The sequence below is a fragment of the Cryobacterium tagatosivorans genome, from assembly GCF_004402215.1.
In the GTDB taxonomy this organism is placed as follows: Bacteria; Actinomycetota; Actinomycetes; order Actinomycetales; family Microbacteriaceae; genus Cryobacterium; species Cryobacterium tagatosivorans.
This window is the reverse complement of record NZ_SOEZ01000051.1, coordinates 1-57,179: the sequence shown is the minus strand read 5'-3', so window position 1 is coordinate 57,179 and position 57,179 is coordinate 1. Positions and strand designations below refer to the sequence as shown.

The following is a 57,179-nucleotide window of genomic DNA, read 5'->3' as shown; positions in this document are numbered from 1 at the left end:
GTAGGCGACCGCGCGGCGCATGACCTCGGCTTCCTGCTCAAGCAGCCGGATGCGCTTCTTCGCATCCCGGAGCTCCGCGGATTCCTTCTCGGTCACGCCCGGCTTCACGCCCTCTTCAACGTCGGCTTTCTTCAGCCAGTTGGCCAGGCAGGACTCTGAGATCCCGAAGTCCTTCGCGATCTGGTTCAGCGGGGCTTCGTGCTTCCGGGCCACGGCGACGACGTCGCGGCGGAACTCGGGAGGGTAGGGCTTGGGCATGGTGACATCCTTCCAGCGAAGACGAGTCTCCACAGGTTAGGTGACGTGCCCTACAGCCTGGTTACCCGCTGCGGTCTGAGGATCAGGCGGAGATGGATGTTGTGTTGAAGCGTAGCTCGTGCTCGATCGGGGTGGCATAGGCGAGCTGGGAGTGGCGTCGTGTGCGGTTGTAGAAGATCTCGATGTACTCGAACATGGCGTTCGCCAGGTCAACGCGGGTGCGCCACTTCTTCCGGTTCAGGAGCTCGATCTGCATGCTCGACCAGAAGGATTCCATCATCGAGTTGTCGTAGCAGTCGCCGACTGTTCCGAAGGAGGGCATCAGCCCTGAGGCGCGGATCTTGTTCGTGAAGGCCCAAGAGGTGAACTGCACTCCATGGTCGGCGTGCACGATGCCGCCGGGGCGAGGCTGGCGGTTCTTGATGGCCATATCGAGAGCGTTGACGACGAGATTGGTCTCCTGGGCGCTGTCGATCGACCAGCCCACGATCTTCCTGGAGAACGTGTCCATGACCGCGCAGCAGTAGACCTTGCCTTCTTTCGTGGGGTGCTCTGTGATGTCCGTGACCCAGAGTTCGTTCGGTGCCAGCCGGTGGAACTTTCGATGCACCAGGTCGTCCGCCGTGGCCACGCCGTGGAGCCGTTTCACCTTCGCCGGCCCCGGCAAACCTACGATCTGCGCGTCCGACATCAGGACGGCGACGAGTCTCTCGCTGACTTTGACTCCCAAACCGAGGGTCAGCTCGGCATGGACACGGCGAGACCCGTAGGTCTGCCGGGACGCGGTATGAATCTCACGGATCAGCCCCGTCAGCCATTGCCTACGCATCTGAGTCGGCGACAACGGTCGCTTCTTGTACTTGTAGTAGCCGGGACTGCTCACTCCGAGCAGCCGGCAGCATTGCTTGGCCCGATGACCTGCCTCAACGAGGGCATCGATCATCGGGTGAAGCCTTTTGGGCCCGGTCGATCCTCCCCGAACAGCTTCGACGCCTTCTTCAGGATCACGACTTCTTCCTCGAGCTGCCGGATCCGCTTCTTCGCCTTGGCCAGCTCGATGCTCTCCGGCGTCGTAATCCCGGGACGCTCTCCCCGGTCAATCTGGTCCTGGCGGACCCAGTTATGAATCGCGGCCGCGCTGACACCGAGCGCGACAGCGGCAGCGGTGATCGGTGTACCGGCCCGAACGAGCGCGACCGCTCGCCTCCGGAACTCGACAGGGAATGGTCGTGGCATGGAAGAAGCCTCTCAAAGAGAGCCCGATCTTCACACCGTTTTGGGTAACCAAACCGTGGGGCACGTCAAGGAGTCAACCAAACCGGGGGCAGTCCCGTTCAGGAGGAGGGCAACCCCGTGGGGGCTGGCACAGTGCCGCGCAGCGGTTCCGTTGTGGATAACTACGCCGGCATCACGCGTCCCCGGCCTATGGTGTAGTCATGGACGATACCGACCCGGGCTTGGACGAACCCAAACCGCCCTGCGGGCACTGCGGGGCAGACAACAGCCTCATCGTCACAGCCGGCTACCGGGGCCCCATCTACCTGGTGCTATGCCCAGTCTGTGATATCGGCGCGCGGTCGCTACCTGGATAGGGGGCGGCCTGAGAAATGGCAGTGCGCCCGGGGTAGCGTGGGGGATCGACTTTCATCGGCTGGCGTAGTGCCTTCGGCCGCGTACACAACAAAGCCCGGACCCACAGTGGGGAGCTACCCCAAAGCAGGATAAGTCAGACGAAAGTCACTGTCCGCTTAGAGCCCGCCAGACCATTCGAAGCAACTCTGAACAGGTTTCTGCGCAGTCGGGTGAAACACTCCGGTTGATATATAGTAGTCCATCATCAGCAGAGCCGGTGTCGAACGGGAGTTTCGAGCATGGTTGAGCCGGTCAAGACCCGCATCCTCGTCGCCGACGATGACCGGGACATCCTAGAGCTCGTGGTCTTCAAACTCACCCAGGCCGGGTACGAGACCGTCGCTGTCGCTGATGGTGTGGCGGCCCTTGCGGCCATCGAGGCCGACCCTCCGAGGCTGGCCATCCTCGACGTCATGATGCCCGGGTTGTCGGGCATCGACGTGCTCCGCAAGGTGCGGGCGAACGAGGCCACCAAGGACCTCGACGTCATCCTGCTCACAGCGCGCTCACGCGACTCCGACGTCGACGTCGGGTTCGCCACCGGCGCGAACGACTACGTCATCAAGCCGTTCAGCCCGCGCGAACTGTTGCACCGTGTGAACGCGCTTCTCGCGCGGGGCAACAAGTGAGGGCTGGTCAGGTCCTCCTGATTGTCATCGCCGTCATCGGCCTGTCCTGTGCGTCGTCAATCGCCGTGATTGCCATCTCCAAGTTCCGTCGTGGTCGTGCGGATGTCAGGTCCAGGGCCCTGCTCGCGCCCTATCGACACGCATTGATCGCGATAGCTTCCGGCGAGGACGAGGACGGCCAAGCCAAAACTGCGTTGTCTGCCCTCCCGGCGCCCACCTGGGATCGCCTGCGCCCGAGCGTGGTCGCCTTCCTGCCCAAGGTTCGAGGCACCCCGGCTGACGACCTGGGTGAGTTGTTGCGCTCCCACGGTGAGATCGAGCGGGCCACAAGGATGCTGACCTCGCGGTCAGCCATCCGACGCACCCGCGCGGCATACCTGCTCGGCTTGGTTCGTGATCCGAACAGCGCCGCCCTCGTACTGCCCCTTCTCGGCGACCCTGATGCGGATGTCCGGCTGGTAGCCGCTCGGGCACTGGGTGCCATCGGCGAGCCTTCGGCGGCGAGCGGCGTCCTGCACGCACTACGCACCTATCACGGGCAGATCGGTCTGCCGGCCTGGGTCGCCGCCGAGGCGTTGTTGGCGATGGGGGTCCAGATCGCTCCGGCACTCCGGATCGGTCTCGCCTCCGAGGACCCGGCGGTGCGCAACGTCTGCGCCCTGGTCGCCGGCCACGGCACCTTCGCCTCAGCCGCCCCGCAGCTGCGCATCCTGCTCGCCACGGACAGTGAGGGCGACGTCAGGGCCAGCGCCGCGGTGGCGCTCGGCCGCGTCGGCGGTGCCGAGGACGAGGCTGCCCTCGCACGGCATACGGATGCGTCCGAGACGACCGCGCTGAGGCGCACCTGCGCCACCGCTCTGGGCGACCTGGGACAGCGCGAAAGCCTGGACACACTCGCCGGGCTGCTCGACGATGGTGACCGCCGGCTCGCACAGCTGGCCGCCGACGCCCTGGTCCGGATCGGCTCCGAAGGCATCACCAGACTCAAAGAGGCCGCCGCTGGGCAGTGTCCCAGCGCGCGCGTGGCGCGCGGGGCCCTTGACCTCGCCGGGCTGCGTGGGCAACTGCCCGTCAGCGCAGAAGAGTCCTGATGACCTGGTCGGACTTCGTTGAGGGCTCGCGTCACGTCATCTCCGCGATCATGGGCCTGGTCGCCACTCCGGTGCTGATCTACTTCCTGGTCGTCAACACCTCGCTGCTGGTGCTGATCGGCCTGGCCGCGTGGGAGTTCCTGCGCCAGAACCGCCGCAAGGGCTACGCCGGTCGTGAAGAAACCGTGGCCAGCCAGCTGGCACAAGGGGTTTCGGTCGTCTTGCCCTCCTACAACGAGGAGGCGGTGATCGTCACCTCGGTGCAGGCCATGCTGTCGATGCGTTATCCACGCCACGAGGTCATCGTCGTCGACGATGGCAGCACCGACGCGACGTTCGAGCATCTGCGACGAGCCTTCGAGCTCGTGCCCGTTCAGCGTGAGGTTCCCTCCGACCTGCCAACCCGGGGCACCATCGTCGACGTCCACATCCCCCGGGACGGACGCACACGACTGGTGGTGGTGCGTAAGGAGAACTCCGGCAAATCGGATGCGATCAACGTCGGCATCAACGCCGCCGTCGAGCCGCTGGTGGTGTTCGTCGACGCCGACTCGATCCTGGATCCGGATGCGCTCATCGTGGTCACCAAGCCGTTTGCCGACGACCCCACCCGCGTCGTCGCGACCGGCGGGGTCATCCGCGCCGCCAACGGGTGCAAGGTCGTCGACGGACGCATCGTCGAGGTCAACCTCGCCAAGCCGTGGATCGTGCGCATCCAGGTCGTCGAGTACCTGCGGGCCTTCTTGCTCGGGCGCACGGGGTGGTCCAGGTTCGGCGCACTCATCCTGATCAGCGGAGCATTCGGCATGTTCCGCCGCGACGTCCTGGTGGAGGTCGGCGGCCTCAACCCCGACAGCATCGGCGAGGACTTCGAGCTCGTCCTACGGATCCACCGTCACATGATCGAGAACCGCCGGGACTACCGCGTGCAGTTCGTGGCCGAGCCGGTGTCGTGGACGGAAGTGCCGATGACCGCCACAGTGCTCCGCGGCCAGCGCAAGAGGTGGCACCGGGGGCTGTGGGAGACCTTGTGGAAGTACCGCGGGATGGCTTTCAACCCCCGCTACGGCAGGGTCGGGCTCGTGGCCATCCCGTACTACTGGGCCTTCGAGCTGATCGCACCGTTGCTGGAGCTCGTCGGGCTCATCCTGGTCGTGCTCGGCTTCGCGCTCGGGGTGGTCAGTACGCCATATGCGCTGATGTTCCTGGCCGTGGCCTATGGCTACGCGATTCTGGTGACCCTGGTCGCCATGGCCGTCGAGGAGTTGACCTTCCACAAGTACACTCGTTGGCGTGACCTGGGGACGATTCTGCTGGCCTCGGTGCTGGAGAACGTCGGGTACCGTCAGGCGACGGCATGGTGGCGTCTGGAAGGGTGGTGGGCGAGTCTGCGCGGCAAGAAACAGGTCTGGGGGACTATGACCCGGCAGGGCTTCGACGACGAGTCCTGTGCGGTGACCCGCAGTGAGCGCCGATGATTGACCTGCGCCGTCGCCGGGCGGCGCAGGGGCGGCCGATAGCCGCCCGACTGCGCCGCTTCGTCTATGTGCTCTGGGCCCTGCTCCTCCTTGTCTGTGTCACGGCCGTCGGTGCCCTGCAGATCCAGACCAACGAGGTCAACCGGTTGACCCTGGCCCTCGGCCCCGCCGTCGATGCCAACGGTCATGTCCTCCACTTCATGAGCGACGCCGAGACCGAGCTGCTCGGATATGAGCTCTCCCATGACCCGGAGCGGCTGACGCACTACCGCGCCGACCGCGCGCGGACGATGGCAGCGCTGGCGACGCTGCAGGACCCGCTCGCGCTGCTGGTGGGCGACCTCAACGCCGCCGACCACGCATTGCACACTGGCCTCGAGGGCGCTCAGCGCCTCGCCGTGGAGCAGTGGTGGGTCTATGCGCGGAACACGGAGCAGGCCGTGCTTCGAGGCGACAGGACAGATCTCCGGCGGGGTCACGCCCTGTCCGACAACTTCCGTCGGGTGAACGCCGCGCTCGGTGAGCACCTCACGACTGAGCGTGACGAGGCCAGGAGTTCGGCACAAGCGACAGCGGCGGCAGGAACGACAGCGACCATCGCTGCCAGCCTTGCGGCACTGGTGGCGACGTTCGTCCTGGGGCAACGGGCCGCGCGCTCCATGAGCCGGCCGATAGCTGAGCTGCGTGACACGGTGACACGTCAGCGCGAGGGCGAGCCAGGTGCGCGCGCTCGTGAGGATCAGGGTTCCCTGGAGATCCGGTCCCTTGCCGCCGACTTCAACGCACTTACAGAACAGAACCTTGGTCTGCAGCAGACCCAAGCACGCGCTCTGCGCATGCACCAGCTCACCTTCGAGGTCGAGCGTGCCATCCGTACGGCGCCAGACACCCAGCAAGCACTGGACGTCCTGTGCGCAGCATTGGGCGAGGGGCTCGGCGCCGACCGAGTCATGGCCAACACCGTCGATGCCGACCACAAGGTGCTGCTCGGCGCCCAGTGGCACCTGCCGGACCTGCCACCACTGGGGGATATGCCGGACGATCTGGTTCCGCACGTCGGCGGGCTCGCCGAGGAGCTGTGGCTGGCCGAGGGGTTCGCGGCTCGGGACGACTTTCTCGCGCCGGAGGTGCAGTCCCGGGAGCGATCCCGGATCTTTCACCGCGCTACCGGCGCCCGCGCGGTCATAATGGTCCCCATCGGGCTTGGTGACCGGGTCATCGGGGCGATCTACGTCCTCATGGTCCATGAGCCCCGACGGTGGACCGCGTCCGAGACCGGCGCCGTCCAGCAGGTCGCTGCGTTCGTGGCGCGGGTCATCGTGGAGGCCGATTACCGGGCGCACCAGAGCGAGTACGTCGAACGGATCGAACGGCTCGACCGCCAGAAGACCGACTTCCTGTCGACGGTGAGCCACGAACTGCGGACGCCACTGACCTCGATCAGCGGCTATCTGGAGCTGCTCCAGGACGGAGACGCCGGCGAGCTCACGGGGGAACAGCACCGGATGCTCGAGGTGATAGACCGCAACACGAGTCGCCTGCGCGGCCTGATCGAGGACCTGTTGGTGATCAACCGGATCGAAAGTGGCGGCCTCAAGGTCAACGTCACCCCGGTGTCCATGCGTGAGCTGATCACCCACACCGGCCAGGAACTGTCCCCGCTTGCGCAAAGTGGCGCCATTGAGCTCGACATCGATGCCGGTCCGGACGAGGCGATCGTCCAGGGCGACAGGGGACACCTTCAACGCTCGATCGTCAACATCGTCTCCAACGCCATCAAGTTCAGCCGCCCAGGAGGCGTGGTGACCATCAGGTGCACGCTGGACCAGGGCGCCCAGCGGGTCCTTTTCACCTGCCAGGACCGCGGTATCGGTATCCCGGCCGACGACCAGGCAAAGATATTCACCCGGTTCTACCGCGCGAGCAACGCCACGGCCCAGGCAATCCCCGGCACCGGCCTCGGGCTGGCCATCGTCAAGCAAATCGTCGAGGACCACGGCGGAGAACTGCGACTGACCTCGGTCGAGGGGGAAGGGACGACTGTGGTCATGGACCTGCCGTTGTCGGGGTCAGCTCACTAAAAGGCAAAAGGGCTCTCCTGCTGTTTCCGTGGGTTTGTTCCGGCTGGGGAGGGCTGGTTTGTGGCCGCCGAGGCTGAGCATGGCCAAGGCGATGAGTGATTCGGGTGATTTGAATCCGGAAGCGATGCGGGTGTTGAGTCTGATCTTCGTGTTCATCGATTCGACGCGTGCGTTAGAGAGCCCGTGCGGGGTCGCGGCGAGGATGGATCCTCGGTGGTTGACGAGGCTGCGTTGGAGTTTCACGAACGCGGGGATGCGGCACCGGCGTGCTCAGCCGATCCATTTGTCGGGTGCTTCACCGCTTCGTCGTAGGGGAGTTTGAAGATCGTGCGGAGTCCTTTTTTGAGGTAAGTAAGCCCGGCCGGGGGTGGGGTCGGTTTGGGCGATCCAGGCGAGCTTCACTTGCTGTTTCTCGGTCAGGTTCTCCGGGTTCTTCCAGAGCGCGTAGCGGGAGTTCTTCACGCCGGCCTGAGTCGTGCCACTTTAGTGCGTATCGCCCGTGAGCGCGTCCAGGATGGCCGCGGCGTCGGGGTCGGGCGGTGTGGTCGCAGGGTGCGGACGAGCTTCACGCACTCCAAAGTCGCGGGTCTGATCCGGCGGGCAGGACTGCGTTACCCGAACGCTGACCTGCGCCGCATCGACCTGCTCGACGAGCGCAGCCTGAACCGACAGCTGCTGGCCCAGCTCGGCACCTGCTCGTTCGTGGACCGGCAGCAGAACGTCGTCTTCCAAGGGTTCACCGGGTCGGGAAAGTCGTATCTAGGTTGCGCGATCGCCAAACGCGCCTGCGAGCACCACATCCGCGCCCACTACGTCCGCATGCCCGACCTCGAGGAAGCATGGGTCGCCGCCCAAGACAGCCCCGGCGGGGCCGGGAAGTTCCTCCGCAAATACGCCGCTTTCACCCTGCTGGTCATCGACGAGTGGTTGCTGGATCGACCCACGGAATCGATGCGCGGCATGCTGCTGGAGTTGATGGAGCGCCGCTACGGCGAGACCTCCACAGTGTTCTGCACCCAGTACTCGCAGAAGGACTGGCATGTCGCGCGTCGCGTTATTTGACGATGGCGGCGTCATCTTCGGTGACGATGCCTGGGTCTGAAAAGGCCCCGCCGGAGGATTCCGGCGGGGCTTTCGTCTGGATGGTGACGTGGTGGTCGTCAGTGGTGACGCGGGCTCATTCGCTGTTTTCGGTGATGGCCGATTGCGCGGCGGCCAGGTCGACGATCGCTTTGTCAGCGGCATAAGTCGCGATCAGCGCCGCGACCGCTAGGTTGTTCACCGCCCGCGGATAGCCCCGCGAGGCGAGGTGAATGGCATGGATCGCGTCGTCGGAGAAGAGCGGGTCGGACCGGCCCGCGAATTTCAGGTGTTGCCGGATGTAATCGGTCGTGTCGCCTGCATTCATCCCGGTGATTGTGTAACGCGTCGAGATGCGTTGATCCAGCGCCGAGAGCACCGCGAGTTTCAGCCGGCGGCGGAGTGTGGGCTGGCCGATGAGGAGCATCGCGAAGTGCGACCCCGTGTCCATATCGCTGTTGGTGAGCATGCGGAGCGCTTCGAGGTCGGTGTTGGTCAGCAGGTGCGCTTCATCGATCACGACCACGGGCAGCCGAGCACGTTCGTCGAGTTCCCCCGCGAGCAGCGCCGCGGTTTGCGAGGCGAGCACTCCGGAGAAGAACGCCGGGGTTCCGCCGAGCGCGGTGACGATGCGGGTGTGGATGCCGCGCATCGTGATCGTCGGGTCGGGGATATAGATCACCTGATGCCGGGAGGGTTCTAGCCCGGCGAGGGCAGCCCGAACAGCGACGGTTTTCCCGGCGCCGACTTCACCGCTGATCACCCCGAGCTGACGCTGACTGACACACCAATCGATGCGGGCGATCGCTTCCCGATGCGAGGGGTGTGGGTGCAAGGCTTGCGGCGGGATATCCCGGGCGAAGGGCATGCGGGTGAAGCCGTAGTGCGATTGCAACGTGTCGATACTCATCGGGCCACCTCCGAAACGCTCGGCACGAAGACGACCTTGCGGGCCGTCGCGGTGGACGCTTTCACGAAACTGATCGGCTCCCCAGCCATCGTGCCCTTATGGCGGGTCTCGACCAGGCGCAGGTAGTCAATGCCGGAGGCAGCGTTCTTAGCCCCGGTGTCGGAGCTGTCGGCCGCGGCGGACGAGGCCTTCTTATGCACGTGCCGGCGAATTTCGCTGAGCACCGCGATGCCAGCCGGGACGCCGTTCCCGGCCGAGACGGTGATCAGCCCGGCGAGGTCGAAGGGGTCATAGACCAGCTCCACCCGTTTGCCGACGAGGAGCTGATCGACTTGATAGGTATTGGACTGCAATGACACCGTCGCGGACTTCGTCACCGTGCGGATCGCCGACCAGCGGAACGCCTCCGCGATCTCTTCCCGCGACTTCCGCACCGGCTTGCGTCCGGCCCAGCTGGCATCCCAGCGTTGCAGCGGAGTTTGCCCCGTCGTGGAGTGAACGGCCTGGTGGTAAACCATCTCCACCCACGAACTGAAGAGCGCATTCAATTCATCCAACGACGTCACCATGCTGCCCACCCCCGCATCGACCTCGCCCGTTTTGGTGTCGACGGTGGTGATCTCGGTGAGGAACTGCGAGTTGACGGTATTGAAGAACCGCTCGATCTTCCCGCGACCCTGAGGTCGGTATGGTGCCGAGTGCGTCAGCCGGATTCCGAGCTTCGCGCAGGTCCGCGACAAGGACGCATCAATAAATGCCGAGCCGTTATCAACGTAGCAAACCCCCGGAATTCCGCGGGATTCCAACGCCGGACGGAGGGCTGCAGTGAGGCGGACGGAGTCTTCGGCGTAGGCCCATCGGCCTGCCGTCACGAGGCGGGTGTGGTCGTCGAGGAACGCGAACAGATACGTTTTCCGCCCATTGATCCGCGGGCCGTGGAGGCCGTCACCTACCCACATTTCGTTGGGGTAGTCCGCTTCGAACCGACCGAACACCTCGCGGACGCCGGTCGGGAGTTCCAGCGTGCGGAAGTGCCGCAGCAACGTCGACTCCGAGGGGGCGTCGCCGAGGGTGTCCATCATGATGCGGCGCACCTGCGCGGAGGTGCGGGCGGGGCGTTCGCGTTTCAGCGTCGCCGCCAACGCCAGGATCTGCGCCGGCGTGACGGCGCCCTGGGCGCGGCCGCGGGGTTTCAACGCGTCGAACCCGCCGCGGCGCCATGCCCGAATCCACCGGTCGATGGTGTCTTTGGAGACCGTCACCGTGCCGCCGAACGGCCCCGGATGCACCATAGCCGCGAGGTCTCTCACCATCGGACCGCGCTGACGCGTCGTGATCGCAGCATCTGCAGCGCCGCGGATGAGCTGATAATGGAAGAGCGCGATCTTCTCCATCCGATCGCGGCGCACTGCCGATTCCGACGGCGACCCCGCCGGAACAAGGAGCGACACGGCAGGGCTCACCGGGGAAACCCGGGGCACCACCGGTGGCAGCGTCGGCGGGAGGGTCGGCGGTGTTGCGGGCATGAATGGTCCTCTCAAACAGTGAAGACGCCGATCACAGGGATATGGCAGGCGCTCCTGCCACCTTTCCGCCCAGCAACGCCGAGCGTAAGGGCTGGCTGGTGTTGGGAGCTGCGGCCCACCAGCTCGAGCAAAAAAGCCGCCCGTTCGTCGTGGCGATGCCGGCCTGGATCCACGTCACCGTGACGGTCGCGGCAAACCGACGCGCCAGCCCTTCGGCATATGCCATCAACACCGACAATGCCTCCCCGCCGGTGGTGCCGGCAGGTTTGGGCCAGAGCACGACGGCGTCGGGAGCGTCTCGCACCAACAGGCTCGTGAACCGCTCGCCGACTACCACGGCCGAGGTGACGAAGGCGCGGAGCCAGCCGCGGACCGTCGAGGCCGGTCTTCCGCAGCCCGCCGCGATCTTCCGGTGGCCCCAACCCAGCGCCGTCTTCGCCTCGACCGCTGCCGCGATCACCTCAGCCGTATCGGCCCGCCGCGCGGCCAACCGCACCTCGAGGAGCACATGCGTGCCCTGGCATGCCGTGCACCGGGAACGGCGCGGCCGGAGCCTGCGGCCCGCCCAATCCGTGCCGAGGCCCTCGCGAATGACGCGGTCCCTCGCCCACCCCCAGGGGCGCAACCGGCCACCACAATCGGGGCACGCTACGCGCCCGACCCGCAGGTCCAACTCGACAACAACAGAATCATGACTTACCGTGAGCATCAGCGCGGCCTTTACGCGTCAGAACGGCCCGGCGTGATCCGCAAAGATTGCACGCCGGGCCATTCGTCTATCCGGACATCGTCAGCCTGACGCCGCCGACCACCAGGAACCAAATCCAGGCGCGCTAAAACCCATCGTCACCGGGGAAGACGCCCACGTCGTCACCCCGCGAGACGCTCAACACTGGCACCAGCGGCTGGGCTCGGGAGTCCACGCGGACGCGATCATGGACCGGATCATCCACAACACGATCTGGGTCGAGACCGGCACCTACAACATGCGCGAGCACACCGCCCTCACCAGCGCCTAACGCCGGGCGAAGAGAGCCAGTGGCTCCGAGTCACACCACCACTGGCTCTCTCTCGCACGATCGCTGGCTCTGAACCGCACGATCGGATGGCTCTCAAAGCATCAAATACTCAGACTCATAATCCGTTGGTCACGGGTTCAGGTCCTGTCCGCACACACTCTGCGGTGCGGGGCCGGCGCCGATACAGTGCTCAACATGGAACTTGCTTCGGTGGTCGTAAATCTTGGGATCTTTATTGCGACCGTGATAGCGGCTGTTGTCGCCTTGCGCTCGGTCAACGACGCTCGCCAAGCCAGAGACCAGGCTTCCGCGCACGAGCGCACTGCCCTCGATGCCGCTACTCGATCAGCCTCGGCAGCCGAGGTCGCCATGCGGCATCACGAACGAACCGCAGACACTCTGGAAAAGCAGACCGCGCTCCTCGAATCGGCGGCTACGCATCGTGAGGAGTGGGCCCTTGAAGCTCTCACAGACCCGAGCATCGATCAGCGATGGAAGGCAACGAACAAGACAGGATACGACGTCATGTACGTCTCTATTGGCACCCCTGACGGCTTCAATGACAATTGGATAAAGCCCGACGTGGAGGAGGCTGTCGACGTGCCGCGCGGTGGAAGTATTTTCTTTACTTTCATTCGACGTCTCAGCTCGCCGACGAGTCGAACGATCTGGGTGCTCTGGACGCCGGTGGACGGTTCGGCGCAGAAGAAATTTGTTAAGACGATTCACTAAACGGTGACGCCGGAACTTGCAACACCCGCGCAGAGATCGTGACATGTCGGATTGGGGTGTACCCCAATAGGCGTCAGGTGGCAGTACTTGAAACCGTAAACATAGGGTCACTCTCGCATAAGTAGACAGCCCGCGCCGCCGGGTCTTGGAGCTCAGCTCGACAGTAGGGGCTGGAGATTCTCAGCCGGCGTCGTCTCAGCGGCCAGCCACCTAGAGCTGCTGTAATCCCAGCAGCGAATCTCAGTCAGTCGTGGTCTCGACGTAAAGAGACATGGCCATCGTCGACACATGAAAGCCGGGCGCGGCGTCCCTGATCGCCTTCCGCACGCTCTCCGGATCCAAGTTCGCGATTCCGAACGGGCCACGCTTCTCGTGACGGTAGTGAGCCCTTGCGCAGTTCCACAGGTTTGCCAGCTGCTGAGAGATCAGGAACACCGACGCGAGGTAGCGTTCTGGATCCACCCATGTCGTTGAGAGCGACCAGGGAGTGTCCGCTCGTGGGCTGTAATCGAGGAAACTGATCGCCGGCCCGTCGTGCTTGATGAGGTCTCCAAAAGCCAGGCCGGCTTCTCCCGCACTCACCCCAAATCCGTGTTTCGCCGAGTTGTACAGGTTCGAATCGTCGAGCAAACGAGTGACCGCGAACTCCATCAGGACCGCAATTGCTTCTCGATGCTGTGCCCACGATTCCGGAGTAGCCGTGTCGCCCCACGCTTTATATGTCTTCGAGTAGGTGAAGACCTCCATGAGATCGTCGAGCAGCTCCGCGTCCCCGTCCTGAAGACGGTCCCTCAGAGATCGGAGTTTCGCCGGGAAGACCCTGGGCTGTTTCATCTCCGCGAGAGCGACCCAGGGACAGGGATTCCGGTCGGCATGGGCCAGATAGAGCCGGGCGAGGCTCTCTGAGGCGTGGTGAAGGAGAACGGTCGCATCCAGCGCTGCGAAGCGATCACGTTCCTCGGTATCCGGACCGTCATCCGACGATGAGTCACCCGGCCCTACGATGACGGACAACTCTCCATACTTGTATTCAGTCTTTTCGGTCGGCAGCTCCCGGCCCAAGTGCCGCACCAATGCCGTGAAGCGGTTGTCAAAATACTCGTTTGGACCTGGGCGGCTATAGAAGCGTCGATTCAGCTCGTCGAACTCGGCCGGATGAACTTTGGGGCTGCTCGGCTTGTCGGTCATGACGAGGAGGCTATCTCCTCATACCGAAACCCGCGAAAATGATCGTTTCAGGTGGGATCTCGGCCGGCGACGCTGACTGTCATCGTCCGCACCCGTTCACTACTCCGCTGTTCGCGTGCATCGAGTTGGACACCCCACTCAAGCCACATCACGCAACAAAAATTGATACCTTTGCTGGACATAGAATTAGTGACTGATTAAGTGACAGTTTCTGCTTCCAACTCGGACAGGACCTGTCTGTCACCCAAACGAACGTATAAATGACAGGGGTTGGCATGCTCGTCGGGTATATGCGGGTGTCGAAGACTGACGGGTCGCAGAGCACCGATCTCCAACGGGACGCGCTCCGGGCTGCTGGCGTCGAGCCGGGCAACCTCTACGAGGACCAGGCTTCGGGGAAGAAGGACGACCGGCCGCATCTGACCGCCTGCCTGAAGGCGCTGCGCCATGGCGACACCCTCCTGGTGTGGAAACTCGACCGGCTCGGTCGTGACCTGCGCCACCTGGTCAACACCGTGCACGACCTCACCGACCGAGGCATCGGCCTCAAGGTTCTCACCGGCGAGGGCGCCGCGATCGACACCACGACAGCATCCGGGAAGCTAGTCTTCGGGATCTTCGCTGCCCTGGCGGAGTTCGAGCGAGCACTTATTTCTGAACGCACTGTCGCCGGGCTTGCCGCGGCGCGGGCACGGGGGAGGACCGGCGGGCGCCCGTTCAAGATGACGCCGGCTAAAATCCGCCTGGCCATGGCCGCTATGGGGCAAAAGGAAACGAAGGTCGGCGCCCTTTGTAAGGAGCTCGGGATCACCCGGCAGACCCTGTATCGCCACGTTTCCCCAACGGGGGAGCTGCGACCCGACGGGGCGAAGCTTCTCGCCAAAAAGTAGCCCATCCGAGAACGCGGCGACTGAGCGCCACGTCGAAACGCTGTGGAGTGTGCTGCTGAAAGGGCAGGCAGGCAGGCACAGCTAGGAAATGAAAAACTCCGGGTCCGCCTAGGCGAAGTACCGGAGTTCCCAATTCGTGGCCCAAGTAACATGAAACAGCGGTCATCGAGGGCTTGCAGATCAATCTTAGCTCGGAGGGCGCCCTGTGGCAACGACATCGAGCGACGGGCCCTGGGTAGAGGAATGGCTGAGCGTCGGCCGGTTCTCTACCTATCTCGCGGCCGGCGGCGGATCTCGCTCACGGGCTTTTGAGCTCTATGAGTGGAACGCGAAGCTGAGCGCGGCGTTCTTGCACGATCTCAGCCATCTGGAAGTTGGTCTGCGTAATGCGTGCGATCGCCAGCTTGCAGCGGCCACGCTCCCTGGTGATGCTCACTGGACGGATCCGGCCACACTGCTGACATTGTTTCCCGTCGTGATGCGACGGGACCGGGCCATCGGTCGCTCGCACGACGTGAACAAAACTCCACGAGGCAACGTCGAACGGGCGCGGCTCAACGCAGCGACGATATCCCACACGCCGCCAATACCCGGCAAAGTCGTGGCCGAGCTTATGTTCGGCTTCTGGACCTACCTCTTCGCGGACGCTCACGAGAAAACCATCTGGGTTCCACACCTTCACAAAGCATTCCCGCCAGGTACCGACCGCAATCGGCTCAATGACGCATTGGCCGCGCTTCGAGACTTCCGAAACAGAGTGGCTCACCACGAGAACATCCTCAACGGCTCTGAAAGCGAACGGCGCCGAATGGTCTACGTCATCCGGTTGCTCTCTGCTGACGCGCTCGCTCACTTCAAAGCCAACAGTGAGGTAGCTACGATCCTGGCCGGCCGACCGTAGGGAAGCTTCTAAGACCAGGGCGCGCCGTCCTGATGGCGCGTCCCCGGGCGCCATCAGCCATCTGCATCTCGGTGTCTCACCACCTGAACTCGCCACGCATGGGGGCGAGTTCAGGTGGTGAGAGCGACACCGGGGTTACGAGACGAACGTCCGGCTTTCGAGGACCAGAGGTTCTGATGACGCAACATCGTTGCACGCGTCGGACTGAGATGGTGCGCCTCGACGATGACGGTTGCTGGTGCGCCGCACCGTGGAACGACGCTCAACCGACACCATTCACCAGAAAAAAGCGGCAGGAATTCAGGGACGATTTAGTCCTTGAATTTAAGGGCAGTCTTGAGGCCACGATATACGCGTGAGCTGTCGGAGCCGATGGGCTCACAAATGACGACGGTGATCTTACAAAGTCGACCAGCCCGGCAGTCTACGAGTTCGGGACGCGCATTCCCCGGTACCAGGCCGTTATAATTCTTCCCAGCGACACGGGGTGCCGACTGCATGACGGTCGGCTGAGACGACACCCGTTGAACCTGATCTAGTTCGAACTAGCGAAGGGATGTCACGGAGAATTACGTGCACCGCACTGATGCCGGATCTCGTCCTTTCGCCTTACCCAAGGTGAAGAAAATCATGCAAATAGCAGAACAGATTGTCCTGGTCACCGGCGGCGCACGCGGCCTGGGCAAAAGCATCGTGAACGCTTTTGCGGTTCAGGGCGCCCGGGTGGTCATCAACTATCGCAACAGCGCCGCAGCGGCGGAAACCCTGGCTTCCGGCTATGGGCCTGAACATGCTCTTGCCGTACGAGCCGACGTCACCGATCCGGCCCAGGTCGCGGCAATGCTCACGCAGGCTCAGGCACATTTTGGCACCACCGTGACAACGGTGGTCAATAACGCGTTGGCTGATTTCAGTTTCAACGGCGACGCTCGCTCCGGCGCTGCCGACATCGGCTGGGACGAGTTTGAGGCGCAGTTCTCTGGCAGTGTCCGCGGTGCCCTGAACACGACCCAGCAGGCGCTGGCAGGCATGCGCGAGGCCGGGTTCGGCCGCGTCATCAACATCGGCACCAACCTGTTCCAAAACCCGGTGGTGCCCTATCACGACTACACGGCCGCCAAGGCCGCCCTGCTCTCCCTGACCCGCACTCTCGCCTCAGAGCTTGGCCCGCACAACATCGCCGTGAACATGGTCTCCGGCGGGCTGCTGCGCACCACGGATGCCAGCGCGGCCACCCCCGAGGACGTGTTCGACTTCATCGCCGCGTCCACCCCTCTGCGCAGGGTGACAACCCCGGCCGAATTTGCGGATGCGGTACTTTTTTTCGCCTCCCCCTGGGCGCGGTCGGTAACCGGGCAGAACCTGATAGTCGACGGCGGCCTGGTGATGAACTAGGGCCGCGCCGGTCATGTCAGCCCCGCGCCAGCTCCACTTCAATGCGTTCCTCATGGGTTGCGGCCACCATGGCGCCGCTTGGCGGCGGCCGCAGTCGCCCATCGAGCAGTTGGGAGACATCAGTTTCTACGAACGGCTCGCCCGAAGCGCTGAACGTGGCCTCTTTGACGCGGTGTTCTTCGCCGACGGGCAAGCCGTCGGCGATGTGAGTACCGGCCCGCGATGGTTTCTTGAGCCGCTGACGGCGATGGCCGCGATGGCGCGGGCGACGAGCCGGATCGGGCTGGTCAGCACCGTCTCGGCGACCTTTTACACGCCTTTCCACGCGGCGCGCATGCTTGCATCGTTGGATCACATCAGTAAGGGGCGCATTGGCTGGAACGTGGTCACTTCCATGTTTGACGCCGAAGCCCGCAACCATGGAATGAATGTGCTGCCCTCCCACGATCAGCGCTATAGCCGGGCGGCCGAGTTCATCGAGGCGGCGCTGAAATTGTGGGATTCGTGGGAGGACGATGCTCTGGTCTTGGACCGCGGAGGTCTCTATGTTGACCCGGCCCGGGTGCGGCCGATCGGCCACTCCGGTGAGCACTTCCGGGTGGACGGCCCGCTGACGGTGCCGCGCCCGCCGCAAGGTCGACCGGTTCTGTTTCAGGCCGGCGCCTCCGTCCCTGGCCGGGAGCTGGCCGCCCGTTATGCCGAAGGTATCTATGCGGTGGCATATGACCTCGCCAGCGGGCAGGAGTACTACCAGGATGTGAAACGGCGCATTGCCGTAGCCAAACGCGATCCGGATACGGTGTTGATCATGCCCGGCCTCGTCACTTATGTGGGGTCCACACAGGCGCAGGCGCGTGCGAAGCAAGCGGAGGTCGACGCCCTCCTGCCGACCGAGCAGTCGCTCGCGCAGCTGGGAACGTTCGTGCAACAGGATTGCAGCAATTGGGATTTGGATGTGCCGGTGCCGCCGCTGCCGTCGCTGGCCGGCTTCACCGGGCCGCAGGGCCGGTATGCGACCATCCTACGAATTATCGAGGCTGAGCAGCCCACGGTAAGGCAGTTGCTGGGCCGGCTCGCCGCCGGCGGTGGGCATTGCACCATGGTCGGAACGCCGGAGCAGGTCGCCGACCAAATCGAGTTGTGGTTTCGTTCCGGTGCCGCGGACGGCTTCAATGTGATGCCGCCGCTGCTGCCGGAATCATTGGATGAGTTCGTGGACCGGGTGATCCCTGTGTTACAACGGCGCGGTCTGTTCCGCACCCGCTATACCGCGGATACCTTACGTGGGCACCTGGGGCTGGAACGACCCACGATCGGCGCTGCGGTTTAGGGTCCTCTGGGCGAGAGGGTTTCCTCGTGCAGGGTCGCCAGGAGCGTGCGTTCGTATCCGGCGAACTCTGCCGAGGTGGTCATCGACAGCTCGCGCGGCCGGGGCAGGTCGATGGTCAGGTTCAGCCGCACGGATGCCGGCCGCGCGCTGAGGACGACCACCCGGTCGGCGAGGTAAATCGCCTCACGGATGTCGTGGGTGATCAGCACCGCAGTCCAGGCGTTCTGGGACCACACCCCCTGCAACCAGGACTGCATGTCGGTGCGGGTGAGGGAGTCCAGGGCCCCGAACGGCTCGTCCAGCAACAGGACATCTCTGCCCTGCACCACGGTGCGCAGCAAGGCCGCGCGCTGGCGCATGCCTCCGGAGAGTTCGAAAGGATGTGCATCTTCAAAACCGGACAGGCCGAAGGCCGCAAAGAGACTGGCCGCCCGTGCTCGGGCGGTCTTCTTGGTTTCCCCCGCAACCTCGAGGCCGAGGGATGTGTTCTCCAGAATGCTGCGCCACGGGAACAACAAATCCTTCTGCGGCATGTATGCGAAGTGTTCGTGTTGACCGGTGACGACATCCCCGTCGACTAAGACCTCGCCGGAACTGGCCGTCTCCAAGCCGGCCATGATGTTGAACATGGTGCTCTTGCCGCATCCGCTCGGACCGATCACGGCAACGAATTCGCCCGGCCGCGCCGAGAAGGCGATGTCGTCGAGGACCGGCCGTACCTGCCCGTGGCCGAGCGGAAACGACTTACCTATTCCGCGCAGTTCGATCTTCGGGGGAGTCGCCTCAGCCATGCCAGCTCCTGCGTTCCTTCGAATGCCAAGGGATGATCGCCCGTTCGGCGACGTAGGTCAACAGGAACAGGCACACGCTCACGAACGCGGTCACCGCAACGGCAGCCAACACAAGATCGGTGCGAAACGAGTTCTTCATCACCGCCATATAAATGCCCAGGCCTCGCTCGGCGCCGACGTACTCGGCAAAAATGGCACCGGTGACGGCGTAGGCGATTCCGATTCGAAGGGCCGTGAAGAACGAGGGAAGCGCCGACGGGAGACGCACGTACACGAACTGCTTCCACCGGTTAGCCCCCATGCTGCGCAGCAGATTGATCGCGTCCCGATCGGTGCGGTTGAAGCCGTCAATCAGTCCGACCGTGACCGGAAAGAATGTCACCAGGGCGATGACGATGACTTTGGGCAGCATTCCGAATCCGAACCAGATGATCATCAGCGGCGCGATCGCAATGATGGGTATAGCTTGGGATGCCACCAGCAGTGGCACCAGTGCTCGCCGCAGCCATGGCGAAAAATCGATCAGGATTGCCAGCGTCCAAGCGACGGTCAGGGAGACGGCGAAGCCGAGAAACGTCTCCTGCAGGGTGGGGAGCGTATTGTCCCAGATCGTGGTGCGGGCCTCCCAGCCCTGCTGAAGAATGCGCTGCGGGGAGGGCAGGATCGCCGGCTGCACTCCGCCTGCCGTCACCGCCACCTGCCAGGTGATCACGAGCGCGGTGAGGATCGCGGCGGGAGGCGCTAGCGCCGAGAGTGCAGTCGTGCGGGGCGCTGTAGCCCGCTTCACGGTGATGCTATTTTTCACTGAGGTAGTGCTCAGTGAACAGTGTCGACGTGTCCAGCGGCGCTGTGAGCGGTTTGCCGTCTTCGTCGGCCAAGAGGCCGGCACGGTAGAGGAAATCGGCCAGCTGCTGCCAGGTGTCTACCGTTTGAGTGCCTACTTTACCGTTGGCGTCTTTGAGGTAGGAAGCGCTCAGTTTTTCCTGGCTTTGGTACACGAGTTCCGTGTTTTCGAAGGCACCGGGGTTGGCGTCGATCAAAATGTTCGCCGCGGCATCTGGATGGTCGGCGGCGTATTGGTACCCCTTTTGCAGGGCCTGGACGAACTGAGCAGTGGCGGCAGGGTACTTGGCCGTCCAGGCCCGGTTTGCCTCGACGATCACCGAGTATTGGTCCGGTAGGCCATAGTCGTGCAGAGCGAAGAACTTCATCGGGGTGCCGCGAAGAGCGGCGTCGATGCCCTCCCAGGTGGTGAATGCCGAGGTGAAGTCAACTTTGCCGGCATAGAGGGCCTCATAGGCGGAGGTGCCCAGCGTGATTTTCCTAAACTCGCCCGTTCCACCGTCGTTCTTGATGACATCCGCAGCCTCGGTGGGAAAAGTTGCACTGGGGTCTGCCATGCCGAGGGTCTTGCCGTCGAGGTCCTTGGGGCTGCGAATGTCGTCGCGGCTGGCCAGGACCCCGATCGCCGTAGCGTCGTGCTGCAGCACCGACATCACCGAGATGTTGCGCACACCCGCTGCCGCCGCGAAGGTGGCCGCGTCCTGGAAGCTGATACCGAAGTCAGCTGAGCCGGCGTTGATGAGTGCGTCGGTGGATGACTGGCTGTATGGGAGCACCTTCACCTCAAGCCCCGCCTGCGTGAAGTAGCCCTTCTCAAGAGCGACATACAGCCCGGTGTGATTGGTGTTCGGTGTCCAGTCCAAGGCGAAGGTCACCGGAGTCAACGCGGTAGACGAGGCGGTGCCAGTCGCCGAGCCTGAGGCGCAGCCACTCAGAACTGTCGCCGCGGCAAGAGCCAGCGCGCCCACCGTCACCCACGACGAAGGCGCACTTTTGAGTAGGGATAGTTGCACTGTCGTGCCCTCCTTGATTGCAGGAATATCAGGGCACGGGATGTGAGAAAATTGCCTCCCTGCGCTGGCATGATCCAGATCAGGTTCGACGGTCGAAGATTGATAATCTTCCTCTCAGCCCGGCTCACCGGACTCCCGTGTTCAAGACGAGTGTAACCAAGAAACAGCCAAGCCTGGACGAACAACGTGTTGGTTCACACTCAATGCGTGCGTACCAAGTCATCGAACAGCACCATTACGACTCCGACGAGGTCGCCGCCAGATCCCCACTCTCGCCGCGCGCTTGCAGACAATCACAACCAGGAAAAAAGGGCCAGAACATGGCCGAACGCAAACATGGCTAAACGCAGTCCCTGACACAGAGTGCTACGTTGTTCCTCGTCCACACGGGAGCCCTCTTGCAGGGGCTGAGAGGAAGCTGAGGCAGCTTCGACCGTTGAACCTACCGGGTAATGCCGGCAAAGGAAGTGAAGTTGATGCGTTACGCCCACCCCAACACCGCCTCTGCCCCCGCTCAACTGCCACCGTCCGCACCGCCAGGCATGCGCCGCGCCATACGGGGCGGGATCTTCGGCAACTATGTGGACCAATTCGACATCTTCCTACCCGTCATCGCCCTGACGCCAGCAGCGGCGCATCTTTTCGGGTCGGAAAACCTGGTCAGCAACGCCGGACTGATCTTTGTCGCGACGCTGCTCGGGCGGCCGATAGGAGCAGCGATCTTCGGTCCGATCTCCGACCGCATCGGCCGCACGGCGACGACCAAGGTCGCACTCACCGGCGTGGCGCTGACGACACTGCTCATCGCACTGGTTCCCAGCCACGCCGTGTTCGGTGCAGGATCGCTCCTGTTGATCCTGGCGCTGCGTTTTCTCGGCGGAATTTTTCTCGGCGGTGAATACACCTCGGCTGTTCCACTGGCGATGGAATGGTCCGAACCTGAACGGCGAGGGCTTGTCAGCGGGCTGATCATGTGGATGTCACCCTGGGCCAACGCCACCATCGCCGGCCTGGTGTTCGTACTCCACGGCACGCTCGACACCGCCAGTTACAACGCATGGGGCTGGCGCATCCCATTCCTGCTCGGCGCCGTGCTCGCTTTTGGAATGCTCGCCTATTATCGTGCCCGGGTTGAGGATTCCCCGATGTGGACCCAGACCCCACGCCGCACGAACCCGCTGAAGGAAATTCTCATCGGCGAACACCGCCGGGCGCTGTGGCAGGTATTCATTCTGATGAGCGGCATGTGGTTGCTGACTTACATGGCCATCCCGGTGCTGACTGGGCAACTCGGCGCCGATGCCGACGTGGGCGCACAAACCATAACGTTCGCGATGATGTGCGGCACCGCCGCAAGCGCCTTCACCATGGCCGGTTGTGGGCACCTGTCGACGTTCACCGGCCGCCGCGTTTTCTTCATCGGCTTCGGCCTGATCGCAGCGGTACTGGGACCGGTGATCTTCCTAGCCGTCTTCACCGCCGCCGGCACCACGGTTTTGGTGCTGCTGGTCGTGGCGCTGCAGATCGTCACCGTTTCCGGCTACGGCCCGGTCGGCGCCTACCTGGCCGAACGCTTCCCGACTGCCGTGCGCTCCAGCGGCTACGGGGTCGGTTATAGCCTTTCCATCGTCATTCCAGCCCTCTACCCGTACTATCTGCCGGCCCTGCAGAATGTGCTCGGCGACCACGGCGCCGTCGCAGCGCTGCTCGCACTGGCTGGAGCGCTCGTGCTGACCGGCGCGCTGGCCGGCCCCGAAACAGTGCGGGTCAGCCTTGGGGCGGCCCGCCTGCCCACAACCGATGAAAGTGGTGGATAGGACCACGCCCGGTACCGACCTCGAGTTCGTCGGCGTGTTCCAGACTCTCCTGCAACCAGGACTTAGTCATCGATAACGCGACGCTCCAGTCCCCGAGCCGGGCCTGCAATGTCGCCATCGCCGACGACATCGAACATCCGGTTCCGTGGGTATTGGCGGTGTCCACCCGATCGGCTGCAACCTCAATCATCGGCCGGCCGGCGGGCAGCTGGCCGGTGGCATCCACCAGCGCGTCGGGGCACACGGCACCCTCTAGATGGCCGCCCTTGACCAGCACAATGACGTTATGCGCCGACGAGAGTCGCTTGCCCTGCTCGAGTGCGTGCGGCCAGGTCGAAGCGGTCGGCTCTCCCAACAGCACCCCCAATTCCGCCAGGTTCGGTGTGACCAAGTCGACCCGGCTGAGCAGCCGGATCATGGCGCTTTCTGCAGCCGGCTCGAGCAGCCGGTCGCCGCTGGTGGCGACCATCACCGGGTCAAGCACCACCACCGGCGGTTTCACCTTCTCCAACCAGTCATCGACGGCCTGAACGATCTCGGCATTGCCGAGCATCCCGATCTTGACCGCATCGATAGTGACGTCGTCGCTGACGGCATCGAGCTGTTCACGAAGGAAGGCCACCGGCGGAATATGCACCGACCTCACCCCGTGGGTGTTCTGGGCAACCAGCGCGGTGACGACGGCCATCCCGTAGCCGCCCTGCGCGGCAATGCTCTTCAAGTCCGCCTGGATGCCGGCCCCACCTGTTGGATCGGTGCCAGCGATGCTCAGAACTCGGGGTACTGTGCGCGGCAGGACGGTACGAATCATCGGTTCCACTCCTCCACAAAATCCTCGGCCACCCGTTTCGGGTCCGCGGCGGCACAGATCGCGGAGACCACTGCGACACCTGCCGCCCGCACCCGGCGTAGCTCGCCCACGTCGTCCAGCAAGACTCCGCCAATGGCCACGCAAGGCAGGCCTGCCACGGCAGCGAACCCGGCGAAACCGTCCACGCCGATCGGCGTCGGATGGTTCACTTTTGTGGCCGTCGCCCGGATCACACCAACGCCCAGGTAGTCGACCGTTCTATCCGGCAGGAGAGCCACCTGGCGGAAGTGATCGACAGTATTGGCGGTCAACCCGATGATCGCGTCGTCGCCGACGATCATCCTCACGGCCGTAACCGGAAGGTCGCTTTGGCCGAAGTGGACGCCATGCACGCGGGCGCCCGCAGCGCGGGCAGCCAGGAACACGTCGATCCGGTCGTTGATGAGAATCGCGGCCAGGTCACCGACAGCCTCGGATATGCGCAATACGAGCTGGTAGAAGTCGGCAGCGGACGCATCTTTCTCCCGGATCTGCACCGTTCGGACGCCCCCGGCTACCGCCGCCCGCACCGTCTCGACCACCCCGCGACTGCCACATAACGCCGTGTCGGTGACCAGATACACGCCTGGCGTGAAAGTCTCCCTACTGAACTCAGTCATGACATCGCTATCGACGCCCGGATCGCGGCCCCGTCAACGCTCGCCAATGCGTCAAGGAACGCGACGGCAAAACTGCCTGGACCGCCGGCGCCCACCGCCGCCCGCTCGGCCGCGATCGTATATACGGCCGTCGCGGCGGCAGTGGCAACAAGACGATCGTCGCCGACCGCGAGGAAAGCCGCGGTTATGGCGCCAAGCGCACACCCTCCACCGGTGACTTGGGTGAGATAGGGATGGCCGTTGCTCAGGCGGATGACATCGGTTCCATCGGTGATCAAATCGGTCGCCCCAGAGATCGCGACGATGCAGCCGTACCGGTCAGCAAGCCGGCCAGCGGCATCCAACGCCTGCTCCGCCGTGTCGACCGAGTCCACCCCCCGGCCGCCATGGCCCGAGCCGTTCAGGGCAATCACCTCGGAGGCGTTGCCGCGGATTGCAGTGGGCGCGTACGCCAGCAGATCGGCGGCCAGCTGGGTGCGCACCGAAAGGACGCCGACGGCCACCGGGTCGAGCACCCACGGCGTGCCGATCTCGTGCGCCGCCCGGGCCGCTTCAAGCATGGCCGCACGCTGCTCCGCATGCGGAGTGCCCAGGTTCACTAGCATGGCCGAAGCGATACGGGCGAACTGGTCGGCCTCGATGGGGATGTCGGTCATCGCCGGCGCAGCCCCGACCGCCAGCAACGCGTTAGCGGTGAAGTTGGTCACCACCGCGTTGGTCAGGCACTGCACCAGAGGTGTTCTCTCCCGCAACCGCGCCAGCAGCAGGCAGGCATCGTCCGCCGTGAAACGCCTCATTCAACGTCCTCGCTCAGATTTATCAACTGGGTGTGCCGGGGAGAGTTTGCGAACCGCAGCAGGAAACCGTCGACCCTCAGCAGGCGCATTCGGCCCGTGCACAGTCTAGAACACGGCGAAACGGCCGCCCCTTCACAGAGTGGAGACTGGGCTGGCCGCACCGATCATCGCCGGTGACGGCTCTCAGATGCGGAAGATCCCACCAAATCCGCCCGCGCCATACGGACGCGTGACGTTCTTGCTTGCCTACTGGAGCATCATGCCAAGGCTCTTGAACGAAGCCCCAAAGGGCTGGATCGATGTCCGCGGATTCGTCGGAGTGGCAGGTAGAACGAAGCGGCCGCAGCGGTCAAGCCGGAAACGGCGTTGGCGGATACGCAAGGGCGCGTATACCGCGATAACGGGGGCCCCGAACTTCACACCGTTCAGTGTGCTGTGGCGCGACTTGTATGTCCGGCTTCCGGAAAATGCGGAGGCAGAGTCTCACCGAGACCCCAATGCAGGGCCACCGCTCACGCGGGGCCAACTGCGCTACGCACTGGATGAGGCGTGTCCCGATTCGACGCCAGACCCGACCGTGAGGAGCTGTCCGAAGCCCTGAACGGCACCGCGAAGCAGGGCGGCGATCGCCTTCCAATGGTCGGCTCCAGCTTGTTCGAGGCATATGAAGCTCTCGACTGGATTGAAAGCCACCTCACCGACTGGACTAGAGGACCGTTCCGCTTCAATCGCAAGAATAAAGAACCGGACAATGGCGGCGCGGCTCATATCCTATCGGCCGAAGAATCCTCGGCGCCTGAGCCTCAGGACAGTCGAGCACACAGTGAAGACGCCCGCACATCAGAGCCGTCGGATGAGTAGACGACCGGCCCAGTTTGCCCGTAAGCCGAGCGTGAAACGAAACTTCGCGGTCTGCCCATGATCTGCAACTGCTGGCGCTCCTTGCCGGCGTTCTGTGACCACTATTTGCCGGTGTCGCTTGTCAGGGTCTCATCGGCAGATTGATCTGGCGGTAGTCCCAGGGCTCGCGCCCGGCGATAGAAGGTCGCTCTGGACATTCCAAGATCGAGCGCGACCTGCGCGGCTGTCTCTCCACCTTCTATGAGTCGGCGGGCGTTGCGGATTTGGCTGTCGGTAATGAGCCGAGGGCGACCGCCCAGGCTCTTGCCGGCTTCACGGCGCTTGGCGATCGAGTCGACCACACGCTCGCGCTTGATCTCGTGTTCCATCTGTCCGAGCGCCGCCATGATCGTGAACAGCATGGATCCCATCGGTGTCGACGTATCGACATCCCCGCCGCCCAAGTTCAGTACGCGAAGGCCAGCGTCGCGGCCGCGGAGTTCTTCGGCGAAGGCGAGCATGTTCTGTGTCGATCGGCCGAGTCGGTCCAGAGTCGTGATGACGAGAGTGTCGCCAGCCTGAAGGGCGTCGAGAGCGCGATCGAAGTGCGGGCGTGATGCTCGAGCGCCGGATATGCCGTGGTCGATGTAGAGGTCGTCGCGCCGGACGCCAGCGGCGAGGATGTCGACCTGTTGCCGGTCGGTGGATTGCTGGCGCGTCGATACGCGCGCATAGCCGATTAGCTTTGTCACTCTGCTCCTGAGGTGTCTCAAAACTAACGGTGAGTACCGTCATTCAACCAGTAGGTTATGCGACGTAGTTATGAGAATCACCGCGCCGCGAGATTCCGGCGATCTGCAAAGGCTAAAAATGGGAGTCGTGAGACGTCTTATATCTCTAGGGATACGAGACGATCATGCCGAGAGAACCGCAGTCGCCTCGCATGCACGAGCCGCGAAATCCTCTGCTGGACGCGCCCAGGCGGGCTGTGCGTTGTCTTGAGTTGTCCGAACGTGACAGTGGAGCTGGTGACAACTTCGCCCTACCGACGGGGGCCATAGAGGTGGTGGGGCGATGCAGAAGCAGACGAAGCGTCACCACAACGGCGTGTCCTAGCGGGCGAGGTGGGAGGGGACGAGTGGGGGTGAGCATGATTGTGGTGTGCCCGACTTCTACTTTTATGTAACAACCACCTCGAGTGATCCCGTCGATGATTTCGAAGGCCCATCCTTGATCTTGAGCCCAAGAAGATGGAACGTGAGCATTTTTGACTGGACCTACCCCTCCGTCACGTCGCCACACCGGCTCAACGTGGAGTATCAACTCATCGACGTGTTGACGAAAACCTGCAACGTCTCTATCGGATTGCGCGACGCTGCGGATTATTCAGAAGCGAAGCGGAAGTTCAGTGCTTTTCGCGCGATGTCGTGCGCACTTGGCGTCGAACCTTTAATTGCACAATTCGTCGGTACGCATCCGCTCGACGCGTTGTCTGCCATCAACGGATCGCCAGCGGACCCCGAGGATCCTCGTCATGCCGCCGCCGCCCCCATCCGAAGTGGGGAGGAGCCGGTCGAAGTGTGGTGGAACCAACCCACTTTGGGTCTGCTCCCGAGCGGCACCGAAGTGTTCCTCGATTCGGAGAGCGCTCAAGCTGCAGCCGAACTCCTTCAGACATGGATCGACCTATGCGATCGTATGCCGAGATTGCGGGTGCTCGAAGAAGTCCTCGTAAACGCTCCGGTTTCCACGTCCTATCCGCAAGCGACCCTGTCCGTTTGGGGGGCGCTGGAGTCACTGTTTCCTTCGGTGCAGACCGAAGTGACCTACCGAGTCGCGATGTATCTCACGCAGCTGGTCCGTCCGTCCGATCCGCTCGCGTACTTGAAATCAGTTCGCAGCGCATACGGTCAACGATCGAAGATCGCCCATGGTTCTGTGAGTAGCACGCGGGACGAGATCGCCGCATGGCGAGGCGCCTGGGCGCTTCTCTGTGATGCGACTCTCGCCATAACCAGACGCGGTGGGCTTCCGGCAGAAGAAGACCTGACTCGCGAGATGCTAACGCGACCGTAGTGTGCACCGGCGGAGCTGCTCAAGGTCAGATCTGCACGCGGAGTATGGAAGTCGCGGCGGCCTGTCTCGTAACCCAGGTGTCTCGAAACCTATGGGTTTCGACACACATCGGTTGTGAGACAGTGTGACGTCGCGGACAGCCCGCAGCGGAACGGTTTCTGAGGCATTGTGGAAACTGTGTACACATGGGCTATTATGGGGATATGGAAAGCATCAGCTCAAACGTCTCGACGCGGGAACTGCGTTCGCAGCTGTCGGACGTGATCGGACGAACGGCGTACGGTCACGAGCGGGTGGGCATCACTCGCAACGGAAAGCTCTCCGCAGTGGTTATCGGTGTCGAAGACTTCGAACTGCTTGAACAACTCGAAATGGCACAGGATGTCGCGGCTTATCGTGATGCCAAGTCGGCAGATGACGGCACCCGGATCGGCCTGGCTGATCTGCGTCGCGAAATCGGCGCTTGAGCTACACGGTTGAGTTCACCACGGCAGCGGCCAGGCAGATTAGAAAGCTTCCACGAAACGTGCGCACGCGTGTTCTGGATGCGGTCGAGACGCTCTCGGTTGAGCCGCGCCCACAGGGTGCTCGAAAGCTCGTGGGTGAAGACATCGCGTGGCGACTGCGTACAGGCGACTACCGGATCATCTATGAAATTGTCGATGACACCCTGACGGTCACTATCGTTCGAGCTGCACATCGCCGCGAGGTATATAAGCGCTGAACCTGCCCGCAAGCGGAACGATCTACGGGTCGTCCGAAGCCCCGATGACCGACCGCGAAGTGGTCATCCGAAATGTCACAAGCGGATCGGTCTACGGAGAAACGCATCCATCGCGGTAGAAGCGGACGTTTGGGCAGGGACGTCGGCTGGTGGCGTGCCCCGCTCGCATGGTTGTCCGGGATCCCGGCGATCGGGTCATGGTCTTCACCCGGTCGTTGTCACCCACACTAACCCTTGAGAGCGACCGAAATTGGGCGTCGTACACCTCGAGGGTTGCTGAAAGCAGCGTCTCAGGCTCGCCCTGCCCGCCAGGTTCTAGGCTTGGGTCATGGCCGACACCTGCGTCTCGCGTGTCCCGGTCTTCGCCAGCCTCTCGGCGCAAGATCAACAACGGGTCGAGGGGCTGGCGCGTCCGACCCATCTGAAGGCGGGTGAGACCGCCTACTCTGCCGACAACGACCTGTCGCAGCTCATGGTGCTGCACACGGGACGCCTCAAGATCTTCCGGGTCTCAGTCGACGGGTCCGAGCAGCTCATCCGGGTGCTGGGGCCAGGCGATTTCACCGGTGAGACCTCGGTGTTCACGGGCCAGCGGCCCGATGACTACGCCACCGCGCTGGACGAATGTCAGCTCTGCGTGTTCCGCCATGATGATCTTGAGGCCTTGATGAGGAAGCACCCCGAGATCGGCTTGCGGCTGCTGGCGACGGTGAGCGCGCGACTCTCCGACACCGAACACCGGCTCAACTCACTGACTTCGCGCGACGTCGAGAGCCGCCTGGCCGACTACCTGCATGGTCTATCCAGGACCTGGCGGGGCGGCGTTGCCACGGTGACGCTGCCGCTGGCCAAGAAGGACGTGGCCTCCCTGCTCGACACCACCCCCGAGAGCTTCAGCCGGGCTCTGAAGAGCCTCGCCAGGCAGGGTCTGATCGTGATCTGCGCGGGACGGTCGGTTTCGATCACGCAACCCGACCGGCTGCAGCAGCTCGTCGACGAGGCTTGAATCCCCTGGGGCGGCGAGGCCCCATCAGCCGTCTTGTGACCACCGTTTCGACACTCTCGACCGGGACAAAGGGCTCGTCCCAGACCCGGGAGTCGTCCGAGACGGCCGGGTTGTCACCGGCCATGAAGTAGCTCGTCCCGGGCACCCGCCAGGTCTGGGTGTAGGCGCCCGGCACCCGGGGGTGTCCATCAACGGGCTCGCCGTTGACGAACAGGCGTCCGGCCTCCAGCTCGACGAGGTCACCCGGCAGGCCCACCACGCGCTTGATCATCCGCAGCTCGCCGTGGCGGAACACCACGACATCGCCACGCCGCGCCCGCACCCCGGCTCGTCCGACCGGCCGCGTGAGCAGTAGGTCGGACGAGCGGTAGGTGGGGGCCATGGAGTCGCCGGCCACCCTGACAAGGCGATTCATACGGGTGTCCTAGTGCTCGTGGCCGTGGCCTTCTTGCCCGTGGTGCTCATGATCCTCACCCTCGGCGTACTTGAAGAAGCTGACGTAAGCGGCAATGTAGCGTCGGGCAGCTGCGACGTCGTCCACGTCGAAGTCCTTGATGGCCAGCGCGGCCTGGAAGCGCTTGTCGAGCTCGGCGCGGCGCTCTTCCGGCACCATCGGCAGCAGGTCCGCGTCCGAGTCCAGGGCGATGGCCTCGTCGGCGGCCTTGACGACCGGGTCGATCTGGGTGCCGACGGGCTGGATACCGGTGAAGCCGACGCCCTCGCCCATCCGGTGGATGCGGACCATCGTTTCGAGGAAGAGCCGATCGGCCAGCTCGGCGGCTTCCGCCCCGAGGGTGCGGACCTTCAGGGCCTTCTCGAAGACGTCACGCATCTCGGCCTCACCGTCGGCCGGGATCCACTTGAGTGCGTAGTTGATGTTGCCCGTCTCCAAGGCCTTGCGTCCGTCCTTGACGGCCGGGCCCTCGGCGGTGTCGCAGTGGGCCTGCACGGTGACGGGCTTCAGTGCGGCCAGCAGGGTGACGATGCGGTTGATGAACATGGTGTTCTCCTTTGCTTGAGTTGTCCCCACACTACGAGGATCGTGGCCAGACTTCCTTGACGAAGATCAAGTCCCACTCAGTTGTCTTCAGTGGACCGCGGCGGCCAAGATAGCCTCGGCGCCCTGACGGTTCCAGGTGGGGCCCTCCGTCGAGCGCAACGTGCTCACGGTCAAAGCCGAACGGCTCGCCTCCGATCTCAAGGACACCGAGATGATTGCCGCCGAGCGGCCTCGCGGTGTCTTTAGCCGGCAGCTGTTCCGGGGAGACAACCTGGACACTGACCGGGTCAAGGCCGAGTACGACGCCGGTGTTCTGCGGTTGACCATCCCGGTCTCCGAGCAGGCCAAGCCACACAAGATCGAGATCGCCCACAACGTCCGCATGCCCGACCTCGAGGAAGCCTGGGTTGCCGCGCAGGACACCCCCGGCGGGGCCGGGAAGTTCCTCCGCAAGTACGCCGCGTTCACGTTGCTCGTTATTGACGAGTGGTTGCTGGACCGGCCGACGGAGTCGATGCGCGGGATGTTGCTGGAGCTGATGGAGCGCCGTTACGGCGAAACGTCGACGGTGTTCTGCACCCAGTATTCGCAGAAGGACTGGCACCAGCGCCTCGGCTCCGGTGTTCACGCGGACGCGATCATGGACCGGATCATCCACAACACGGTCTGGGTCGAGACGGGCACCTACAACATGAGGGAGCAAACCGCACTGGCCAGCGCGTAATCGATGACGGAGGGCGTCAGTGGTTCCCAGCCACAACACCACTGGCGCTCTCTCGCACGATCGGTGGTGCTGAACCGCACGAATGGGTGGCGCTCAAAGCCTCAAATACTCATGCCCGGTGAAGGTGCCCTAAACGCTCCACTCCAGATCGTCTCGCAACCCATGCGTTTCGAGACACAGAGGTTTCGAGACACCGAGTCGGATTAGGAGAAGGAGTCGGCCGCCCGCAGGCGGATCGCACTGAGACGACGAACGAACGGGACTGCTCACCCGTCCAAAAGCGGTTGGGGCAGGCCGAGCCTCTACGGCATCCTCAGAGAACTCCAACGAGTCCTCGCCGTCTATCTCGGATACTGTCCCCACTGCCGACAACGAGCCCCAACCTAACTAAGTACTACTAGTAGGAGGCTGCGGGTGTGGCCTCCCCGGCATATTCCGGCCGCCCGATGGACTCGGGCGAGGAGCCGCGAGCCGCGACGTATCGGTCCGGGCGCACGAGCGCCACGCGCTTGCCGTCGGGCATGGTGGCCGGAGAGAGGAGCTCGTCGGCGAGGAAAACAACCGGTATCCCGTGCCAACGCGGAGCCGCCAGGTCGGGCTGGGCTTCTCCCGGTCGCCCCCAGACAACCCAGGACCAGCCGGCCGGGCTCAGCTCGTCGTAGAGTCGCCCGCCGCCGGGCAGCTCCGGATTCGGCAGCCGCCGGCCGGCTCCGGGCGCCGTTGCCAACGGTCCGCTCGAATAGGCCAGGTCGAGCATTCCCGCCGTGCGGCCCAGCTTCGCCTGGACTGCGGGGTGCGCCAGTATCCGCGGGGCGAGGCGTCCGAGCGCTCGGCGGATCGAGCTTCGCCGGGTGGTCAGTGCGGCAGTCACCCTGGCCACACCATTGACCATGCTGCGGGCGGTGTCGCGCCGCTCCGCCTCATAGCTGTCGAGCAGTCTCTCCGCAGCCTCCGGGGAGTCCAGGCGGCCGACCTCGGCGAGTTTCCAGAGAAGATTGTGGGCATCCTGAACCCCGGTGTTGAGGCCCTGCCCGCCGACGGGACTGTGGATGTGGGCTGCGTCGCCGGCAAGGAAGACCCGGCCCGAGCGGAAATGGTCGGCCAGCCCATGGCTGAGGTTGAACTGTGAGGTCCACTTCACATCGTGGCTGCCGAATTCCAGCCCGGACCGCTGCCGAATCAGCTCATCGAGGAAGGCCGCGTCCACGGTCAGTTGCGACTCCGTCGCCGGCGTCGGAACGTGTGCGATGATCCGCCAGCGCTCCGGCTCCGGCATCGGGACGACCAGCAGCAGCCCCTGCGGGTCGAGGTAGGCGTAGCCCTCGTTCTGGGTTATCGGCACGGTGCTCTTGACGTCCGCCAGGATGAAGGTTGCGCCGGCATCACGACGGGTGAGCCGGAGTCCGACCTGGTCTCGCACCCGGCTGCGACCTCCATCGCAGCCGACCAGCCAGCGCGCGCTCACTCGTTCGGTTGCCGCGCCGTCCCGGGTCACGAGCGCCTCGACGTGATCGTCCGCGTCGTGGATCTCGTCGAGAGACGTCCCCCATTCCACGGCGCCGCCGAGGCTGTTGAGGTGCTCCTCCAACACGAGTTCCGTCGCATCCTGGGGGATGGAGAGCCAGAACGGATACGCGGTGTCACCCCAGGGAAGCCCCAGCAGGTCCACGCGGGCGGCCCGGCGCCGGGGGCCGCCATGCGCATTGAGGGCCGCGAACGGCACCCCGCCGGCGAGCATCGCCCCAGCCACCCCCATGTTCTCGAAAACTTCGAGGGTGCGGGCATGGGTGACCAGAGCCTTGGAGTGGGTCGAACGCCCCTGCTTGCGATCGATGATTCGCACGCTCAAGCCGTGGCGCAGGGCTTCGCAGGCCGCAGTCAGCCCGGTCGGGCCGGCGCCCACGACGAGAACATCGATGTCTCCCGTCCTGGCGGAGCGAGGTCGGGTGAATGGACTCAGGGAAGGGTTCATGCCGAGAAGCCTAGCAACAAAATGTGACAGGCGTGTCTCGTTTTGTCGGGACGGACGATCCGGCGCGCCACTCCGACCCTGAAATCGTTGTACTGGCCCATCACGGATGATCTCGTCGCGTATCGTCGAGGTCGACGCACTCCCCGGAAAGGCACCATGCCCAGCCCTAAACAGCCAGCGGTCCCGCGCATCGATGTGGAACGCCACCATCGGGCCCTCCTTGCGGCTGCGGCCGATGAACTCGCCCGCAACCCCGACTCCTCCATGGCGGATGTCGCCCAGGCGGCAAATCTGACCAGGGCGACCCTCTATCGCCATTTCAGTAACCGGCAGACCCTGCTCAAGGCCATCCAGGCGGAGGCCCTCACCCGCGCGTCGGAGACGCTCATCGCGTGCCGGCTCGACGAGGGGAGCGCGCTCGAGGTCCTCAGGCGCGTGATCGGCGAGCTGGGCAAGCACGGGATGCGCTTCCGGATCATTCTGATCCGGGCGTCCGACCACAATGCGAGATTCCTCACCCAGCGCGACCAGGTGCTCGCCCCCGTGGTCGAGGTCGTCAAGCGGGGGCAGCGTGAGGGCGACATCCGTGCCGATCTCTCGCCGGAATGGATCGTCACGGCCCTGTCCTCCCTGCTCATTTCGGCGGTGCGGGCAGCGCCGGCGACGAAGCACTCCGACGCAGAGGTGTCCGACCTGATCTTCCGCACCCTGGTCGGCGGGATTGCGACGGGCGCCTCGACAGGCGGCCCATAAAACTAGACATTACTGTCTCGTTTCATCTAGTCTTGGTTCGGGCGGCCCGAATGGTGCTGCCGGACTCGATGAACCGTGATGGGACTACCCGTGCTCTCTGCACTCGCTCGCATGTCAACCCGTTACCGCTGGATAGTGGTCGCAGTGTGGCTTGCGCTGATCCTGGGCGCCGTGCTGGGCAGCCGGGCGATCGGCGGCACGTTCAACAACGACCTGACTCTCGCCGGCACCGACTCGCAGGCCGCCTACGACACCCTCCGCGAGCAGTTCCCTGAGCTTGCCGGTGACGGCATGCAGGCCATCGTTCACAGCACGGATGCCGGGGAGCCCGTCACGTCGCCGGCCATGCGCGCCGCGGTGGAGGATGCCGTGACCAACGTCGCCGCGCTGGACGGCGTGGCCGCAGTCAGGTCGCCGTACGGTCCGCCCATGCCCATGGTGTCCGAGGACGGCATGACGGCGATGGTCACGATCCAGTTCAGCGAGCGGGCCAAGGACATTCCGGCTGAGACCGTGACCGAGGCGCAGGCGGCCTTCGACGGCGTTCGGGATGCCGGGGGCCAGGTCGAATTCGGCGGCCCCGCCGCGCAGGCCGAGTCCGGGCCGTCCGGCAGTGAGGCCTTCGGGCTGCTCGCGGCTGCCCTGGTGCTGCTCCTGGTGTTCGGTTCGGTTTTCGCCATGCTCGTCACGCTGCTCACCGCCTTGATGGCCCTCGGCGTGGGTCTCGCCTCGATCACCATGCTCGCGTCGACGATGACCATCGGCACGTCCGGTCCCATCGTTGCCGCGATGATCGGCCTGGGCGTGGGCATCGACTACGCGCTGCTGATCGTGACGCGGCACCGGGAGGGAATGTCCCGGGGCTTGGCTCCGCACAAGTCCATCGAAGCGGCCATGACCACCGCCGGCCGCTCTGTCCTGGTCGCGGGGGCCACGGTGATCATCGCCATCCTCAGCCTCTACGCCATCGGTATCCCGTTCGTCTCCTCATTGGGGTTCGCCAGCGCCATCGTGGTCAGCGCGACGATGCTGGCCTCCGTCACCCTGCTGCCGGCGCTGCTGGCCATCTTCGGCGGGAACCTGGATCGGGTCCGGGTGCGCAGGATCGGTACGAAGACAACCGCGGGCTCGGACGCTGCCATGACGGATGCCGCCGGTCGGCCGGAATCAGCCCCTGCGTCGGGGTGGCGCGGCTGGGTGGCCGGTATCCAGCGTCGCCGTTGGCTCGCCGCGTTCGCCGCCGTGCTCGTCCTGGCCATTTTGGCTCTGCCCCTGCTGTCGCTCCGCCTCGGCACGGCCGACGGCGGATCCCAGGCCGCGGACACCACCCAGCGGAAGGCCTACGACCTCATCGTGGACGGATTCGGTGCAGGCTGGGCCGGCCCGCTCCTGGTCACGGTCGACTTCGGCGCCGATTCGACGCCGACCGAGAACCAGGCCGCGAGCGCCGCACTGCACGCCGAACTGGCGGCAACGGACGGCGTCAGCGCGGTGACCCCGCCGCGGCTCGGCGAGGACGGGGCGACCGCGCTGTACACGGTGATCCCCACGAGTTCGCCGGATGACGCCGCCACGGAAACATTGGTCCACGACCTGCGCGACACGGTCCTGCCTGCGGTGGCGCCGGGTGCGGCCGCCCACGTCGGCGGGGCGACGGCGACCAGCATCGACCTGGCCGACACGCTCCTGGCGCAGATCGGCTGGTTCATTTTGGTTGTGGTCGTGCTGGCCTTCATCGTTCTGCTGATCGAGTTCCGGGCGCCGTTCATCGCGGCCCTGGCCGTCATCATGAACCTGTTCGCGGTCGGGGCAGCGTACGGGCCCGTTGTCGCCGTGTTCCAGTGGGGGTGGTGGCCTGCCGAACTGCTCGGGGTTGTGCCGGGCCCGGTCGAGTCGTTCGTTCCGGTCATGCTCTTCGCGGTGCTCTTCGGACTGTCCACGGACTACACGGTGTTCCTGCTCAGCCGGGTCAAGGAGGAGCTCGCCCGGACGGGAGACCCCGACCGGGCGGTTCGGGACGGCCTGGCCGCGACGGCGAGGGTCATCCTGGCCGCGGCATCCGTCATGGTGGTCGTCTTCGGGAGCTTCATTCTGAACGACCAGCGCACGGTCACGATGTTCGGCTTCGGCCTGGCCATGGCCATCGCCGTGTACGCACTCGTCGTGATGCTGGTACTCGTGCCCGCTCTGCTGGCGATCGCGGGCCGCGCGGCCTGGGGGCGCACGAAGCGTCGCTCGTCCGGCGAGCTCGCTCGCGAGCCCGAGCTCGCTCGCGAGCCCGCGCCCGAACCGCTCGTCGCCACGCTCGGACGGGGTTGAGGAAGCGTTGCTCAGGACGGCTGGTAACCGCCCCTGGAAGACAGCTTCCAGCTTGAGGAGGGTCGCATGACAAACGCACGGTTCACGGCGACTCCTGTCCCACGTCGGGCGCTCCGTGTCGCGACCACGCTCGCGACACTTGCAGCCATGGACTATTTCGCGATCGGACTCGGCATAGTCCCAGAGAACTTCAAGTCACCTCCCGCGCCCATCATGATTGTGGCCGGGCTTGCCTATCTAATCGGCGGCGGGCTGATCCTGATTGCACATCGCCGGCTGATGCTCGCAGGCGCGGTGGCGAATGCCCTGGTCTTGCTCCTGTTCGTCGTGTCCGCGTTCATGGGAAATGCGACAATCGACGCCCTCAGCCTCAGCGGCAAGGCCGCTCAAGTGGTGCTGGGCGCGCTGCTCGTCTGGTTCGTGAAGCAGATGGGGAAAGGACGAGGCGGAGTGTAGGTACGGCTTCCGCGCGATTTCTCCGGAAGCAAGTTCCGTATCGCGTTCCAAATCACGGCGAGCTTCGTGCAAGTTAGCTGGCGTGTGGCGTTCAGTAACGATCGTTACGTGTCGGCTGTTAATCGTCACTGGGGTCTGTTAATTTTCAGGCGTGAATCCTGATGAACTCACCGAGGTTAGAGCCGAGTTGGAAGCGTTCGTGGACGATGTGTTCGCGTCGCTTCCCCGGGTCGATCAACGCGGCAAAGGGAACCTGTATCTGCGCGGGTTGATGCTCGATGGGCGCCGGAAATCCATGCAGCCCATGGGCGAACGTCTCGGCGTGGATTACCAGCGGTTGCAACAGTTCGTGTCCTCGTCGCCATGGAGAGTCGAGCCCGTGCGGCGCGTCCTGGTGCGCCGAGCACTCGAGCTCATCGGCCCGGATGCGTGGGTGGTCGACGACACCGGCTTCAAGAAGGACGGCGCGTCCTCCCCGTGCGTGGCGAGGCAGTATTCCGGGACCCTCGGCAAGATCGGGAACTGCCAGATCGGGGTCAGTATCCATGCGGCGACCGACCAGGCGTCCTGCCCGCTGGATTGGCGTCTCTACGTGCCCGGGGCCTGGGACGATACCTGCGCCGACACGAATGAGGAAGCTGAGCTGATCGTGGCGCGCCGCGCCAAGGTCCAGCTCCCGGACCTGCAACGACACCGCACCAAGTGGGTGATGGCGTTGGAAATGATCGATGAGCTCGCCGCGTGGGGCCACCGGCCGCCAGCCCTCGTCGGCGACGCCGGATACGGTGAGATCACCGCGTTTCGGTGCGGGCTGACCGAGCGACACATTCCCTACATGGTCGCCGTGAAAGCCTCCACGAGCGCGTTCCCCGACGACGCGGCCACGGACGTGCTCGAGTACTCCGGGCGCGGCCCCCGCCCGCACCAACGCCGTCACCTGGACGCACCCAGCTCCCTGAGGGACCTCGTCATGGCTGCCGGCCGGTCATCCCTCCACCAGGTCACGTGGCGGCGCGGCACCAAGACCACACCGAACAACAAGCTCGCCTCGATGAAGTCCCGGTTCATCGCACTCCGGGTCCGGCCCGCGAACCGTGATCTGCCCCGCGGCGACGACGGCTCCCTTCCGGTCGAGTGGCTCCTCGCTGAATGGCCCACCGGGGCGCTGGCCCCGACCGATTACTGGCTCTCCACTTTGCCGGAGGCGACCCCGCTGAAAGAACTCGTCCGCCTGGCCAAGATCAGGTGGCGCATCGAGCACGACTACCGCGAATTGAAAACAGGTCTCGGCCTCGCTCACTTCGAAGGTCGCACCTCCGCCGGATGGCACCACCACATGACTCTCGTGACCGCCGCCCACTCATATGCCGCTGGTGCTGAGGTCACGTCCCGCGGGGTGGTGTAATTCATCGTCACCGTGCGGGTCAGCTGGTTTGATTGTGCAGCACTGAGCTCGGGGATGGGAATCACCCCCGTCAGGGCGCTGGCGTCGGGGCCGGCGAGTGCTGTGTTGAACGCGTCCAGTTGGCGCATGGAGTCCTCGGAGAGGTAGCGGCGGGCGCCGGCTTCCCACTCGTCGTGTTGCTCGACGAGGACGGCCCCAGCCCGTCCTGCCCTTCTGGCGACCCCGACGATCCCAACCAATTGACGTGGCGACACTCAGCGATATATCTTTGATGCATCACAGTGCTTTTTGTTCTCTTGACGCGAAAGGATGGATGCGAATATGACTCGCATGCACCACACACACCACATGGGGTTCGGCCCGGAGCTCGGCCGCTCCCACCACGACTCGTCGCAGCATGGCGCCGAGGGACACGGCCGCGGGTTCGGGCGGGGTCCGGGGTTCGGCCCAGGCGCTGGCCCCCGTGGGTCCAGGCGAGCAAGCAAGGGCGACGTCCGGTCGGTGGTTCTGTCGCTGCTGGCCGAGGGCCCGTCGAATGGCTATGGACTGATCAGGGCAATAGAGGAGAAGACCGGTGGCGCGTGGCGGCCAAGTCCCGGCTCGGTGTACCCGACCCTGCAGCAGCTCGTCGACGAGGAACTCATCTCTCCCACCGGCGACGGTCGGCGCACCGAGTACGAGCTGACCGAGGCCGGCACGGCGTACCTGGCCGAGCATGCGGACGATCTGAAGAAGGCATGGGAGGCGACCCCAGGTCAGTCCGAGGCGGATGCGGCCTTCCATGAGAGCGTCGGGAAGCTGATGGGTGTCGTCCACCAGTTCCGGTTCTCTGCCACCGACGCCCAGCGCACGGCTGCGATCGAGAAGCTCAACGAGGCCCGACGCGCCCTCTATCTGATCCTCGCCGACTGAGTGTTGCTGCGCGGTGCCGCTCGTCGACCGCCGCCGGGTGCTGCGGGCGTGCCAGTAATGGGGCTGTGTTGACCTGTTAACCTCGAAACGCACCCATTCGGGGGACAGGGGAGTGGCATATGGCCGGCAGGCGTTCGAAGAACGCATGTTTCATCAGATCAGGGCGAATTCGACTTGTGGGGACTCGATGAGAGCAGCGCTGACGCCCAGCTGGAGGCGGAACGAACCGCTGAACCTTCGCCCGTTGTGGCCGCCCTTGTTAGCGGCCAGCTGAGCTTTGATGACTTTTGGATTGAACAGGATGGTGGGACCGATGAACCAGTATGGATTGATAGCCAGGGATCACTGGATCAAGGTGGCCCCGAGCCGGTACGCGGCGTTGCCGAACCCGGAGGAGTACTTCGAGGATCTGGGCGACCAGGTGCAGAGCCAGGTCGACGACCTGAGCCAGAGGATCGCCGGGTCGGACCTGGCGGGGGAGACCTACTTGGAGAAGGTGGGCCGGCTCACGATGGCGAAGAGGCAGGCCAAGGAGATCGTGCTGGCCGACCTGGTGTGGATCACACCGGAGCTCTCAGCGGACGAAGCCCGGGAGGAGTGGGCGTCGGTCCAGCCTCCGGTGGAGGCCTTGGCGGATTGGGCATTCCTGATGCAGGACGAGGATCGGGAGTTCAAGTCCGTCGACCCGATCGAGCAGCTGGCGGAGGACTGGATGCTGCCGGAGAGCTTCTTGGAGGTCCTCGCGGTCCAGGACAACCCGTACCGGTTCCTGAGCGAGCAGGCGGAGATCCTGACGGAGAGCGCGAACCAGCGGTATCACCGGTTCCAGGAGACGCAGAACCAGGAAGAGTAACCGCACCCAGCTTCATCCCGGACACCCAGGACGGACTCGCCCCCTCGGGCGCGAAGGCCCGCTACGGCGCGAACGTCGCCGCCATCCGACTCTCCCAGCAGCTGCAGGCCGAGGGTCGACCCGCCACGAGCGCCGAGCACCAGGTGCTCGCCCGCTGGTTGAGCTGGGGAGCGGTCCCCGACGTCTTCGACGAGGCCAAGGGCAACTGGGCCAGGGAACGCACCGAACTGAAAACGTTTCTCACCGGTGACGCGTACGCGGAGGCGCGGCGCACGACGATCAACGCCCACTACACCGACCCGGTCTATGTGCGCGAAATCTGGGCGGCCCTGACGGGGCTGGGCTTCGAGGGCGGCCAGGTCCTCGAACCCGGTGCGGGCTCAGGCACGTTCATTGGGTTGGCCCCAGGCAGCGCTCGGATGACCGGGGTCGAGCTGGACAGCACGACGGCAGCGATTGCGAGTGGTCTCTACCCGCAGGTAGAGATCCGTGCGGAGTCTTTCGCCGACAGTCGGTTCCCGGCCGGGTATTTCGATGCCGCGGTCGGCAACGTTCCGTTCGCCGGTGTCCGCCTCTATGACCCCGCACACAACGCGGGCCGGCACTCGATCCATAACCACTTCATCATCAAGTCCCTCGCCTTGACCCGGCCTGGCGGCCTGGTCGCGGTGCTGACCAGTCACTACACGCTCGACGCGCAGAACCCGGCCGCACGCCGGGAGATGAACGCGATGGCCGATCTCGTCGGGGCCGTGCGGTTACCGTCCGGCGCTCACCGCCGCTCCGCCGGCACCGACGTCGTGACCGACCTGCTCGTCTTCCGCCGCCGCGAGATCGGCCAGCCCGCGGTTTCGCAGCTGTGGGAAACGGTCACCGCGCACCAGGTCGACGGGCAGAGGGTGAAGATCAACTCCTATTTCGATCAACGCCCCGAGAACATCCTCGGCGAGGTTCACGTCGGCACAGGAATGTACGGCAACGAAACGCTGCACGTCACGGCCACGGACCTCCAGGCCACACCCACCGCGTTCCGTACCTCTCTGGCAGGTGTTGTCGCGGACGCCACCGAGGCCGGCCAGCTGATGACCGCTCGCAGCAACCTGTCCGAGCGGAAACTCTCGGCCTACCGGCCAGCCGAACCGACCCAGTGGGACGGCACGATCACCGTCCAGGGCGGAACGTTCACCATCGTCCGCGCCGGTCAACATGAGCCGCTCCACGTCCCGAAGAACGGGGTCACCGAACTCACGGCGCTGCTCGGCCTTCGGGACGCGGGGACTGCTCTCCTGGCGGCGGAGTCCATCACGGTGGACGACACCGACGAGATCGTCGCCGCCAGGACAACGCTCCGCGACCGCTATGACGCCTACCAAGCGACCTACGGGCCCCTCAACCGTTTCACCTTGCGCCCCACAGGCCGCGACGATCCGGAGACAGGCGAACCGGGGATGGCCCGAATCACGCCGACGCCCGCCCGGATCCTGCGGAAAGACCCCTTCGGGCCTCTGGTGATGGCGCTGGAGAACTTCGACGAGGAGCGGCAGAGCGCCGCGCCTGCAGCGATGCTCAAACAGCGCGTCGTGGCGCCACGCCCCACCACGCGCGGCGCTGAAACCCCGGCCGAGGCCATCACGCTCAGCTTGGACCGGACGGGCCGGATCGACCTTGAAACGATCGCGCACCTGCTCGGCCAGGACGAGAGCAAAGCGCGCGCCGGCCTGGGGGAGATGGTCTACGACGACCCGATAACCGGCCAGCTCATCCACGCACCCGAGTACCTCTCCGGTGACGTACGCGTCAAGCTCGATGCCGCGCAGGCCGCCGCGCAATCCAACCCCGAGCAGTACACGGCCAACGTGAACGCGTTGGCCGCGGCATTGCCGGAGAAGCTCACGATGGAGCAAATCCGGGCGCGCATGGGAGCCGTGTGGATCGACGCAGACTCGCACCAACAGTTCCTGCAGGAGCTCCTCCGCGACCGAGGCCTGAGGGTGGAGAACCCGATGCCGGGCATGTGGGAAGTGCGCGGCAACCGGCAGAGCCTCCGGGCCACCAGCGAATGGGGCACCAAACGTCGCCCCGCAACCGACATCGCCCAGGCTCTGATGGAGCAGAAGCCCCTCATCGTCCGCGACGACATCGAAGAGCTGGGCAAGAAGAAAAGCGTCGTGAACGCATTGGAGACGACGGCCGCGCAGGAGAAAGCCGACAACCTGCAGGAACGGTTTGCCAACTGGATCTGGGAAGACCCCGAGCGAGCGACACGCCTCACGGACGAGTACAACCGTCGGTTCAACTCGATCGCGCTTCGCGACTACAGCGACGAGGGCGATTATCTGACGTTGCCCGGTGTGGCGTTGAACTTCGTCCCGCGGTCGCATCAGCGCGCCGCGGTCGCACGGATGCTCTCCGAGCCGGCCGTGGGGTTGTTCCACCAGGTCGGTGCGGGCAAGACCGCGGAAATGGTCATGGGCACGATGGAGCTTGGCCGGATGGGACTGATCACCAAACCGGTGGTCGTGGTGCCCAACCACATGCTCGAGCAGTTCGCCCGCGAGTGGCTCCAGATCTACCCGCAGGCTCGCATCCTCGCGTCCTCCAGTGATGACCTCGCCGGCGACAAGCGTCGTCTGTTCGTTGCCCGCGCGGCGGCGAACGACTGGGACGCGATCATCATGACCCGTACCGCTTTCCTCCGGATCCCGCTCTCACCTGCGGCCGAGGCTGACTACGTCAACCGTGAGGTGTCCGCCGTGCGAACGGTCCTTGAAGCGGCCACCGGTGAGGACGCGATGACGGTGAAACGCCTCGAGAAAACGTTGATGGCGTTGGAAGAGAAGTTTAAGAAACTCACCGACAAGCCCCGCGATCCGGGCATCACCTTCGAGTCCACCGGCATTGATTATGTCGTCGTTGACGAGATGCACGACTATAAGAATCTGGCCACCGCGTCCAACATTCGGGATGCCGCGATCACGGGTGCGGATCGCGCGATCGACCTGCACATGAAGCTCGAGTACTTGCGCTCTCAGCACGGCGACCGCGTCGTCACTGTGGCCACGGCTACACCGTTGGCTAACAGCATTACCGAGGCGTATGTGATGCAGCGGTACCTGCGTCCCGACCTGCTCGAGAACGCCGGCATCGGCCACTTCGACGCGTGGGCGGCGACGTTTGGGCAGACGGTGACTGAGATGGAGATGGCGACCACCGGTGGCGGTAACTTCCGGCTCAAGACCCGGTTCGCGAAGTTCCAGAACGTGCCCGAAATGCTCCGGATGTGGCACGTGTTCGCCGACGTCAAAACCGCCGAAGACCTCAAACTCCCCACCCCGCTGTTGCGTGAGCGTAAGGACGGGCAGCGGGTGCCCGAGAACATTGTGCTGCAGCCGGGCCCGGAGCTCGAGGCGTATATCGCGGACATTGGTGAGCGTGCCGAGCGGGTGGCGAACAAGTCGGTGCGGCCCGAGGAAGACAACATGCTCAAGATCTCCACGGACGGACGGAAGGCTGCCCTGGACGTGCGCATGGTCGGCGGCGCCCAACCGGGCGGGCCGACGAAGATCGACGCGGTCGCGCACCAGGTGCTGCGCATCTGGAACGACACCAAGCACCTCACCTACCTCGACGACGTCACCAAGGAACCCTCGTTGACGCCCGGTGCGCTGCAGCTGGTGTTCAGCGACCTGGGCACACCGAAACCTGACCGGTGGAACGCCTACGACGAGCTGCGGTCCAAGCTCGTCGACGGCGGGATGCCCGCCGAATCCATCCGGTACATCCACGAGGCCAAAACCGACCCCGACAAAGCACGCTTATTCGCGGCCGCGCGGGCCGGGCATGTGGCCGTGCTCGTCGGGTCGACCGCGAAGATGGGTGTTGGCACGAACGTGCAGGCACGCGCGATCGCCCTGCATCATATGGACTGCCCGTGGCGCCCCGCCGACATCGAACAGCGCGACGGCCGCATCGTGCGGCAGGGAAACCAGAACCCCGAGATCGGTCTTTACCGGTACGTCGTCGAGCGCAGCTTCGACAGCTACATGTGGCAGACCGTGGAGCGGAAAGCGAAGTTCATTTCCCAGATCATGCGCGGCCGGCTCGATATGCGCGAGATCGAAGACATCGGTGACGTCGCCCTCGGTGCGGCCGAAACGAAAGCACTCTCGTCGGGCAACCCGCTCCTGATGGAACAGTCTGTGGCGAACAACGACGTGTCGAAACTGCAACGCCTCGAGCGTGCCTGGCAGCGCAACCAGACCAACCTCGCGAGCATGCGCGTCAGCGCCAACACCCAGGTCGGAACGCTGGAGCGGAACATCGACGCGTTGACGGCTGCGCTCCCGCGGGTCGTTGACACGAGCGATGACCTGTTCCGGATGACGGTAGCCGGCCGAGAGTATGGCAAACGGGCGGACGCTGGCGTCGCGATCGGGGAGTGGGCGGCACGCAACGGCGTGCGATACCTGCCCACCAACGTCGACCGGAACCTGGGGCCGCCAGGCGAGGTTGGAGGGTTCTCCATCGACGTCGCCTCACGCACTTCTTTGGGCCAGGTACATATCGTTGCGGAGCTCCGCGGGGTACCGGGGGCGAGCGTGAGCGTGCCCCGGGATCAGTTCTCCGAAGCCGGCGTCGGTCTCGTCCGGCAGCTCGAGAACCGGGCCGCATCTGTACCCAAACTGATCGCCGAGACCCAGCAGAAACGCATCGAGGCCGAGACCACCATCACCGAGGTCGACGCAAGAATCGGCGACCCGTTCAAACACAGCGCCGAACTCCACGAAGCGCAGGCTCGGCAGGCCCGGGTCCGGGCGGACCTCGCGGCGATGGCCAACGACCAGAACCCGCGAACCGAGACGCCAAACGATTCTGTGCCAGGCGGCACGGACGACCAGACGGCTACGCGTGATCGTGTTAAGAAACTCGCCGAGCGAGCACGCGCCAGAGCCGACGGCGAAGGCCGGGACGAGGCCCGGGACCACAGCCTTGACATCAGACCGGGGCGGCCGCGGGTGTAACCGGGCGTTTCCGTCGAGGGAATTTCGGCCAGCTATGTAGACCCCGGGATCTCCTGTCATATCACCGCTCGCGCTCGGCGCCAGAGCTGTCACGCGTCTGGACCTGCCGGTAGCCGTCTCGTGCAACGGCCCAGATTGTGCCCCCGATGCCGGCAAACGCGAGGACCGCGAGAATGATGGTCATGGCCATGGTGAGCCTTTCGGAGAAGGGACGTGAGGGGGGTTGTGCCTTCAGATTCGCAGTCACACTCACATATCACCAGTTAACTTTTATTAGATTATGATGAATCATCCATTCACTGATTCAAAGGGCCTGCGGCGTGGACATTGTTCGATTGAATCTGCTGAACGAGTTCGCCGAACGCGGCAGCATCACCGAGGTAGCGCGGGTTACGCACCAGACCGTCTCGGGGGTATCACAGCAACTTCGGCGCCTCGAGGTCGAAGCTGGCCTGCCTCTCACCGAAAAAGTCGGGCGCGGGCTAGTGCTGACGAATGCCGGCCGCGCGCTGGCCAATACAGCACGTCAGATGGCGGTTGCGATGGCGCGCGCCGAGGCGGAGTGGGATGCGTTTCGCAATACCCCAACAGGCTCCGTCACCCTCGCAACCTTCCCAACCGGTGGCCAGATGTTTCTGCCCGGTCTCCTCGACCGCGTTGAGGCGGCTGGCGGGCTCACCCTGCACTGTTCTGATCGTGACCCAAACTCGGAAGGTTTCCCGCTACTGACAGCAGATTTCGATATCGTGCTGGCGCACGCGATGCAGCTGCCACAAAGCAGCCCAAGCATCATCGTGGTTCCCGTCATGGTCGAACCTCTTGACATCGCCTTGGCCAGCACGCACCGGCTCGCCGATCGCGACTATCTTGTGCCGAACGATCTCATCGGCGAGCGGTGGATCGGAAACCCCTGGGGCTACCCGTTCGAGTCATGGCTGAACAACCTTTTTGCGACTCAGGGAACGCCCATCAACGTCGTGCAACGGTTTGCAGATACACGCATCTCTGAGGCGCTGGTTGCCGCAGGCAAAGGTATCGCGGGCCTGCCGAGGTACACCGCAGCCGAGTCGTATCGCGGCCGCATCGTTTTAAAGCCATTGCGCGGCGGTGAGACCCATCGCCACATTTTCATTCTGATGCGGCCCGACCGAGCAGAACGTCTTGCCGTAAGAAAAATTGTGCATCTCATCCTCGACGAAGCGCAGACGATCAGCGACGACTGAGCAGATGACTGAGCAGAGGATGACTTTTGATGAGCTGCCACCTACGGCGGTCAACTCGCGACCAGATCGACAGATCTCGTCGACCTCGGTGATAGCCGCGAAAAAGCCCCGGCTTCACAACGCCTGGGGGAGGCGAGGAATCTGCCGGGGTCCACGTGGAGTGGGGGAACTCCGTCACCAACGGTACGGGGGACGGGCTGAATGCCGGCTGGGCCATCTCGCGTGTCGCTGAAAGAACCAGCAAGCCAACTCTTCACTCAGTGATCGTTGGGCACGCGCCGTTGGCGACCACCGCTGAGCGTGGTGCTGATGGGAGTTCGTCTCAACCCGTGACATTCGCGGGGGAGAGGACTGGCTCCGCGGTCACCGGCGGTGAAGAAATCGGCGAGGTGTTGACGCCGACCCAAAACAGTCAGCATGGTGCGGCCGCGGAGCAGCTCCATGCTGACTGTATTCAGTTGGCAGAAGTGGCCCCATTTTCGGTTGGCGGTAACACCAGCAGAATAGGTTGGAGTCATGAGCGAACGCAAACCTGAGAAACGTCCTGACAGGTGCAACCCGGGCGGCCTTTCCTTTAACTCTCAGGCGGTCCATGCGGGTAATGAGATTGATGTGGGATCAGGCGCATTACGCACGCCTATTGTGATGGCGAATTCTTACGCGTTGCCCGAGGACCCGTCTACGCTCAGCTGGTCGGGCACTGATGTGCCGCTGTACACGCGCAATAGCGGCGTAAATCAGCTCGGCCTGCAACGCAAGCTGGCCGTGCTGGAGCGTGGGGAGGATGCTGTGGCGTTTGCGAGCGGTGTCGCCGCCCTGCACGCGATTTTCTTCACCGTGCTCAAGACCGGTGACCATGTCGTCGTCGCCGATGTGACCTATGAGGCGGTCTTCCGTCTGTTTACGGAGCTGTTGACCGAGAAGTACGGCATCCAAGCCACCTTCGTGGACGTGACTGACCTCGATGCGGTGCGGGCGGCCATCCGCCCGGAGACGCGTCTCGTGCACATCGAAACGGTCGCGAACCCGACAACGAAGGTGGCGGATGTCGCGGCCATCGCTCGCATTGTCCACGAGGCCGGTGCACTGTTGTCGATCGACAATACATTCACGCCGCCGCCGCTGTTCCGTCCGCTCGAGCATGGGGCGGACCTTGTCGTGCATTCGCTCACGAAGTACATCAATGGTCATGGTGACGCGATGGGCGGTGCCGTGATCGGGGGCGCGGCGCTGATTAGGCGAATCCAACTCGATGCCATGGTGGATGTTGGGGGAGTGATCAGCCCGTTCAACGCCTGGTTGATCATGCGTGGGTCGGTGACGTTGCCGTTGCGCATTCGGCAGCATTGCGCCTCGGCGCTGGCGATTGCCCAGTTCCTCGACGCCGACCCGCGCGTCGCGTACGTCGCCTATCCGGGGCTCTCGTCGCATCCGCAGCACGGGCTCGCCATTCGCCAGCTTCCGCACGGTTTTGGCGGCATGATGGCTTTCGCCGTGGACGGTGACAAAGCCACCCAGAACCGGTTCGTCTCCCACCTGCGCGTGATCACCTCCGCGGTGTCGCTCGGACACGACGAGTCATTGATCGTGCACGTCGACACTTCCGGGCCGCGCGTGCCGGCCTACCCGGTGGAATTCCGCACTTTCGGGCATCTGCGCTTCTCGGTCGGTCTTGAGGACGCCGATGATCTTATCGGTGACTTGTCCGCTGCGCTTGATGAGACGTTCCGGGGCTGAGCTCTCGCGCTGGTGGTCATGTGGCTCGGGGGCGTCCGAGTGCGGCTGTACGGCGCCGTTGGGAGCAGTCGCTGGCTCACTGCAGGTTGCGGAGCCCGGTTGGGAGGTGCTTCTCGCGCCGCTGCAGCGTTGATGGCCTGCTACCCGACGTCGATGAGGACTTTGCCGACCGCCCCGGCCTCTACAGCAGCGCGTGCGTCCGCGGTGCGGTCCAGTTGGAATCGGTGTACGGGGAGACCGGCCGGCTCGCCCACCGTCAGGGCGCCGTCGGCCACGGCCGCCCTGACGTCGACGACGGCCTGCGCTTTCGCGTGCGGGTCGACGGTGTACACGAGCACGAATTGCACTCGGGTGTTGGTGACCATGTGGGCGCGAATGGGCAAGGTGAGCTCGTCACCACCGTCGGTAGAGTAAATGGCGATTGTCCCGTTCGGAGCAATCACGGCCGTGTTGAGCGCGGCATTGACCGCGGGTGCTACCTCGACCACCAGGTCAACGCCTCCCGGGGCGAGGGCGCGGACTTCGGTGGCCGCGTCCTGCGTCCGGTAGTTAATCACGTGGTCCGCGCCGGCGTTCCGCGCCAGTTCTTCCTTGACTGGGCCGCTGACCGTGGTGATGACCCTGGCTCCGGCCCAGCGGGCGAGCTGGATGGCGGCGTGTCCGACGGCGCCCGCGCCGCCGGCTACCAGCACAGTGCGTCCTGACAGCGAACCGGGGCGGAGGCTGCGCGAGCTCGCATTGATGATCCAGCACGAACTCCGGTCCCGTGCGGTTGTCGAATGAAGATGCAGAGAAGCAGCCCCGACTCGATCGGGGGCGGCGCCCGCTCGGGCGCCCGTTCGTGGTCTGGGTGCGCGGCGTTGACGGTATAGCCTTCCGTGGAGGGCGCAATGGCAGCGCTCCGAGGGAGATTCGTGGCAGTCGATGGCCCACATTCGGGTGAGAGCGAAACGACGAGCGCGCTTGGGATGTCTGACCAGGAGTTCTGGGGGCTTCTTGAGGCTGCGCCGGATGCCATGGTGGTCGTGAATACCGATGGCGAGATTGTGCTGGTGAACGGGCAGACCGAGCGACTCTTCGGCTATTCCCGTGCCGAGATGCTCGGCCAGGGTATTGAGATGCTCCTGCCGGAACGGTTCCGTGTCCGACATGCGGGCCATTTTGCGCGCTACGCTGGCGCGCCGGGCATGCGGGCCATGGGGTCGAATCTTGAGCTTTTTGGTCGGCGGAGGGATGGGTCAGAGGTCCCCGTCGAGATCTCGCTCAGTCCGGTGAGGACCGAGCATGGGCTGTTCCTGTCCAGTTCTATCCGTGACGTCACCGATCGTAAGCGCACGGAAGCGACCATGCGGATGCTGTCGTCTCTGGTGGAGTCCTCGAGTGACGCGATTGTCAGTTACACCGTCGAGGGCGCGATCATGACCTGGAATGCGGGCGCGGAGGCCATGTTCGGGTACACGGCCCAAGAGGCTGTGGGGCGATCGGCGACGCTCATCCTGGGGGACGCTGATAGTGATGTGTGTTCGCAGTTGGACGCGGGCAATCCCGTCCGTTTGCTGGAAACGGACGGGTACCGTAAAGACGGATCCACCGTCGCTATTTCGTTGAGCGTGTCATTTGTGTATGACGCGGACGGGGCGAAGATCGGTGTCTCCTGTATCGCCCGGGACGTCAGCGAAATCAAGCGCCGTCAGGCGGAGGCGGAGGCGGACCGAGCCCGACTGATCGCTGCCCAGCAGGCGGCGCATGTTGGAAGCTTTGAGATTGACATGCGCACGGGTGACCGGTGGTGGTCCGCCGAGTACTGGCGGATTATTGGCGTCGCCAATACTCAACCGGCGTCGCGGGAGCTGATGCTCACCTCAGTGCATCCCGATGACCGCGAACGGGTCGAAGCGGTATGGCTGACGCTGGACTCCGGCGGACGGGCATCGGATTTCGGCTACCGAATCGTGCGACCTTCGGGCGAGGTGCGATGGGTGCGGTCACTGACGAGCTTCGAATACGCAGAGGATGGATCGCCCGCCCGGATCCTTGGCACGACGATGGACGTGACGGACCTGCATTTGGCGGACGTTCAGCGCAGGGAAGCCGAAACCAATTTCCAGCTTGGCTTCAACTTGTCGCCGATCGGCATCGGGGTGGCGGACCTTGAGGGGCAGTTCCAGCGGGTCAACCCGGCCGTATGCGAGATCTTCGGGCGTTCGGAAATGGAGATCCTGGGTAGGCGCGCCGAGGATTTTCTCCACCAGGACGATGTCGGGAGCATCTCGGTCGCCTCCTCTCATATGCAATCCAACGAGGCGGAGACCGCTCACGTCGAAAAGCGTTATCTACGGCCGGATGGCGTAGCAGTGTGGGTGCAGGAGACAGTGTCGTTCGTGCCCGGATTGGACGACGGCGCTGCCCATTTGTTCATGCAGCTTCAAGACATCACGTCGCGAAAGCTCGCCGAAGCGGACCTCGAATATCAAGCCTTTCATGATCCGCTTACGGGCCTGGCTAACCGGTTGCTGTTGACGAAGAATCTTGAACGCTCGCTGGTCCGCGCGAAGGCTTCCGGTGGCCAGGTCAGCGTGCTCTTCCTGGATGTGGACCAGTTCAAGGTCATCAACGATGGCCTCGGACATACGGCCGGTGACGGGCTGCTCGTTCAGCTGGCCAAGCGACTGCAGTCCATGGTGCGCCTCACCGACACGTTGGCTCGATTCGGCGGCGATGAGTTCGTGATTGTTTGCGAGAACATCACACGAGAGAACACCGAGCGGTTAGTCGAACGAATCGTGGCCTCGGGTAAAGATCCGTTTGTGCTCGAGGGACAGGACGTATTTGCCACCGTCAGTGTCGGCATCGTGCTCGCCAGCGCGGACGAAGACACGGAGACCGTGCTGCGCAATTCGGATGCCGCGATGTACGACGCCAAGAACCGCGGCCGTGCTCAAGCAATGATGTTCAGCGAGGAGATGCACACGCGAGCGTCGAGTCGGCTCGATCTTGAATCCCAGCTTGCACGGGCACTGGACCATAACGAGCTGCGTGTCTACTATCAGCCCATTGTCGATGTATCGACGGAAGGCGTCGTCGGCTTCGAGGCATTGGTGCGATGGGCGCACCCAATACGCGGGTTGATTTCACCGCTCGAGTTCATTCCGATCGCTGAGCAAACCGGCATGATTATCCCAATCGGAGAATGGGTGCTGCGTGAGGCTCTCGCTCAAGCGCAAAAGTGGCGCACGGAAATCCCCGGTGCCGCAGCCCTATCCATATCCGTGAATTTCTCCGTCCTGCAATTGCAGGATCCCGATTTCGTGGCGGTAGTTGCTGATGCGCTCACACGGAGCGGGTTGGCCCCGACGGCACTGCACCTCGAAATCACGGAATCCGTGATGATGAACGACATCGAGGCGGCAGCCGAAACATTGAACGCCCTGCACGCGCTGGGGGTGCGCCTGTCACTGGATGATTTCGGAACCGGGCATGCCTCGCTTGGACACCTGGATCGTCTCCCGGTGCAGACGATCAAGATCGATCGGTCATTCGTCGGGGGTCTCGGTGGAGAAAATCCGAAGGCCGCGTCGATTGTCCAAGCCATTGTCAACCTCGCCCGGTCACTTGATCTCGACGTCGTCGCGGAGGGCGTTGAGACCGTTGAGCAGCTGCTGGACCTGCGCCGGATCGGAGCCCGCCTGGCCCAAGGCTTCCTCTGGTCAAGGCCGCTTCCCCCGCAGGAAATCCCACAGTGGCTCATGAGAGCCAGCGGAAGGGCAGCTAGCCAGGCACCCGACGCGAAACGCCCCCAACCCGGTACCTGATTGCAGTCACACCGCCGTGCCGCTGATGAGCTGCTGAGCCCGTCGGGTGGGGGAGGACTGATCCACACCTCGTCTGCTCGGCACCAGCTGTGCAACCTTCGTGGTAACCCACGTCGCGACCAGGTAGCTGGGGTGCGCGGCCGCGGACGAGGTTCAGAGGCGAGCCCGACGGGGTCGAGGGGCTCGGGTCGCTACAGGTGGATTCTTCGTTAGGCAGGAGCTCGCACCAGCGCGCTGAGAGGACGGCCGGGGGCCGTCGACCGTTGAACCTGAACCGTCCCGGGTTTCATGCAGCCATTGTGTTGGCGCCGGCCCGGTCAGGCGCCGCGCGGCCACAGCGCATGCAAGTGGTGCACCGGACCTTGTCCGTGGCCGCCGTCGAGGGCATCCGCGGCCGGTAGGGGGAGAACTCTCAGTTCCGCGAACAGATAGATCTGATGCTTGCGCCCCTGCACGAGCAGAGCCGTCTCGTCTCCGAGATCGCGGACACGGTGCTTGCGCCGATCCTTCGACAGAATCGAGAGCAGATGAATCAGATCACGAAGACGATCGCATCACGGCTACCCACCTTCACGATGCCGAGGCCCACACTGCCAGTCATAAATTTCCGCACCGATACGCAGACCGATGAGTAACGACCAGCCGTACCCCGACGGGCGTGCGGTGCTGTCCGCGATCAAAGAGAAGGCGCTCTCAGCGCATCGCAGCGGGATGGCATTGAACTGGCAATTTTCGACCGCTTACTCTGCCGGGTGTTCTCCGCCCGGGACTGCCCGTTTGCTCTGAAGGGTGGCACCAGCATGCTTGCGCGGCTTCCTGGGGCCAGGCGGACGATGGATGTTGACTTGGAGACGGCGGAGATGAGTATTGACGAGGCCATCACGCAACAGCAGTAGGTCGATCAGCACTGACGATTGAGCACCAGGCCTTCAGCCGGCAGCCGCACCGGGGTGCGGCGCTGTTTCGCTGAGAGTGGAGGGCTCCCGGCCGTCCGTGCGCTCAGAAGAGAGCGGGCCGACCGCCCACGAGCCGCTCGAGCGGCCTCACATCCAGGGATTGGCGAAGGCCCGCTGCAATCGCGGTGGGCTCTCAACCATCAAAGTAGCCGACGCCCCTGACAACGCCACTCCAAGCGGGACTCTAACGGCGCGTTCCACAGGGCGGAGGCTGGCGCCTGCCCGGACCGATTGCAGGCCAGGAGCGGGCCGCGTGCCTGCGGGCCTGGGCAGCTGGGAGTTTCTGACGAGTTCGGTGATAGCCGCGAAAAAGCTATCGCTCCCTGGCCTGAGTGGAACGATAGTGATCGGAATAGGTGGTTGTACAACGCAGTCGTGGCCAGATCACCCGGCTGATCGACTCCACTCCAGTGCCGTGCGGCAAATCACGGGAGACCGTGAAACGCTCCGACCTCGCCGGACACGCCGGCTACGGCTACTGCGCGTCCCACTCCCGCTATTTCTGGGGATTCCGGCTCTACCTGGTCTGCACCCCGGACGGAATGCCCGTGATCTGGGGCCTCGCCAACCCCGAGATCAGCGAACGCGAAGCCGCGGAGAACTGTCGCGCGTCGCGTTGTTTGACGATGGCGGCGTCATCGTTGGTGACGATGGTCGGATACGAAAAGCCCCGCCGGTGTTTTCCGGCGGGGCTTTGATTCGTTGTGGTGAGGTAGATGAGTTGCGGACCTGGCTTCAGACCGTCGTGTCCGGTATTTTTCTAGCGGTCCGAAAATTACCCTCGAGTTCAGTCTTGAGCTCGCGTTGACGGAAGATGTCGAGCTGGCGACGCCGGAATTCACTGATCAGATTGCTCAGATCGCGCTGGTCGGGGTGCCCTGAGTTGTTGAGCATGGGAGGTGCTTCAGAGGCCATAATGTGTCCAAGTGTTCGTTGGGGGCTGAGAGTGTGAAACCGCGAGGCGGGCGTTTCCTGATACTGGAGACTCCCGGTGCGCGGTTGCGAGGGATTCGATCAGGCCTTCATTGCGGGGGAGGACGCCGTCGCCGAAGATGTTGTCGCCTGTCGAGGTGAGGGGCGAGGCCGTGACCTGGCCGACCGTTCCTGGTTCCGTCCATGATCCACAGCTGAAGATTCAAAGGATTGATTCCCGTTCATTTAGCACGGGATATCGTCCGAAAGACGTCAGTGCTTCATCGACTGGAAGGAGCGCTGAGGGAACGCTATTGGATTCTCTCGTTGATGTCAAAGACCGGGGAATGATTTTCCGTCAACGCAGCTATTGACTGGTTCTCGCTTGTCGACCAAACTACGGTCCACCGAAGCCACGTGGGTGTCTCGACTCGTTGTGGCCAACGGTCGAGGGATCATGGCCAGCGATGACCTCGGCAAAACGTGGCGCGACCTGGTGCTGAACTGATGACCCGGATGAGGGTGGAGATCCTGCATATCGAGGACTGCGCGAACTGGGAGGAAGCCGCCCTCCGCGTGCGTGCCGCGCTGGCAGCCACCGGGCACGAAGATGCCACCATCATCACCACAGCGCTTCGCACCCAGGAAGATGCGGCGCGGGTTGCGTTCGCTGGATCTCCCACCATCACAGTGGACGGCGACGACCTCTTCCCCACCGATGGATTGACGACCGACCTGGCCTGCCGCATCTACTTCACACCGTCCGGCGTGGCCGGTCTCCCCACGGTCGGTCAAATGACGGAAGCCATGAGACACCGGCGCATCGATGGTGCCCGAGTGGGCGGCGCGACCAGCTAACGCGCCTCGATGACGCCCATCATGCCCAGGTCTTCATGGTCGAGGATATGACAGTGGTAGACGGAGCGTCCGGCGAAGTCGTCGAAGGCGATCCGCACCCGAACCTGGCCTCGCGCCGGCACGTTGACGACGTCCTGCCAGATGGCGGTGTCGGGGGCGCGACCATCGGACTCCACGACCTGCATCGGCCACACGTGCAGGTGCACCGGGTGATCCATCGGACTTGTGTTTCTCAGGGTCCATTCCTCGACGCTGCCCGCTTCGACCGTGGTGTCCACTCGGTTCCCATCGAACTCCCGGCCATTGATGGTGAAGCTCATCATCGACCCACCCCCGCCCATCATCCCGCCCATTCCCATGGCAAACGTCAGCTCCCGCCGGGCCGTGACGGCTCTGCCACGGAGGTCCCGGGGCGCCGGCTGGGCCGGCACCGTTGGCGCCGCTGCGACCTCCTCGCCGGACACGGTCAGGGTCGCCAGCGAGGCGCGACCGGCGGACGTGCCGGAGCGCGGCCGTTCGCCTCCGCCCATCATCCCCCCAGGGCCGCCCCGGTCATAGGGCAGCGTCTCGAGAACCGCCGTGCCGTCGACCATCGTGACCAACAGGTCCGCCCGGTTTCCGGGCGCGAGCACGACCTCCTCCACGGTTTCGGGGGCACCGAACCGGCCCGAGTCAATGCCGAGCAGCTGCATCCGCTGCCCGTCGAGCCGCAGCCGCAGGTACCGGGACACGCAGGCGTTGACAATTCGCCACCGTTCCCGCTCAGCCGGGCTCGCACTCAGCCTGGGGTTCACCTGCCCGTTGACGAGCACGAGTTCGCCCTCCCGGCCCATCATCTGCTCCATGGGAGAGACGGCCGGGGTGCGCCCCAGCCCGTCGAGGGTGATGTCCGAGATCACGAGCACCCGTTCCCGGGCCGCAGCAATCGGTTCGGGATCCTCGACGATGATCGCGCCGTAGAGGCCGCCGAAGATCTGGTCCGCGACCAGGCCGTGGTGGTGCGGGTGGTACCAGTACAAGCCCGGCGGATGGTCCGCCGGCAGCTGATACTCGTAGTCGAAGGATTCGCCCGGCTCGACCATCACGAACGGATTATCGCCGTTGCCCTCCGGCGAGACATGCAGGCCGTGCACGTGCAGGTTCGTGGGGTCGTCAAGACCGTTGTGCAGGGTCACGCCCAGCCGATCCCCCGCCTTCAGCCGCAAGGTTGGTCCTGGAATACCGCCATTGAAGCTCAGGGCGCTGGCGCTGCGCCCGCCGATCTGCACCGTGCCAAGGGCCGCACTCAGGCGAAGCGTCAACCGACCGTTCGCGCTGCGCACTTCTGAAGGCTCCGCGAGTTCTTTTCCCGGCTGCGGCTGCGCCGTATCTGCCGATGACGACGTCCACAGCAGGCCCGCACCACCGACCACGGTGCCAGCCAGCCCCAGACCGCCGAGCGTCAACGCGCCGCGGCGACTGATCGGTTCCACTAGGGGTTCTCGCCGAGCACCTGGACCTGTTCACGGTACTGCTCGGCGGTCAGCTCGCCCTTGGCGTATCGTTCGTCCAGAATCTGACGGGCCCGGCTCGGGCCGGCTGTCGGTCCAGTCGCGCCAGGACCTCCGCCCCGACTGCTGCCTCCGCCGAACACGCGCACAGCAAGCACGACAAGCAGCACAATCCCGACCAGCATTAGCAGCCCAAACAGCCACGACCAGCCCATATCCCAACCGTATCCCCACATCATGGCGAACTCCTCTATTGCAGGCACAGTGAGCCTGTCACACGTCATGATACCCCTGGAGGTATCAAGGGCCAGGTGAACAGTTGGCCACACGAGGCGTGACTCCCATGTGCAATAATCTGCGTATGAATGCAGATACGGATGGATGCACGCTGGATACCGACGGTGAGTATGTCGAGCTGGCCGTGGAGGTCTTCGCGATGCTCGCCGACGCCACACGCATCCGCATCATCCTCGCGCTGCGCGACACGGAACTGGCGGTCAACCAACTGGCCGAAGCCGTCAACAAATCCCAGGCAGCCGTCTCACAGCATTTGGCGAAGCTGCGCTTGGCCCGCATCGTGACCACCCGACGCGAGGGCACCAGGGTGTTCTATCGCCTCGCGAACGAGCACGCCCGCCAGCTCGTCGCCGACGCCATCTTCCAGGCCGAGCACGCCCTCGAGGGCGTCCCGGCCCACCACCGGCACCCGCACGAAACCGCCGGCACCGAGCACCAGGCCGACGCCCGTGCTTGAGGTCCTGCGGAACTCCGCCTACCGAAGACTGTTCAGCGCCCAGGTCGTGGCGCTGATCGGCACCGGCCTGCTCACGGTCGCGCTCGGGTTGCTGGCCTTCGATCTGGCTGGCGGGGATGCCGGCATCGTCTTGGGCATCGCACTGACGATCAAGATGCTCGCCTACGTCGGCGTCGCCCCGGTCGTGTCTGCGCTCACCGGCCACGTACCCCGCAAGTTCCTGCTGGTGTCCTCGGATGTCCTGCGCGCCGGGGTCGCAATCTCACTTCCGTTCGTCACCGAGGCGTGGCAGATCTACGTGCTCATTTTCGTGCTGCAGGCCGCGTCCGCCACCTTCACTCCCGCCTTTCAGGCGTTGATCCCGGATGTTCTGCCCAAGGAAAGCGAATACACGCGGGCGCTGTCTCTGTCCCGCCTCGCGTATGACCTGGAGTCGCTGCTCAGCCCCATCCTCGCCGCGGCGCTGCTGACGGTGATCAGCTACCACTCCCTGTTCGTGGGGACG

The 57,179-nt window shown here is 64.3% G+C and carries 49 protein-coding genes, 7 pseudogenes and 2 riboswitches; of the genes and pseudogenes, 33 read left to right on the top strand and 23 right to left on the bottom strand.

The features are described 5' to 3' along the window. Positions 1-258, bottom strand: a 258-nt coding sequence (locus E3O23_RS10300; protein WP_134490716.1) for a transposase, incomplete at its 3' end; no start/stop codon positions are given. Positions 259-340: 82 nt separating this feature from the next. Continuing rightward, positions 341-1,494 (bottom strand): annotated as a pseudogene (locus E3O23_RS10295) (IS3 family transposase). A gap of 635 nt (positions 1,495-2,129) precedes the next feature. Between E3O23_RS10295 and E3O23_RS10290 the strand changes: the two are divergent. The 4 genes from E3O23_RS10290 to E3O23_RS10275 are packed head-to-tail and all read left to right on the top strand — an operon-like array spanning position 2,130 to position 7,169. Then, positions 2,130-2,519 carry a response regulator transcription factor gene (locus tag E3O23_RS10290; RefSeq protein WP_134490714.1) on the top strand — a complete coding sequence of 130 codons (390 nt, stop codon included), beginning with the start codon at positions 2,130-2,132 and terminating at the stop codon, positions 2,517-2,519. Further along, positions 2,516-3,610, top strand: coding sequence for a HEAT repeat domain-containing protein (locus E3O23_RS10285; RefSeq protein ID WP_134490712.1), 1,095 nt, complete (start codon positions 2,516-2,518; stop codon positions 3,608-3,610). The genes E3O23_RS10290 and E3O23_RS10285 overlap by 4 nt, the downstream gene beginning before the upstream one ends. Further along, positions 3,610-5,088, top strand: coding sequence for a glycosyltransferase family 2 protein (locus E3O23_RS10280; RefSeq protein WP_134490710.1), 1,479 nt, complete (start codon positions 3,610-3,612; stop codon positions 5,086-5,088). The genes E3O23_RS10285 and E3O23_RS10280 overlap by 1 nt, the downstream gene beginning before the upstream one ends. Then, the gene (locus E3O23_RS10275) at positions 5,085-7,169 is read left to right on the top strand and encodes an ATP-binding protein (protein ID WP_134490708.1); all 2,085 of its coding nucleotides are present in this window, start codon (positions 5,085-5,087) and stop codon (positions 7,167-7,169) included. The genes E3O23_RS10280 and E3O23_RS10275 overlap by 4 nt, the downstream gene beginning before the upstream one ends. On the opposite strand, the pseudogene E3O23_RS10270 reads toward E3O23_RS10275, so the two are convergent. After that, positions 7,158-7,631 (bottom strand): annotated as a pseudogene (locus E3O23_RS10270) (ISL3 family transposase). The gene E3O23_RS10275 and the pseudogene E3O23_RS10270 overlap by 12 nt on opposite strands. A gap of 99 nt (positions 7,632-7,730) precedes the next feature. Between E3O23_RS10270 and E3O23_RS10265 the strand changes: the two are divergent. Then, positions 7,731-8,210 (top strand): annotated as a pseudogene (locus tag E3O23_RS10265) (ATP-binding protein); the annotation flags it as partial. A gap of 136 nt (positions 8,211-8,346) precedes the next feature. Here E3O23_RS10265 and E3O23_RS10260 read toward each other — a convergent pair. From E3O23_RS10260 to E3O23_RS10250, 3 genes are all read right to left on the bottom strand, one after another. Beyond that, entirely contained in the window at positions 8,347-9,159 is an 813-nt protein-coding gene (locus tag E3O23_RS10260) for an ExeA family protein (protein WP_134490706.1), read from the bottom strand. Then, positions 9,156-10,553 carry a DDE-type integrase/transposase/recombinase gene (locus E3O23_RS10255; protein ID WP_198415173.1) on the bottom strand — a complete coding sequence of 466 codons (1,398 nt, stop codon included), beginning with the start codon at positions 10,551-10,553 and terminating at the stop codon, positions 9,156-9,158. Before E3O23_RS10255 ends, E3O23_RS10260 begins: the two co-directional genes overlap by 4 nt. Positions 10,554-10,716: 163 nt before the next feature. After that, positions 10,717-11,193 carry a hypothetical protein gene (locus tag E3O23_RS10250; protein ID WP_134490704.1) on the bottom strand — a complete coding sequence of 159 codons (477 nt, stop codon included), beginning with the start codon at positions 11,191-11,193 and terminating at the stop codon, positions 10,717-10,719. Between the two features lie 385 nt (positions 11,194-11,578). Here E3O23_RS10250 and E3O23_RS18885 point away from each other — a divergent pair. Further along, positions 11,579-11,704 (top strand): annotated as a pseudogene (locus E3O23_RS18885) (ATP-binding protein); the annotation flags it as partial. A 195-nt stretch (positions 11,705-11,899) separates the two neighbouring features. Further along, a complete protein-coding gene (locus E3O23_RS10240; protein WP_134490702.1) occupies positions 11,900-12,436 on the top strand; it encodes a hypothetical protein in 537 nt (178 codons plus the stop codon). A gap of 240 nt (positions 12,437-12,676) precedes the next feature. Here the strand turns inward: E3O23_RS10240 and E3O23_RS10235 are convergent, their stop codons facing one another. Further along, positions 12,677-13,624 carry a hypothetical protein gene (locus tag E3O23_RS10235; protein WP_134490700.1) on the bottom strand — a complete coding sequence of 316 codons (948 nt, stop codon included), beginning with the start codon at positions 13,622-13,624 and terminating at the stop codon, positions 12,677-12,679. Positions 13,625-13,899: 275 nt separating this feature from the next. Here E3O23_RS10235 and E3O23_RS10230 point away from each other — a divergent pair, with 275 nt between their 5' ends. The 4 genes from E3O23_RS10230 (at position 13,900) to E3O23_RS10215 (ending at position 18,140) form a co-directional block, all read left to right on the top strand. Next, entirely contained in the window at positions 13,900-14,514 is a 615-nt protein-coding gene (locus E3O23_RS10230; RefSeq protein ID WP_134490728.1) for a recombinase family protein, read from the top strand. A gap of 205 nt (positions 14,515-14,719) precedes the next feature. Next, positions 14,720-15,415 (top strand): Abi family protein, encoded by a 696-nt coding sequence (locus E3O23_RS10225; RefSeq protein ID WP_134490698.1) that lies wholly within the window; start codon positions 14,720-14,722, stop codon positions 15,413-15,415. Positions 15,416-15,888: 473 nt separating this feature from the next. Then, positions 15,889-15,989, top strand: a riboswitch (TPP riboswitch). 56 nt (positions 15,990-16,045) lie between these two features. After that, positions 16,046-16,810 (top strand): 3-oxoacyl-ACP reductase, encoded by a 765-nt coding sequence (locus E3O23_RS10220; RefSeq protein ID WP_134490726.1) that lies wholly within the window; start codon positions 16,046-16,048, stop codon positions 16,808-16,810. A 13-nt stretch (positions 16,811-16,823) separates the two neighbouring features. Further along, the gene (locus tag E3O23_RS10215; protein ID WP_134490696.1) at positions 16,824-18,140 is read left to right on the top strand and encodes an LLM class flavin-dependent oxidoreductase; all 1,317 of its coding nucleotides are present in this window, start codon (positions 16,824-16,826) and stop codon (positions 18,138-18,140) included. On the opposite strand, the gene E3O23_RS10210 is transcribed toward E3O23_RS10215, so the two are convergent. Genes E3O23_RS10210 through E3O23_RS10200 form a run of 3 tightly spaced genes read right to left on the bottom strand, consistent with a single transcriptional unit; the run spans position 18,137 to position 20,649 of the window. Next, positions 18,137-18,931, bottom strand: coding sequence for an ABC transporter ATP-binding protein (locus E3O23_RS10210; RefSeq protein ID WP_134474822.1), 795 nt, complete (start codon positions 18,929-18,931; stop codon positions 18,137-18,139). The two genes, E3O23_RS10215 and E3O23_RS10210, sit on opposite strands and share 4 nt — an antisense overlap. After that, positions 18,924-19,736: an ABC transporter permease gene (locus tag E3O23_RS10205; RefSeq protein ID WP_134474823.1), complete on the bottom strand. Its 813-nt coding sequence runs from the start codon at positions 19,734-19,736 to the stop codon at positions 18,924-18,926. The genes E3O23_RS10210 and E3O23_RS10205 overlap by 8 nt, the downstream gene beginning before the upstream one ends. Then, positions 19,726-20,649, bottom strand: coding sequence for an ABC transporter substrate-binding protein (locus E3O23_RS10200; RefSeq protein WP_241983427.1), 924 nt, complete (start codon positions 20,647-20,649; stop codon positions 19,726-19,728). Before E3O23_RS10200 ends, E3O23_RS10205 begins: the two co-directional genes overlap by 11 nt. A 177-nt stretch (positions 20,650-20,826) precedes the next feature. Then, a riboswitch (TPP riboswitch) is annotated at positions 20,827-20,936 on the bottom strand. Positions 20,937-21,239: 303 nt separating this feature from the next. On the opposite strand from E3O23_RS10200, the gene E3O23_RS10195 reads away from it, so the two are divergent. Beyond that, the gene (locus tag E3O23_RS10195) at positions 21,240-22,604 is read left to right on the top strand and encodes an MFS transporter (protein WP_241983425.1); all 1,365 of its coding nucleotides are present in this window, start codon (positions 21,240-21,242) and stop codon (positions 22,602-22,604) included. On the opposite strand, the gene thiD is transcribed toward E3O23_RS10195, so the two are convergent. From thiD to thiM, 3 genes are read right to left on the bottom strand one after another with little or no spacing between them, the layout of a single operon-like run. Then, the gene (gene thiD / locus E3O23_RS10190) at positions 22,555-23,415 is read right to left on the bottom strand and encodes a bifunctional hydroxymethylpyrimidine kinase/phosphomethylpyrimidine kinase (RefSeq protein ID WP_134490694.1); all 861 of its coding nucleotides are present in this window, start codon (positions 23,413-23,415) and stop codon (positions 22,555-22,557) included. The two genes, E3O23_RS10195 and thiD, sit on opposite strands and share 50 nt — an antisense overlap. Next, positions 23,412-24,038 carry a thiamine phosphate synthase gene (thiE, locus tag E3O23_RS10185; RefSeq protein ID WP_241983424.1) on the bottom strand — a complete coding sequence of 209 codons (627 nt, stop codon included), beginning with the start codon at positions 24,036-24,038 and terminating at the stop codon, positions 23,412-23,414. Before thiE ends, thiD begins: the two co-directional genes overlap by 4 nt. Before the next feature lie 32 nt (positions 24,039-24,070). Beyond that, positions 24,071-24,871, bottom strand: a complete 801-nt coding sequence (gene thiM, locus E3O23_RS10180; RefSeq protein WP_134490690.1) for a hydroxyethylthiazole kinase — start codon at positions 24,869-24,871, stop codon at positions 24,071-24,073. A 549-nt stretch (positions 24,872-25,420) separates the two neighbouring features. Here thiM and E3O23_RS10175 point away from each other — a divergent pair. Continuing rightward, positions 25,421-25,732 carry a hypothetical protein gene (locus E3O23_RS10175; protein ID WP_134490688.1) on the top strand — a complete coding sequence of 104 codons (312 nt, stop codon included), beginning with the start codon at positions 25,421-25,423 and terminating at the stop codon, positions 25,730-25,732. Positions 25,733-25,833: 101 nt separating this feature from the next. On the opposite strand, the gene E3O23_RS10170 is transcribed toward E3O23_RS10175, so the two are convergent. Further along, positions 25,834-26,463 (bottom strand): recombinase family protein, encoded by a 630-nt coding sequence (locus E3O23_RS10170; protein ID WP_134490686.1) that lies wholly within the window; start codon positions 26,461-26,463, stop codon positions 25,834-25,836. Positions 26,464-26,968: 505 nt separating this feature from the next. Between E3O23_RS10170 and E3O23_RS10165 the strand changes: the two genes are divergently transcribed. The 4 genes from E3O23_RS10165 to E3O23_RS10150 all read left to right on the top strand — a co-directional run bounded on the left by E3O23_RS10165 (position 26,969) and on the right by E3O23_RS10150 (position 29,517). Beyond that, positions 26,969-27,787, top strand: a complete 819-nt coding sequence (locus E3O23_RS10165; RefSeq protein WP_134490684.1) for a hypothetical protein — start codon at positions 26,969-26,971, stop codon at positions 27,785-27,787. Positions 27,788-27,990: 203 nt separating this feature from the next. Then, the gene (locus E3O23_RS10160; protein WP_134490682.1) at positions 27,991-28,254 is read left to right on the top strand and encodes a type II toxin-antitoxin system Phd/YefM family antitoxin; all 264 of its coding nucleotides are present in this window, start codon (positions 27,991-27,993) and stop codon (positions 28,252-28,254) included. Then, positions 28,251-28,511, top strand: a complete 261-nt coding sequence (locus tag E3O23_RS10155; RefSeq protein WP_134490680.1) for a type II toxin-antitoxin system RelE family toxin — start codon at positions 28,251-28,253, stop codon at positions 28,509-28,511. Before E3O23_RS10160 ends, E3O23_RS10155 begins: the two co-directional genes overlap by 4 nt. Positions 28,512-28,839: 328 nt before the next feature. Then, positions 28,840-29,517, top strand: coding sequence for a Crp/Fnr family transcriptional regulator (locus tag E3O23_RS10150; RefSeq protein ID WP_134490678.1), 678 nt, complete (start codon positions 28,840-28,842; stop codon positions 29,515-29,517). Here the strand turns inward: E3O23_RS10150 and lepB are convergent. Both lepB and E3O23_RS10140 read right to left on the bottom strand, forming a co-directional pair. Continuing rightward, entirely contained in the window at positions 29,474-29,932 is a 459-nt protein-coding gene (gene lepB, locus E3O23_RS10145; protein WP_134490676.1) for a signal peptidase I, read from the bottom strand. The two genes, E3O23_RS10150 and lepB, sit on opposite strands and share 44 nt — an antisense overlap. Positions 29,933-29,941: 9 nt before the next feature. Next, positions 29,942-30,517 (bottom strand): DUF6448 family protein, encoded by a 576-nt coding sequence (locus E3O23_RS10140; protein WP_134490674.1) that lies wholly within the window; start codon positions 30,515-30,517, stop codon positions 29,942-29,944. A gap of 157 nt (positions 30,518-30,674) precedes the next feature. On the opposite strand from E3O23_RS10140, the pseudogene E3O23_RS10135 reads away from it, so the two are divergent. Beyond that, positions 30,675-31,241: pseudogene (locus E3O23_RS10135) on the top strand (ATP-binding protein); the annotation flags it as partial. A 397-nt stretch (positions 31,242-31,638) separates the two neighbouring features. On the opposite strand, the gene E3O23_RS10130 reads toward E3O23_RS10135, so the two are convergent. Beyond that, positions 31,639-33,213 carry an FAD-dependent monooxygenase gene (locus E3O23_RS10130; protein WP_166790482.1) on the bottom strand — a complete coding sequence of 525 codons (1,575 nt, stop codon included), beginning with the start codon at positions 33,211-33,213 and terminating at the stop codon, positions 31,639-31,641. A 156-nt stretch (positions 33,214-33,369) separates the two neighbouring features. Between E3O23_RS10130 and E3O23_RS10125 the strand changes: the two genes are divergently transcribed. The 4 genes from E3O23_RS10125 (at position 33,370) to E3O23_RS10110 (ending at position 38,146) form a co-directional block, all read left to right on the top strand. Further along, positions 33,370-33,966 (top strand): TetR/AcrR family transcriptional regulator, encoded by a 597-nt coding sequence (locus E3O23_RS10125; RefSeq protein ID WP_134490668.1) that lies wholly within the window; start codon positions 33,370-33,372, stop codon positions 33,964-33,966. A gap of 111 nt (positions 33,967-34,077) precedes the next feature. Beyond that, on the top strand, positions 34,078-36,285 hold the full coding sequence (locus E3O23_RS10120) for an MMPL family transporter (RefSeq protein ID WP_166790481.1): 2,208 nt from the start codon (positions 34,078-34,080) through the stop codon (positions 36,283-36,285). A gap of 147 nt (positions 36,286-36,432) precedes the next feature. Beyond that, a complete protein-coding gene (locus E3O23_RS10115) occupies positions 36,433-36,741 on the top strand; it encodes a hypothetical protein (RefSeq protein WP_134490664.1) in 309 nt (102 codons plus the stop codon). 151 nt (positions 36,742-36,892) lie between these two features. Then, entirely contained in the window at positions 36,893-38,146 is a 1,254-nt protein-coding gene (locus tag E3O23_RS10110) for an IS701 family transposase (RefSeq protein WP_134490662.1), read from the top strand. A 35-nt stretch (positions 38,147-38,181) separates the two neighbouring features. On the opposite strand, the pseudogene E3O23_RS18880 reads toward E3O23_RS10110, so the two are convergent. Further along, a pseudogene (locus E3O23_RS18880) lies at positions 38,182-38,346 on the bottom strand (IS256 family transposase); the annotation flags it as partial. Positions 38,347-38,494: 148 nt separating this feature from the next. Between E3O23_RS18880 and E3O23_RS10100 the strand changes: the two are divergent. The 3 genes from E3O23_RS10100 (at position 38,495) to E3O23_RS10090 (ending at position 44,932) form a co-directional block, all read left to right on the top strand. After that, positions 38,495-39,058: a PadR family transcriptional regulator gene (locus E3O23_RS10100; protein ID WP_420897660.1), complete on the top strand. Its 564-nt coding sequence runs from the start codon at positions 38,495-38,497 to the stop codon at positions 39,056-39,058. A 313-nt stretch (positions 39,059-39,371) separates the two neighbouring features. Then, on the top strand, positions 39,372-39,911 hold the full coding sequence (locus tag E3O23_RS10095) for a hypothetical protein (RefSeq protein ID WP_134490656.1): 540 nt from the start codon (positions 39,372-39,374) through the stop codon (positions 39,909-39,911). Positions 39,912-40,069: 158 nt separating this feature from the next. Further along, a complete protein-coding gene (locus E3O23_RS10090; RefSeq protein ID WP_174776632.1) occupies positions 40,070-44,932 on the top strand; it encodes a helicase in 4,863 nt (1,620 codons plus the stop codon). A 61-nt stretch (positions 44,933-44,993) separates the two neighbouring features. On the opposite strand, the gene E3O23_RS18690 is transcribed toward E3O23_RS10090, so the two are convergent. Next, positions 44,994-45,122: a hypothetical protein gene (locus E3O23_RS18690; RefSeq protein WP_255453300.1), complete on the bottom strand. Its 129-nt coding sequence runs from the start codon at positions 45,120-45,122 to the stop codon at positions 44,994-44,996. A gap of 130 nt (positions 45,123-45,252) precedes the next feature. Here E3O23_RS18690 and E3O23_RS10085 point away from each other — a divergent pair, with 130 nt between their 5' ends. Both E3O23_RS10085 and E3O23_RS10080 read left to right on the top strand, forming a co-directional pair. After that, positions 45,253-46,155 carry a LysR family transcriptional regulator gene (locus E3O23_RS10085; RefSeq protein WP_134490654.1) on the top strand — a complete coding sequence of 301 codons (903 nt, stop codon included), beginning with the start codon at positions 45,253-45,255 and terminating at the stop codon, positions 46,153-46,155. 516 nt (positions 46,156-46,671) lie between these two features. After that, entirely contained in the window at positions 46,672-47,892 is a 1,221-nt protein-coding gene (locus E3O23_RS10080; RefSeq protein ID WP_134490652.1) for a trans-sulfuration enzyme family protein, read from the top strand. Between the two features lie 140 nt (positions 47,893-48,032). On the opposite strand, the gene E3O23_RS10075 is transcribed toward E3O23_RS10080, so the two are convergent. After that, complete coding sequence (locus tag E3O23_RS10075; RefSeq protein WP_241983423.1) at positions 48,033-48,584, bottom strand: zinc-binding dehydrogenase; 552 nt, start codon at positions 48,582-48,584, stop codon at positions 48,033-48,035. 276 nt (positions 48,585-48,860) lie between these two features. On the opposite strand from E3O23_RS10075, the gene E3O23_RS10070 reads away from it, so the two are divergent. The 3 genes and pseudogenes from E3O23_RS10070 to E3O23_RS10060 all read left to right on the top strand — a co-directional run. Beyond that, positions 48,861-51,704, top strand: a complete 2,844-nt coding sequence (locus E3O23_RS10070; RefSeq protein WP_166790480.1) for a sensor domain-containing protein — start codon at positions 48,861-48,863, stop codon at positions 51,702-51,704. A 716-nt stretch (positions 51,705-52,420) separates the two neighbouring features. After that, entirely contained in the window at positions 52,421-52,600 is a 180-nt protein-coding gene (locus E3O23_RS18875) for a nucleotidyl transferase AbiEii/AbiGii toxin family protein (RefSeq protein ID WP_134490720.1), read from the top strand. Between the two features lie 443 nt (positions 52,601-53,043). Further along, positions 53,044-53,256, top strand: a pseudogene (locus E3O23_RS10060) (IS982 family transposase); the annotation flags it as partial. Between the two features lie 139 nt (positions 53,257-53,395). On the opposite strand, the gene E3O23_RS18145 reads toward E3O23_RS10060, so the two are convergent. Continuing rightward, complete coding sequence (locus E3O23_RS18145) at positions 53,396-53,575, bottom strand: hypothetical protein (RefSeq protein ID WP_166790478.1); 180 nt, start codon at positions 53,573-53,575, stop codon at positions 53,396-53,398. A 513-nt stretch (positions 53,576-54,088) separates the two neighbouring features. Between E3O23_RS18145 and E3O23_RS10055 the strand changes: the two genes are divergently transcribed. Continuing rightward, a complete protein-coding gene (locus E3O23_RS10055) occupies positions 54,089-54,430 on the top strand; it encodes a thioredoxin family protein (protein ID WP_134490718.1) in 342 nt (113 codons plus the stop codon). On the opposite strand, the gene E3O23_RS10050 is transcribed toward E3O23_RS10055, so the two are convergent. Both E3O23_RS10050 and E3O23_RS10045 read right to left on the bottom strand, forming a co-directional pair. Next, complete coding sequence (locus E3O23_RS10050) at positions 54,427-55,902, bottom strand: multicopper oxidase family protein (protein WP_134490646.1); 1,476 nt, start codon at positions 55,900-55,902, stop codon at positions 54,427-54,429. The genes E3O23_RS10055 and E3O23_RS10050 overlap by 4 nt on opposite strands. Further along, a complete protein-coding gene (locus E3O23_RS10045) occupies positions 55,902-56,159 on the bottom strand; it encodes an SHOCT domain-containing protein (RefSeq protein WP_134490644.1) in 258 nt (85 codons plus the stop codon). Before E3O23_RS10045 ends, E3O23_RS10050 begins: the two co-directional genes overlap by 1 nt. A gap of 122 nt (positions 56,160-56,281) precedes the next feature. Between E3O23_RS10045 and E3O23_RS10040 the strand changes: the two genes are divergently transcribed. Further along, entirely contained in the window at positions 56,282-56,674 is a 393-nt protein-coding gene (locus E3O23_RS10040) for an ArsR/SmtB family transcription factor (protein ID WP_174776631.1), read from the top strand. Further along, positions 56,667-57,179 (top strand): MFS transporter (locus E3O23_RS10035; protein ID WP_134490640.1); only part of this gene is annotated, 513 nt, incomplete at its 3' end. The genes E3O23_RS10040 and E3O23_RS10035, both read left to right, overlap by 8 nt.

Bases quoted from the DNA above. Each gene is read 5' to 3' on its own strand.
- E3O23_RS10290 (WP_134490714.1), top strand. From the start codon at position 2,130: ATGGTTGAGCCGGTCAAGACCCGCATCCTCGTCGCCGACGATGACCGG.
- E3O23_RS10280 (WP_134490710.1), top strand. From the start codon at position 3,610: ATGACCTGGTCGGACTTCGTTGAGGGCTCGCGTCACGTCATCTCCGCG.
- E3O23_RS10275 (WP_134490708.1), top strand. From the start codon at position 5,085: ATGATTGACCTGCGCCGTCGCCGGGCGGCGCAGGGGCGGCCGATAGCC.
- E3O23_RS10260 (WP_134490706.1), bottom strand. From the start codon at position 9,159: ATGAGTATCGACACGTTGCAATCGCACTACGGCTTCACCCGCATGCCC.
- E3O23_RS10255 (WP_198415173.1), bottom strand. From the start codon at position 10,553: ATGGAGAAGATCGCGCTCTTCCATTATCAGCTCATCCGCGGCGCTGCA.
- E3O23_RS10240 (WP_134490702.1), top strand. From the start codon at position 11,900: ATGGAACTTGCTTCGGTGGTCGTAAATCTTGGGATCTTTATTGCGACC.
- E3O23_RS10235 (WP_134490700.1), bottom strand. From the start codon at position 13,624: ATGACCGACAAGCCGAGCAGCCCCAAAGTTCATCCGGCCGAGTTCGAC.
- E3O23_RS10230 (WP_134490728.1), top strand. From the start codon at position 13,900: ATGCTCGTCGGGTATATGCGGGTGTCGAAGACTGACGGGTCGCAGAGC.
- E3O23_RS10220 (WP_134490726.1), top strand. From the start codon at position 16,046: ATGCAAATAGCAGAACAGATTGTCCTGGTCACCGGCGGCGCACGCGGC.
- E3O23_RS10215 (WP_134490696.1), top strand. From the start codon at position 16,824: ATGTCAGCCCCGCGCCAGCTCCACTTCAATGCGTTCCTCATGGGTTGC.
- E3O23_RS10210 (WP_134474822.1), bottom strand. From the start codon at position 18,931: ATGGCTGAGGCGACTCCCCCGAAGATCGAACTGCGCGGAATAGGTAAG.
- E3O23_RS10195 (WP_241983425.1), top strand. From the start codon at position 21,240: ATGCCGGCAAAGGAAGTGAAGTTGATGCGTTACGCCCACCCCAACACC.
- thiD (WP_134490694.1), bottom strand. From the start codon at position 23,415: ATGATTCGTACCGTCCTGCCGCGCACAGTACCCCGAGTTCTGAGCATC.
- thiM (WP_134490690.1), bottom strand. From the start codon at position 24,871: ATGAGGCGTTTCACGGCGGACGATGCCTGCCTGCTGCTGGCGCGGTTG.
- E3O23_RS10160 (WP_134490682.1), top strand. From the start codon at position 27,991: ATGGAAAGCATCAGCTCAAACGTCTCGACGCGGGAACTGCGTTCGCAG.
- E3O23_RS10150 (WP_134490678.1), top strand. From the start codon at position 28,840: ATGGCCGACACCTGCGTCTCGCGTGTCCCGGTCTTCGCCAGCCTCTCG.
- lepB (WP_134490676.1), bottom strand. From the start codon at position 29,932: ATGAATCGCCTTGTCAGGGTGGCCGGCGACTCCATGGCCCCCACCTAC.
- E3O23_RS10140 (WP_134490674.1), bottom strand. From the start codon at position 30,517: ATGTTCATCAACCGCATCGTCACCCTGCTGGCCGCACTGAAGCCCGTC.
- E3O23_RS10130 (WP_166790482.1), bottom strand. From the start codon at position 33,213: ATGAACCCTTCCCTGAGTCCATTCACCCGACCTCGCTCCGCCAGGACG.
- E3O23_RS10125 (WP_134490668.1), top strand. From the start codon at position 33,370: ATGCCCAGCCCTAAACAGCCAGCGGTCCCGCGCATCGATGTGGAACGC.
- E3O23_RS10120 (WP_166790481.1), top strand. From the start codon at position 34,078: ATGTCAACCCGTTACCGCTGGATAGTGGTCGCAGTGTGGCTTGCGCTG.
- E3O23_RS10115 (WP_134490664.1), top strand. From the start codon at position 36,433: ATGGACTATTTCGCGATCGGACTCGGCATAGTCCCAGAGAACTTCAAG.
- E3O23_RS10100 (WP_420897660.1), top strand. From the start codon at position 38,495: ATGGGGTTCGGCCCGGAGCTCGGCCGCTCCCACCACGACTCGTCGCAG.
- E3O23_RS10095 (WP_134490656.1), top strand. From the start codon at position 39,372: ATGAACCAGTATGGATTGATAGCCAGGGATCACTGGATCAAGGTGGCC.
- E3O23_RS18690 (WP_255453300.1), bottom strand. From the start codon at position 45,122: ATGGCCATGACCATCATTCTCGCGGTCCTCGCGTTTGCCGGCATCGGG.
- E3O23_RS10080 (WP_134490652.1), top strand. From the start codon at position 46,672: ATGAGCGAACGCAAACCTGAGAAACGTCCTGACAGGTGCAACCCGGGC.
- E3O23_RS10070 (WP_166790480.1), top strand. From the start codon at position 48,861: ATGTCTGACCAGGAGTTCTGGGGGCTTCTTGAGGCTGCGCCGGATGCC.
- E3O23_RS18145 (WP_166790478.1), bottom strand. From the start codon at position 53,575: ATGGCCTCTGAAGCACCTCCCATGCTCAACAACTCAGGGCACCCCGAC.
- E3O23_RS10055 (WP_134490718.1), top strand. From the start codon at position 54,089: ATGAGGGTGGAGATCCTGCATATCGAGGACTGCGCGAACTGGGAGGAA.
- E3O23_RS10045 (WP_134490644.1), bottom strand. From the start codon at position 56,159: ATGATGTGGGGATACGGTTGGGATATGGGCTGGTCGTGGCTGTTTGGG.
- E3O23_RS10040 (WP_174776631.1), top strand. From the start codon at position 56,282: ATGAATGCAGATACGGATGGATGCACGCTGGATACCGACGGTGAGTAT.